General features: G+C 32.0%; 69 protein-coding genes and 3 pseudogenes (2 of these 72 only partly in view). 70 read left to right on the forward strand and 2 right to left on the reverse strand.

The features are described 5' to 3' along the window. The 38 genes and pseudogenes from G9F72_RS13405 to G9F72_RS13585 all read left to right on the forward strand — a co-directional run. Positions 1 to 148: the final stretch of a hypothetical protein gene (locus G9F72_RS13405; RefSeq protein WP_164958643.1), read on the forward strand. 302 nt of this gene lie to the left of the window's left edge; the window shows 148 of its 450 coding nt (coding positions 303-450); its start codon lies off the left edge, out of view; the stop codon is at positions 146 to 148. A gap of 325 nt (positions 149 to 473) precedes the next feature. Beyond that, complete coding sequence (locus G9F72_RS13410; protein WP_164958642.1) at positions 474 to 1,136, forward strand: class I SAM-dependent methyltransferase; 663 nt, start codon at positions 474 to 476, stop codon at positions 1,134 to 1,136. A 323-nt stretch (positions 1,137 to 1,459) separates the two neighbouring features. Then, the gene (locus G9F72_RS13415) at positions 1,460 to 2,005 is read left to right on the forward strand and encodes a GNAT family N-acetyltransferase (protein ID WP_164958641.1); all 546 of its coding nucleotides are present in this window, start codon (positions 1,460 to 1,462) and stop codon (positions 2,003 to 2,005) included. A gap of 415 nt (positions 2,006 to 2,420) precedes the next feature. Beyond that, complete coding sequence (locus tag G9F72_RS13420; protein WP_164958640.1) at positions 2,421 to 3,236, forward strand: nitroreductase family protein; 816 nt, start codon at positions 2,421 to 2,423, stop codon at positions 3,234 to 3,236. A 416-nt stretch (positions 3,237 to 3,652) separates the two neighbouring features. Further along, complete coding sequence (locus G9F72_RS13425) at positions 3,653 to 3,904, forward strand: hypothetical protein (RefSeq protein WP_164958639.1); 252 nt, start codon at positions 3,653 to 3,655, stop codon at positions 3,902 to 3,904. Positions 3,905 to 3,913: 9 nt separating this feature from the next. Continuing rightward, the gene (locus G9F72_RS13430; protein ID WP_224676119.1) at positions 3,914 to 4,081 is read left to right on the forward strand and encodes a hypothetical protein; all 168 of its coding nucleotides are present in this window, start codon (positions 3,914 to 3,916) and stop codon (positions 4,079 to 4,081) included. 299 nt (positions 4,082 to 4,380) lie between these two features. After that, positions 4,381 to 4,977 (forward strand): hypothetical protein, encoded by a 597-nt coding sequence (locus tag G9F72_RS13435; protein WP_164958638.1) that lies wholly within the window; start codon positions 4,381 to 4,383, stop codon positions 4,975 to 4,977. Between the two features lie 356 nt (positions 4,978 to 5,333). Further along, complete coding sequence (locus G9F72_RS13440; RefSeq protein ID WP_224676120.1) at positions 5,334 to 6,068, forward strand: alpha/beta fold hydrolase; 735 nt, start codon at positions 5,334 to 5,336, stop codon at positions 6,066 to 6,068. Between the two features lie 458 nt (positions 6,069 to 6,526). Continuing rightward, positions 6,527 to 6,943 carry a bis(5'-nucleosyl)-tetraphosphatase gene (locus G9F72_RS13445; protein WP_164958637.1) on the forward strand — a complete coding sequence of 139 codons (417 nt, stop codon included), beginning with the start codon at positions 6,527 to 6,529 and terminating at the stop codon, positions 6,941 to 6,943. 188 nt (positions 6,944 to 7,131) lie between these two features. After that, complete coding sequence (locus tag G9F72_RS13450) at positions 7,132 to 7,827, forward strand: tyrosine-type recombinase/integrase (protein WP_164958636.1); 696 nt, start codon at positions 7,132 to 7,134, stop codon at positions 7,825 to 7,827. A gap of 26 nt (positions 7,828 to 7,853) precedes the next feature. Further along, the gene (locus G9F72_RS13455; protein WP_318010980.1) at positions 7,854 to 8,033 is read left to right on the forward strand and encodes a GNAT family N-acetyltransferase; all 180 of its coding nucleotides are present in this window, start codon (positions 7,854 to 7,856) and stop codon (positions 8,031 to 8,033) included. A gap of 550 nt (positions 8,034 to 8,583) precedes the next feature. After that, positions 8,584 to 9,210 (forward strand): HD domain-containing protein, encoded by a 627-nt coding sequence (locus G9F72_RS13460; RefSeq protein WP_164958635.1) that lies wholly within the window; start codon positions 8,584 to 8,586, stop codon positions 9,208 to 9,210. Between the two features lie 433 nt (positions 9,211 to 9,643). Next, positions 9,644 to 10,561 carry an alpha/beta fold hydrolase gene (locus G9F72_RS13465; protein WP_164958634.1) on the forward strand — a complete coding sequence of 306 codons (918 nt, stop codon included), beginning with the start codon at positions 9,644 to 9,646 and terminating at the stop codon, positions 10,559 to 10,561. Between the two features lie 441 nt (positions 10,562 to 11,002). Further along, positions 11,003 to 11,560: a GNAT family N-acetyltransferase gene (locus G9F72_RS13470; RefSeq protein ID WP_164958633.1), complete on the forward strand. Its 558-nt coding sequence runs from the start codon at positions 11,003 to 11,005 to the stop codon at positions 11,558 to 11,560. 302 nt (positions 11,561 to 11,862) lie between these two features. Next, the gene (rpiA, locus tag G9F72_RS13475) at positions 11,863 to 12,561 is read left to right on the forward strand and encodes a ribose-5-phosphate isomerase RpiA (protein ID WP_164958632.1); all 699 of its coding nucleotides are present in this window, start codon (positions 11,863 to 11,865) and stop codon (positions 12,559 to 12,561) included. 862 nt (positions 12,562 to 13,423) lie between these two features. Beyond that, positions 13,424 to 14,587: a group II intron reverse transcriptase/maturase gene (gene ltrA, locus G9F72_RS13480; protein WP_224676289.1), complete on the forward strand. Its 1,164-nt coding sequence runs from the start codon at positions 13,424 to 13,426 to the stop codon at positions 14,585 to 14,587. A gap of 358 nt (positions 14,588 to 14,945) precedes the next feature. After that, entirely contained in the window at positions 14,946 to 15,071 is a 126-nt protein-coding gene (locus G9F72_RS27120) for a hypothetical protein (protein WP_263486915.1), read from the forward strand. Between the two features lie 36 nt (positions 15,072 to 15,107). Continuing rightward, positions 15,108 to 15,941 carry an aminoglycoside 6-adenylyltransferase gene (locus tag G9F72_RS13485; RefSeq protein ID WP_164960157.1) on the forward strand — a complete coding sequence of 278 codons (834 nt, stop codon included), beginning with the start codon at positions 15,108 to 15,110 and terminating at the stop codon, positions 15,939 to 15,941. Between the two features lie 465 nt (positions 15,942 to 16,406). Continuing rightward, a pseudogene (locus tag G9F72_RS13490) lies at positions 16,407 to 17,165 on the forward strand (alpha/beta fold hydrolase); the annotation flags it as partial. A 998-nt stretch (positions 17,166 to 18,163) separates the two neighbouring features. Further along, positions 18,164 to 18,775, forward strand: a complete 612-nt coding sequence (locus G9F72_RS13495; protein WP_164960158.1) for a class I SAM-dependent methyltransferase — start codon at positions 18,164 to 18,166, stop codon at positions 18,773 to 18,775. A gap of 299 nt (positions 18,776 to 19,074) precedes the next feature. Continuing rightward, positions 19,075 to 19,539 carry a hypothetical protein gene (locus G9F72_RS13500; protein WP_164960159.1) on the forward strand — a complete coding sequence of 155 codons (465 nt, stop codon included), beginning with the start codon at positions 19,075 to 19,077 and terminating at the stop codon, positions 19,537 to 19,539. 123 nt (positions 19,540 to 19,662) lie between these two features. Beyond that, a complete protein-coding gene (locus G9F72_RS13505) occupies positions 19,663 to 20,211 on the forward strand; it encodes a flavoprotein (RefSeq protein WP_164960160.1) in 549 nt (182 codons plus the stop codon). A gap of 72 nt (positions 20,212 to 20,283) precedes the next feature. Continuing rightward, entirely contained in the window at positions 20,284 to 20,796 is a 513-nt protein-coding gene (locus G9F72_RS13510) for a hypothetical protein (RefSeq protein ID WP_164960161.1), read from the forward strand. 658 nt (positions 20,797 to 21,454) lie between these two features. Further along, on the forward strand, positions 21,455 to 21,904 hold the full coding sequence (locus G9F72_RS13515; RefSeq protein ID WP_164960162.1) for a stage III sporulation protein AH: 450 nt from the start codon (positions 21,455 to 21,457) through the stop codon (positions 21,902 to 21,904). A gap of 303 nt (positions 21,905 to 22,207) precedes the next feature. Continuing rightward, on the forward strand, positions 22,208 to 22,828 hold the full coding sequence (locus G9F72_RS13520) for an HAD-IA family hydrolase (protein WP_164960163.1): 621 nt from the start codon (positions 22,208 to 22,210) through the stop codon (positions 22,826 to 22,828). 66 nt (positions 22,829 to 22,894) lie between these two features. After that, positions 22,895 to 23,398 (forward strand): annotated as a pseudogene (locus tag G9F72_RS13525) (aminoglycoside 6-adenylyltransferase); the annotation flags it as partial. Between the two features lie 799 nt (positions 23,399 to 24,197). Then, positions 24,198 to 24,344, forward strand: a complete 147-nt coding sequence (locus G9F72_RS13530; RefSeq protein ID WP_224676121.1) for a hypothetical protein — start codon at positions 24,198 to 24,200, stop codon at positions 24,342 to 24,344. Further along, the gene (gene ltrA / locus G9F72_RS13535) at positions 24,316 to 25,488 is read left to right on the forward strand and encodes a group II intron reverse transcriptase/maturase (protein WP_224676290.1); all 1,173 of its coding nucleotides are present in this window, start codon (positions 24,316 to 24,318) and stop codon (positions 25,486 to 25,488) included. The genes G9F72_RS13530 and ltrA (G9F72_RS13535) overlap by 29 nt, the downstream gene beginning before the upstream one ends. A 149-nt stretch (positions 25,489 to 25,637) precedes the next feature. Next, the gene (locus G9F72_RS13540; RefSeq protein ID WP_164960187.1) at positions 25,638 to 26,219 is read left to right on the forward strand and encodes a GNAT family N-acetyltransferase; all 582 of its coding nucleotides are present in this window, start codon (positions 25,638 to 25,640) and stop codon (positions 26,217 to 26,219) included. A gap of 19 nt (positions 26,220 to 26,238) precedes the next feature. Next, on the forward strand, positions 26,239 to 26,403 hold the full coding sequence (locus tag G9F72_RS13545) for a hypothetical protein (RefSeq protein ID WP_224676122.1): 165 nt from the start codon (positions 26,239 to 26,241) through the stop codon (positions 26,401 to 26,403). A 65-nt stretch (positions 26,404 to 26,468) separates the two neighbouring features. Continuing rightward, entirely contained in the window at positions 26,469 to 26,654 is a 186-nt protein-coding gene (locus G9F72_RS13550; RefSeq protein ID WP_224676123.1) for a hypothetical protein, read from the forward strand. A gap of 201 nt (positions 26,655 to 26,855) precedes the next feature. Next, complete coding sequence (locus tag G9F72_RS13555; RefSeq protein WP_164960186.1) at positions 26,856 to 27,200, forward strand: GNAT family N-acetyltransferase; 345 nt, start codon at positions 26,856 to 26,858, stop codon at positions 27,198 to 27,200. Beyond that, positions 27,190 to 27,873: a YjjG family noncanonical pyrimidine nucleotidase gene (locus G9F72_RS13560; protein WP_164960185.1), complete on the forward strand. Its 684-nt coding sequence runs from the start codon at positions 27,190 to 27,192 to the stop codon at positions 27,871 to 27,873. Before G9F72_RS13555 ends, G9F72_RS13560 begins: the two co-directional genes overlap by 11 nt. Positions 27,874 to 28,512: 639 nt before the next feature. Then, entirely contained in the window at positions 28,513 to 28,983 is a 471-nt protein-coding gene (locus G9F72_RS13565) for a hypothetical protein (RefSeq protein WP_224676124.1), read from the forward strand. A 185-nt stretch (positions 28,984 to 29,168) separates the two neighbouring features. After that, positions 29,169 to 29,531: a VOC family protein gene (locus G9F72_RS13570; RefSeq protein ID WP_164960184.1), complete on the forward strand. Its 363-nt coding sequence runs from the start codon at positions 29,169 to 29,171 to the stop codon at positions 29,529 to 29,531. A gap of 444 nt (positions 29,532 to 29,975) precedes the next feature. Continuing rightward, on the forward strand, positions 29,976 to 30,536 hold the full coding sequence (locus G9F72_RS13575; RefSeq protein WP_164960183.1) for a GNAT family N-acetyltransferase: 561 nt from the start codon (positions 29,976 to 29,978) through the stop codon (positions 30,534 to 30,536). Positions 30,537 to 30,890: 354 nt separating this feature from the next. Further along, the gene (locus tag G9F72_RS13580) at positions 30,891 to 31,040 is read left to right on the forward strand and encodes a hypothetical protein (RefSeq protein ID WP_224676125.1); all 150 of its coding nucleotides are present in this window, start codon (positions 30,891 to 30,893) and stop codon (positions 31,038 to 31,040) included. Between the two features lie 56 nt (positions 31,041 to 31,096). Continuing rightward, positions 31,097 to 31,438 (forward strand): annotated as a pseudogene (locus tag G9F72_RS13585) (NUDIX hydrolase). A gap of 54 nt (positions 31,439 to 31,492) precedes the next feature. Here G9F72_RS13585 and G9F72_RS13590 read toward each other — a convergent pair. Further along, positions 31,493 to 32,658 (reverse strand): IS3 family transposase gene (locus tag G9F72_RS13590; RefSeq protein ID WP_224676126.1). Its coding sequence is split into 2 segments (ribosomal slippage): positions 31,493 to 32,400 and positions 32,400 to 32,658, totalling 1,167 coding nucleotides; the frame shifts between segments, so codons are not numbered across the junction. Positions 32,659 to 32,720: 62 nt separating this feature from the next. Between G9F72_RS13590 and G9F72_RS27125 the strand changes: the two genes are divergently transcribed. From G9F72_RS27125 to G9F72_RS13640, 11 genes are all read left to right on the forward strand, one after another. Next, positions 32,721 to 32,846, forward strand: coding sequence for a hypothetical protein (locus G9F72_RS27125; RefSeq protein WP_263486916.1), 126 nt, complete (start codon positions 32,721 to 32,723; stop codon positions 32,844 to 32,846). Positions 32,847 to 33,520: 674 nt separating this feature from the next. Further along, positions 33,521 to 34,135: an MBL fold metallo-hydrolase gene (locus G9F72_RS13595; RefSeq protein WP_164955199.1), complete on the forward strand. Its 615-nt coding sequence runs from the start codon at positions 33,521 to 33,523 to the stop codon at positions 34,133 to 34,135. Between the two features lie 337 nt (positions 34,136 to 34,472). After that, positions 34,473 to 35,408, forward strand: a complete 936-nt coding sequence (locus tag G9F72_RS13600) for a homocysteine S-methyltransferase family protein (protein ID WP_164955200.1) — start codon at positions 34,473 to 34,475, stop codon at positions 35,406 to 35,408. A gap of 393 nt (positions 35,409 to 35,801) precedes the next feature. Beyond that, positions 35,802 to 36,326, forward strand: coding sequence for a GNAT family N-acetyltransferase (locus G9F72_RS13605; RefSeq protein WP_224676127.1), 525 nt, complete (start codon positions 35,802 to 35,804; stop codon positions 36,324 to 36,326). 40 nt (positions 36,327 to 36,366) lie between these two features. Next, positions 36,367 to 36,576 (forward strand): hypothetical protein, encoded by a 210-nt coding sequence (locus tag G9F72_RS13610; protein ID WP_164955201.1) that lies wholly within the window; start codon positions 36,367 to 36,369, stop codon positions 36,574 to 36,576. Between the two features lie 323 nt (positions 36,577 to 36,899). Then, positions 36,900 to 37,769: a DUF4037 domain-containing protein gene (locus tag G9F72_RS13615; protein ID WP_164955202.1), complete on the forward strand. Its 870-nt coding sequence runs from the start codon at positions 36,900 to 36,902 to the stop codon at positions 37,767 to 37,769. 263 nt (positions 37,770 to 38,032) lie between these two features. Further along, positions 38,033 to 38,479 carry an ASCH domain-containing protein gene (locus tag G9F72_RS13620; protein ID WP_164955203.1) on the forward strand — a complete coding sequence of 149 codons (447 nt, stop codon included), beginning with the start codon at positions 38,033 to 38,035 and terminating at the stop codon, positions 38,477 to 38,479. A gap of 405 nt (positions 38,480 to 38,884) precedes the next feature. Next, positions 38,885 to 39,430 (forward strand): GNAT family N-acetyltransferase, encoded by a 546-nt coding sequence (locus G9F72_RS13625; RefSeq protein ID WP_164955204.1) that lies wholly within the window; start codon positions 38,885 to 38,887, stop codon positions 39,428 to 39,430. Further along, complete coding sequence (locus tag G9F72_RS13630) at positions 39,381 to 39,971, forward strand: class I SAM-dependent methyltransferase (protein WP_224676128.1); 591 nt, start codon at positions 39,381 to 39,383, stop codon at positions 39,969 to 39,971. The genes G9F72_RS13625 and G9F72_RS13630 overlap by 50 nt, the downstream gene beginning before the upstream one ends. A 410-nt stretch (positions 39,972 to 40,381) precedes the next feature. Continuing rightward, positions 40,382 to 41,161, forward strand: coding sequence for an NUDIX hydrolase (locus G9F72_RS13635; RefSeq protein WP_164955206.1), 780 nt, complete (start codon positions 40,382 to 40,384; stop codon positions 41,159 to 41,161). A 165-nt stretch (positions 41,162 to 41,326) separates the two neighbouring features. Beyond that, positions 41,327 to 41,485 carry a hypothetical protein gene (locus tag G9F72_RS13640; RefSeq protein ID WP_164955207.1) on the forward strand — a complete coding sequence of 53 codons (159 nt, stop codon included), beginning with the start codon at positions 41,327 to 41,329 and terminating at the stop codon, positions 41,483 to 41,485. A 475-nt stretch (positions 41,486 to 41,960) separates the two neighbouring features. Here the strand turns inward: G9F72_RS13640 and G9F72_RS13645 are convergent, their stop codons facing one another. Further along, positions 41,961 to 42,332 (reverse strand): cupin domain-containing protein, encoded by a 372-nt coding sequence (locus G9F72_RS13645; RefSeq protein WP_164955208.1) that lies wholly within the window; start codon positions 42,330 to 42,332, stop codon positions 41,961 to 41,963. A 740-nt stretch (positions 42,333 to 43,072) separates the two neighbouring features. Here G9F72_RS13645 and G9F72_RS13650 point away from each other — a divergent pair. The 21 genes from G9F72_RS13650 to G9F72_RS13750 form a co-directional block, all read left to right on the forward strand. Next, a complete protein-coding gene (locus G9F72_RS13650; protein WP_164955209.1) occupies positions 43,073 to 43,654 on the forward strand; it encodes a class I SAM-dependent methyltransferase in 582 nt (193 codons plus the stop codon). Positions 43,655 to 43,845: 191 nt separating this feature from the next. Further along, positions 43,846 to 44,379: a phosphoglycerate mutase family protein gene (locus tag G9F72_RS13655; RefSeq protein ID WP_164955210.1), complete on the forward strand. Its 534-nt coding sequence runs from the start codon at positions 43,846 to 43,848 to the stop codon at positions 44,377 to 44,379. Between the two features lie 319 nt (positions 44,380 to 44,698). Continuing rightward, positions 44,699 to 45,520: a hypothetical protein gene (locus tag G9F72_RS13660; protein WP_164955211.1), complete on the forward strand. Its 822-nt coding sequence runs from the start codon at positions 44,699 to 44,701 to the stop codon at positions 45,518 to 45,520. A gap of 154 nt (positions 45,521 to 45,674) precedes the next feature. After that, a complete protein-coding gene (locus G9F72_RS27425) occupies positions 45,675 to 46,307 on the forward strand; it encodes a CPBP family intramembrane glutamic endopeptidase (protein ID WP_164955212.1) in 633 nt (210 codons plus the stop codon). Positions 46,308 to 46,796: 489 nt separating this feature from the next. Next, positions 46,797 to 47,585, forward strand: a complete 789-nt coding sequence (locus G9F72_RS13670; protein ID WP_164956036.1) for an N-acetyltransferase — start codon at positions 46,797 to 46,799, stop codon at positions 47,583 to 47,585. Positions 47,586 to 47,740: 155 nt separating this feature from the next. Further along, complete coding sequence (locus G9F72_RS13675; protein WP_164955213.1) at positions 47,741 to 48,304, forward strand: nitroreductase family protein; 564 nt, start codon at positions 47,741 to 47,743, stop codon at positions 48,302 to 48,304. Positions 48,305 to 48,342: 38 nt separating this feature from the next. Next, positions 48,343 to 48,504, forward strand: a complete 162-nt coding sequence (locus tag G9F72_RS13680) for a hypothetical protein (protein ID WP_224676129.1) — start codon at positions 48,343 to 48,345, stop codon at positions 48,502 to 48,504. Between the two features lie 64 nt (positions 48,505 to 48,568). After that, positions 48,569 to 49,351 carry an MBL fold metallo-hydrolase gene (locus G9F72_RS13685; RefSeq protein WP_164955214.1) on the forward strand — a complete coding sequence of 261 codons (783 nt, stop codon included), beginning with the start codon at positions 48,569 to 48,571 and terminating at the stop codon, positions 49,349 to 49,351. A gap of 177 nt (positions 49,352 to 49,528) precedes the next feature. After that, entirely contained in the window at positions 49,529 to 50,419 is an 891-nt protein-coding gene (locus tag G9F72_RS13690; RefSeq protein WP_164955215.1) for an AraC family transcriptional regulator, read from the forward strand. A 357-nt stretch (positions 50,420 to 50,776) separates the two neighbouring features. Continuing rightward, the gene (locus G9F72_RS13695; protein ID WP_164955216.1) at positions 50,777 to 51,238 is read left to right on the forward strand and encodes a GNAT family N-acetyltransferase; all 462 of its coding nucleotides are present in this window, start codon (positions 50,777 to 50,779) and stop codon (positions 51,236 to 51,238) included. Between the two features lie 229 nt (positions 51,239 to 51,467). Then, positions 51,468 to 51,911, forward strand: coding sequence for a GNAT family N-acetyltransferase (locus tag G9F72_RS13700; protein ID WP_164955217.1), 444 nt, complete (start codon positions 51,468 to 51,470; stop codon positions 51,909 to 51,911). 53 nt (positions 51,912 to 51,964) lie between these two features. Next, positions 51,965 to 52,417 carry a hypothetical protein gene (locus G9F72_RS13705; RefSeq protein WP_164955218.1) on the forward strand — a complete coding sequence of 151 codons (453 nt, stop codon included), beginning with the start codon at positions 51,965 to 51,967 and terminating at the stop codon, positions 52,415 to 52,417. 78 nt (positions 52,418 to 52,495) lie between these two features. Further along, positions 52,496 to 52,945: an NUDIX hydrolase gene (locus tag G9F72_RS13710; RefSeq protein WP_164955219.1), complete on the forward strand. Its 450-nt coding sequence runs from the start codon at positions 52,496 to 52,498 to the stop codon at positions 52,943 to 52,945. A gap of 196 nt (positions 52,946 to 53,141) precedes the next feature. Next, the gene (locus G9F72_RS13715; RefSeq protein WP_164955220.1) at positions 53,142 to 53,396 is read left to right on the forward strand and encodes a TfoX/Sxy family protein; all 255 of its coding nucleotides are present in this window, start codon (positions 53,142 to 53,144) and stop codon (positions 53,394 to 53,396) included. Between the two features lie 400 nt (positions 53,397 to 53,796). Beyond that, positions 53,797 to 54,300, forward strand: coding sequence for a GNAT family N-acetyltransferase (locus tag G9F72_RS13720; RefSeq protein WP_224676291.1), 504 nt, complete (start codon positions 53,797 to 53,799; stop codon positions 54,298 to 54,300). A gap of 73 nt (positions 54,301 to 54,373) precedes the next feature. Further along, positions 54,374 to 54,865: a GNAT family N-acetyltransferase gene (locus tag G9F72_RS13725; RefSeq protein WP_164955222.1), complete on the forward strand. Its 492-nt coding sequence runs from the start codon at positions 54,374 to 54,376 to the stop codon at positions 54,863 to 54,865. A 417-nt stretch (positions 54,866 to 55,282) separates the two neighbouring features. Further along, the gene (locus G9F72_RS13730) at positions 55,283 to 55,615 is read left to right on the forward strand and encodes an NAD-dependent epimerase/dehydratase family protein (RefSeq protein WP_164955223.1); all 333 of its coding nucleotides are present in this window, start codon (positions 55,283 to 55,285) and stop codon (positions 55,613 to 55,615) included. A gap of 185 nt (positions 55,616 to 55,800) precedes the next feature. Further along, the gene (locus tag G9F72_RS13735) at positions 55,801 to 56,412 is read left to right on the forward strand and encodes an HD domain-containing protein (RefSeq protein ID WP_164955224.1); all 612 of its coding nucleotides are present in this window, start codon (positions 55,801 to 55,803) and stop codon (positions 56,410 to 56,412) included. A gap of 223 nt (positions 56,413 to 56,635) precedes the next feature. Further along, positions 56,636 to 57,142, forward strand: coding sequence for an AAA family ATPase (locus G9F72_RS13740; RefSeq protein WP_164955225.1), 507 nt, complete (start codon positions 56,636 to 56,638; stop codon positions 57,140 to 57,142). A gap of 42 nt (positions 57,143 to 57,184) precedes the next feature. Beyond that, a complete protein-coding gene (locus tag G9F72_RS13745) occupies positions 57,185 to 57,334 on the forward strand; it encodes a GNAT family N-acetyltransferase (RefSeq protein WP_224676292.1) in 150 nt (49 codons plus the stop codon). A gap of 206 nt (positions 57,335 to 57,540) precedes the next feature. Further along, on the forward strand, positions 57,541 to 57,671 hold the beginning of the coding sequence (locus G9F72_RS13750; protein WP_164955226.1) for a Nif3-like dinuclear metal center hexameric protein. The gene runs 625 nt beyond the window's last position; only the first 131 of its 756 coding nucleotides appear in the window; the start codon lies at positions 57,541 to 57,543; the stop codon falls past the right edge of the window.

Here is a 57,671-nt window from a genome sequence, read left to right on the forward strand (position 1 = left end):
TTGGGCAAATTGTTGGCCAGCACATGGTGGATTAGGTGATTGGGGTATATATAGAGAAAATTATGAAGAAAGATTAAGAGCAAATGAGAAACTAAGGAAATTAGAAAGCAACATTGAAAAATTAATGAAATTTAAAGAGAAGATGTGAATAAGATTTAGTTAGTAGAATTTCTATAATACTGACTACAAGGAAAGAAACATTAAGAAGGAAACTATACCCGCATATAGCTAGCGTAAGATTTAAAACATCATATAACAAAAAATTCCCGTCCAGCTTGGCTTGAAAAGACAGCCAAGCTATACCTGCGAAGCTAAGAAAAGAGCTTTCTAAGCTTCTCGGCATCGGAAATTAGAGACGTTAGGTGTAATTTTATTATACAGAGTAGTAGCCTCAAAGTTTTAGATTTATTATGCTGATATACAATTGTAGAAACTGTAAAGAAAATACTATTGATACAATGGGGGGAAAGAAAATGAATGAAAACAATAATATGATTGTTAAGTGGTATTCAGAAGATAAGAATTTAGTTGAATTGAACAATGCTACCCGTAATTCTTTAAAGATGTGGGAGAAAGATGTGTCTTATAATTATTTTCCGCAAAATGCAAGAATACTTGATGACGGTTGTGGTATGGGGAGAGAAGCTTTTAACTTGTACGATATGGGCTCTAATATTACTGCTATAGATATATCAGAAAAAGCCATCATAGGAGCTAAGAAATTAGCATCTGAATCAAATCGTGACATTACGTTCTTGCTTACCAATGGTATGGATTTACCATTTGAGGACAATTCTTTTGATGTGGTCATTATTTGGAATCAAACTCTTGGACTTATTTATAGTGAAAGTAACCAAGTAGCTTTTTTAAAAGAATGTAAGCGAGTTTTAAGGGACAATGGTATTATCAGTTTCTCTGGTCATGAACGTGAATATGAAGAAATGAATTATCCTCACTGTTTGGTAGGTAAAAAGTTCTTTCCATATAAGAATGAGGATATATATTGGGAGATATTCACTATTGATGAACTGAAAGTGTTGGCACAAAAATCGGGGCTTAACGTACTCAACTGCGAAAGAGGTAAGATATATCGTGAGGAGGAAGGAACTATTATTCACTGTGTATGCATGAAATGATATAAATGGGTAGTTTGCAACTTTATTTATATGAAATAAATTTTATAACAGATAGAGTAAACAATACTTAAAGTGAAGTGGTGAAAACTACACCTAACAAAATATCTCCGTTCGCTACGCACACCTCTTCACTGGGTGCAAGCACTGCCTACGAAGAAGGACTCTGGGGGTCCAGTTCAGAGGCGTCGGAGATACGAAACGTTATACGGAATTTAGAACAAAGAAGTAATTGCTCATAAGTTATTTGGAATGATCTTTTAAGACACAGTTGTAAAATATTGTGGTGCAAACATTATTTATATACGATGGGGGAGAAGAACAATATGAGAATAGAAACAAACCATATAATAATTCGAGATTTTGAGAGAAAAGACGCAGAAAACCTTTATCAGAATGTCAGAGAGAAAAACATTTTTCGATTTATGCCTGATTGGGCAGAAAATAATGATTCGCCAAAAGCCTTTTGGGGGTATATTGATTGGCACCAAACTCAAAAAAATTCAACAGATGTTTATGAGAATAAAAGATATGCAATTGCATTACCTGATACAGATGAAATGATTGGAATGGTAGGTATGGGGCTTGAAGATACATTGAATGAAGTTGAAGTAGCCTATTTTATGTCGGAAAAATATCAGAGAAATGGGTACGCAAAAGAAGCTGTAAATGCTTTAGTAGATTGGTGTTTCAATGTATCAGATATAAAGTATCTTATATTGACGATTGATTGTGCAAACATTCCTTCTTGTCACCTTGCAGAGAAATGCGATTTTGAATTATTTGAAAAACGAACACCAATTAGACACAAACAACCCAACATGGAGAGCGATAGCTATTTCTATTACAGAAGATACAGAAATTTAGCGTAACTAATAGTATATTTAATACACATCTTTCTTTTATTGCGCAACAATTATATGGAGTAAGGATCATATTCTAGGATACCTGGAGTAGGTCTTGCTCAAAGTGTAGTGCCAAAACTCCGTATAACAAAATGTTGCCATCCGCCTTGGCTGGATAGTGTTTTGAATTGGACAAGTAGTGTGCTAAGGTAAACTTTTTGACCTAAGATAATCTTGTAACCTTCGCCAAGGCACATTCCTTCACCAAGCGCATCGCGCTAAGGTTCAGTAACGTCGGCAACAAGAGACGTTATAGGAAATGGCAATGTCAGGGCTGTTCTCTGGAGCTTCCATAGTTTAGGTAGAATCAAAATTTAGTAGTTATTACATGGTGGTAATTAGTTTTGAAGAAAATATTATTTATATAATAGGTGGTGAGTCTATGGATTGTTATGAAGTTGAAATAATTAAAGATGGAAGATACGTATATATAATAATTCCTTTCAACACAAAGGAAGTTTTTAATAGACCTAAAGGAACTATTTACATTAGTGGAACTATTAATGATATTCCTTATAGAAGTAAACTCATTTCAAGAGGAAATGGAGTTCAAATTATAATTATTGATAGGAAGCTGCAAAAAGTATTGGGGTTCTGTGGTACAAGTATGAATGTTCAAATGACAATCACAGAAGATAATATCGTAACTTACGTTTCAGAATCACAAAATTTAATAAAAAACTGTAGCCTCAATATTCTTTCATGTATTTCAACTCGTAGAAGTATCAGAGGTTATACCAATCAACCAATAGCAGAAGAACAAATGAATACAATTTTAGATGCGGGATTTTGTGCCCCTTCTGCACAGAACAAACGCCCTTGGCATTTTATTATAATTAGAAATAAAGGACAACTTTTCAGTTTAAGTGAAACAAATATTAAGGGGGAAATGATACAGCATTCTAACTGTTGCATTGTAGTTTGTGGAGATAGAATTTTACAAGGCATAAATGAATTACTGATTGAGGATTGTTCTGCGGCTACGCAAAATATTCTACTTGCTGCTCATGGTCTGGGAATAGGAGCAGTATGGTGTGGTATCGTTCAAAATTCTGACTGGAAAAAACATATAATCACACAGTTAAAATTGCCTGAATCAATAATTCCTATTGCCGTCATCTCATTGGGTTATCCTGATGAAATCAAAACAGCAAAAAACAGATTTGAGTTATCTAAGGTACATAATGAAGTTTGGTAAAGTGCATAATCCCTAATTTACGTTAGTTCATAATTTTCTTGTTTTGTGGGGTATGTAATGAAATTAATTTCATAATTGATATTAGGTTTAATTTCAGAAATTAAAGAGAGTTGCCACTTCCTATAACAAAAAACTCCCGTTCGTTTTGTCATAAGAAGACTGACAAAACACATTCTTTCACCAAGCGCGGTCGCGCTAGGGCTCAAGAACGTCGGGAGTTAGCAACGTTAAATGATATTGCGAATATGAGCAAGGCGCTGTGGGTCAGTTTTCTAAAGACGCTATAGAAAATTAATCTTAAAAGCATATAATATGTATATAAATATAGGATAAAATACATTTTCTCCCGACTTAAAATTATATAATTAAGACTTGATTGAGAACCATGCAATTGAAGTGACTGGAGGAAATAATAAATGGCTACTAACAAAAAAGCTGCTGAGTGGGAAGACGCAAAAAAGAAGTGTAAGCTTAATGCTGAAATATTAACGATGGCAAAAGAAATGGGTTTAAACCCTAGAAGCTTGATCAAAAACATTCCGAATAAAAGTGAGCAATGGAAAGAACCGGTAAGTGTTTGGATTCAAGGTATGTATGAAGAAAGGCAAGCTAAATCAAATAAAAAAAGAGCGCTAAAAGAACAGAAGATGAAAGAGGAAAAGATATAAAAGCGTATTATGAAGCCTTGGATTAGTGCTATTAGCAAGGCGTTATGGTTATGCTACTTATCAGAGGAGATTATTCTTAATGATGGGCTAGTTAATTTAATAAGTTTTTTAGAAAGCAAGGCTCTGGAGCTCGCAACATCACTTAACAAAATGTTGCCGTTCGCCTTGGCTGGATAATCCTTTAGTAAAGACAGGCTGTACAGGTAATAGCATGTTACGAAAATCTAAAAACAATGCCAAGGCACATTACTTCACCAAGCCCGTTGGGCTAAGGTTCAGGAACGTCGGCGACACGAAACGTTATATGTAATTTTATATAAACAGAGCGACAGCTTAAAAGTTCTAAATTTGGTTATATTGAGACACGATTGTATAAAATTGTTTTAGAATAGTGGAAATATTAAATATTAGAATTTAGATATGTAAAAGAATGAAAGTAAGCATTTTTGATTTTAAATATAGGGGGGTACTTAAGAATGAAAAATAGAAAACCTATTGTTATAATAATTACATCCATAAGTATTATAATTGGTATATTTCTAGGATTTTATTTTATAGAAAGCGGTTGGCCTGATAGAGTTTATAATGGAATAAGGGGTATTGATTGGATCATGATTACTGCGCTAATCCTTATTATTCTATCTATGATAATTATAATTATTAGTTTCTTACATAATAAAAAGAAAGCATTGGAAATGATTATTAAATTATATGCACATAATTACAAAATGCAATCTAGAAGACTTATACTATCACTGATAATTCTTATATTCTCGATAATACTAGTATCTTACTCTCCATCTATATCAAGCATATGTATGTTTTCTTTTGTAGCTGGAGATTGTTTATTAATTATCTTACCTTTGTATTTCACTAATGGACTTTATGAAAATGGAGTAATGTATTCTGGAAGGTTTTATTCGTGGGAAAATATTATAAGTTATAATTATAAACAAGATAATATAATTACATTTGAAATAAAAAATAAGCTTAAAGAGCCTTTAGAAGTTAAGTTTTTTTTCAAGTCAATAAGTTGTAGTGAGATTGATGAAATAATCCATAGGAGCATATAATTTTGGATATAGCGGTGGACATTAATTAAAAGTTTAATGAAGAATATTCTTTTAATACGAAATAAATTTAAAGGGATCTAGAGTAGACTCAGCTTAAAGTGTAGTAGCTAAAACTACATATAACAATATGTTCAAGTTCGCTTTGCATGAGAAGATTGCAAAGCACACCTGTGGATCCAAGTGCGGTCGCACTAAGCTTCGCAGGTGTCTTGAACAAGAAACGTTATGTGAAATTTCAGGTCTATGAAAGTTTATGTTTACGCATTTAGTGATTTTTGTTTTTAGTAATACAAAGGATAATTCAGAATTCCCGTATAGAGTGTAATATAATTTTTTTTATTTGGAGGAGATTTTTAATGAAAAGTTTTTTTGTTCACAATGAATCTGTAAAAATACATGTGCTGGAAAATGGAATCCCTTCCAGTGGAACTCCATCATTACTTGTAATCGGTGGACTTTGGGAGCCAGCAGAACGCTCAATTCCAATACCTTCTAATATATCGAGTCATGTTGTAGCTTTGAGTTTTCGTGGTCGTGGCTTAAGTTCAACTCCTGAAACTGGCTACGACCTTGCCGATCACCTCTCTGATATTGATGCAGTTGTTAAGCATTGCCAGCTTCAAAACTATTGTGTTCTTGGATTCTCACGGGGTGCATCCTACGCACTTGGATGGAGTTTGAAGAATCAACAGAACATGTGTGGTCTTATTCTCGTTGACCAACCACCAATACATAGTAGACCAGGTTCGGGATATGCAGATTTCTGGTCCAAGCTTGTATACTTGGAAGTTCCGATACTTAATTTCATGCGTCAGATAGCACTCGAAGGAATTGAGCGAGAAACCATAGAAAATGATTTTTCTCCTCAATTATCTCATTTACATATCCCTGTAACTTTTTTTGTTGGTAGAAATAAGGAAGCTAAGATATCCTCGGATGTCTCAAATGAATCTTTACAATTGTACACACAAGCGATTCCATCTTGTGAGGTTGTTAAGTTTCTGAAGTCTGGGCATATGATTCCAGATGAAGAACAGCAAAAATACATTGCAGAAATTGATTGCTTTATTAAGAAAAGAGAATGTAAATGATGATTAATCTAAGTTCGCCTGTGGATGAACTTAAAAATAAGAAAACTAAGAGATAATTCCCTATTGTCACTTATTATTCTTATTTTGCAAACTACAGGTCAAGAGATTCGAGAAGGGATAAACTTACGCATATAGATAGTAAAAGACCTGAAACTTCACATAACAAAATGTTGCCGTTCGCCTTGGCTAGAAAGTCCTTTGAAGAAAGAAAGAAAGATAGGTGCTCAAGTATAGTTTTCAAATCAAGAAAATTATAACCCAACGCCAAGGCGCATTCCTTCACCAAGCGCGTCGCGCTAAGGTTCAGGACCGTGGGCAACAATAAACGTTATACAGAATTTAGAGCAAGTAGGTAATTGCTCATAAGTTATTTAGAGTGGTCTGATTGAGACGTAGTTATATTTTATAACGAAATAAAGTTTGTAAACTGAATTTGCTATTAAATTAGGAGGGAAATAATGAATATAGAAAAATCATGTGGAGCTGTAATATATAGAAAACTAGGTGAAGGGTTCGAATTTTTAGCGGTAAAAAGCAAAGCAAATGGACATTGGAGCTTTCCAAAAGGGCACATGGAAAAGGATGAAAGTGAAAAAGAAACCGCAAGAAGAGAAGTTCTTGAAGAAACGGGATTAAGTATTATCTTACTTGATGAATTTAGAACAAAAATAGAATATCAATTGACTGAAAGCGCACTAAAAGAAGTAATTTTTTTCATAGGAATAACATCAGAGCAGTCTGTAAATATTCAGCAGGAAGAAATTGAAGAATTTAGATGGCTAAATTATAAGGAAATGCTTGATTTATTAACATTTGAAAATAGCAAAAAAATCTTAATAGAAGTTAAAGATTTTCTCAATAATTTAGCTAGTTAATTCGGTTTCTTTTTATAGAACTAAACCGCTAAAAACGGTGGCAGACGAGTGCTAATTCCATAAATTTAATTTTTACTCAAATAAAATATAAAGAAGTATCTTAATTAACTAAGATACTTCTTTATTATAATACACACTTCCTCTAAACTTTTATTGTAGAAATAAAAAATAAGGGAGTGTTATTATTTATGTCAGAATTAAGACGAAAAATGAAAATGGATATGGAACTAAAGGGTTATAGCCCAAGGACCATAAAAAACTATACCCGTACCGTTAGTAACTTTGCTAAGTTTTACAACAAATCACCAGAGCTTTTAAAAGAAAAAGAAATACGTGAATATTTACATTATTGTATCATGGAAAGGAAGTTAAGTGAAGGTACCGTTAATTATATTAATGCGGGTCTAAAGTTTTTTTATACTAAAACGCTTAATAGATATTGGAACATGGACAAAATTGTAAGGATTAAAGAACCAAGAAGATTACCCTCGGTTTTATCTCCAGAAGAAGTTAAATCTATTTTTGATGTTACTGAAAACCTTAAGCATAAGGCAATTCTCATGACGGTTTATTCCGCAGGATTAAGGGTTAGCGAAGTTTGCAATCTTAAAATAACAGATATTGACAGTAAAAATATGCAGATATTAATAAGAGAGGGCAAAGGCAAAAAAGACAGATATTCATTATTATCAAATGCAAATCTTGAAATTCTCAGAGAATATTGGAGAAGATACCATCCTAAAGAATATTTGTTCTCTGGAAAAGGTCGTACAGATGCGATAACTCCACGTAGTGTACAAAAAATGTTAGAAAAATCTATAAAAAAAACTGCAATCACTAAAAACGCAACGGTCCATATGGCTACAATTGGGCAATTGAATTAAAAGAGATTGGTGAGATAATTGGTCAAATTTCTCTAATGAGTTTGAACGATAAATACTACTCATGTGATGTTGCATACAACATAGGTAAGTCATTCTGGGGAAAATGGATTACGGTGGAAGCTTTAAAAGTTGTTATCCTCTATATGATTAAAGAGATTGGTATAAACAGAATAGACGCTAAACATAATACTCTAAATCTAGCGTGAGGTAGGGTGATGCAAAAGGCTGGAATGGGGCTTGATGGCATTATGAGGCAAGTAAAAATCAACAAGAATGGATACTTTTATGACTTGGCATTGTACTCTATACTGAAATCTGATTTAAACGCATAGTATGATACAGTTAAATAGTATGGTATTTCTGTAATGTCTATTACAGAAACAGTCATCACCAAATCAGATTATTCTTCTATCGAAAGCTATAGGGACGAGATTAGGGGGATAAACCTTACGCATATAGATATTAAAAGACCTAAAACATAGATAACAAAATGTTGACGTCCGCCTTGGCTGGTGAACACTTTTATATAGAAATGTATAAAATTGTGGTTTATAATCAATACATAGGTAAGTGGTGAAAAATCGCCAAGGAACATTCCTTCACCAAGCCCGTCGGGCTAAGGTCCAGAAACGTCGGCAACAAGTAACGTTATCTGAAAGGATATGTTCGTGAGAGTTTAGTTCCGTTACTAAAAAAGTGATAGTGTGCATTTGTAAAATTACATGAAGTAACTCAAAGTACGAGGGGGATATTAATATGAAATATTGTTATAAACAGGGTGTGCCAACACTAGAAGAAGCAATGGTAATTTTAAAAGAGGCTGAAAGGTTAAATCCAGGTGGTTGGGTCAAGCACTCAATGTATGTAGCTGAAGGAGCAAAATTAATCGCAGAACAAACAGATAATTTAGATCCAGAATTAGCATATATTTTAGGACTATTGCATGACATAGGAAGAAGAGAGGGCATATATGGTATGAGGCATGGTGTAGATGGATACAATTATGCAATTAGAAATGGATACGATTTAGTAGCAAGAACTTGTTTAAGTCATATAGGATTTAAATACAACAATGAGGTTGTTATTGTAGGAAAATGGGACGGTACAGATGAGGAACATAGTTTTGTAACGGAATACTTGTTAGGCACAGATGATACAGACTATGATAAATTAATAAAATTATGTGACTATTTATCGTTACCAAGTGGATTTGTTTTAATTGAGAAAAGACTTGTAGACATAGCATTAAGAGGTGGAATTAATGAATATACAATACCAAGATGGAAATCAACCTTTGAAAATAAACAATATTTCGAAGAAAAGATTGGAAAGTCAATTTACAGTTTGTTACCTAATGTAAGAGAAAATACATTTAACATATAGTTTGTATTTTTTGTATGCTATTCAATAAGAAGTTGATGGGCATGGGATATCGATTTAAATAAGCGGAGAACATATCCCATCAAATAACAAAAAACTCCCGTTCGTTTTGGTATGAAAAGATTACCAAAACACATTCTTTCGCCAAGCGCAGTCGCGCTAGGGCTCAAGAACGTCGAGAGTTAGCAACGTTATACGGAATTTAGAACAAAAAAGTAATACTCATAAGTTAATGACGTTGACCTGATTGAGACATAGTTGTAATTAAGTGTGATATAAATAATATTTATATCATTTGTAGCCACAGCAAAGCAATTGCGGACAGGAAAAGTTATTAAAATGTTGTTATGATATTATCACAAGGAGAAGCAATAGATTATATCGAGTATAATTTATTGTAGGACATTACTTGTTTATAAAGGGGTGGAAGAATTGTATGGGTAATTATTATAATATTAGAGGAAAAAACCTCTACACTGAAATTTCAGGAGAGGATTCAGCTCCAGTACTGTTATTTATTCATGGTGGTCCAGGTGGAGTTGGAGTTGCAGATTTTATCAAATATCAAGGTAGTAGATTATCAAAAAACTTTAAAGTTATAGCTCCAGACCAAAGGGGTGTATGGAGATCTGAAGCGATTTTAAATGAAGAAGATATCTCAATAGAAGATATTATTGAGGACTTTGAAGAATTAAGAAAAAAATTACATATAAAAAGATGGTCACTACTTAGTCATTCATTTGGTGGATATGTTGCTGTTCTTTATGCTAATTTATATCCTGATTCTATTGAATATATGATTTATGAAAGTCCGTCTTTTGATTTTGCACTTTCAGAGCGTTCTTTGCTAAATGCAGCAGCCAAGGAATTAATTAAGCTAGGGAATTCAGTATTGGCAGAAGATTATTTTAAAGCTTTAAGAGAAATTAAGGATTACAAAGAGATTAATATACTACTTATGAATGCGTCAAATGAGCTTGGAACCAACTGTAATAATTATATGTGGTTTGGAGAGGATAAGCAAATTATTAATAGGATAGCTATAACTTCTAATGATGCCAAGAATTTATGGAATAACTCTACCAATACAAGAATCAAATTGTTGCATGATTGGCGGGTGTATAATGATGTATTTACTGAATTATCAAATGTAAATAAACCTTCTTTGTTAATTAGAGGTAAATATGATCCGATAACTTGTGATGTACAAACAGCAGAATTTTTGAATCTTGTGTCAGACAAAGAAGTGATTGTATTTGATTTTTCCAGTCATTGGGTTAGGGTTGAGGAGCCTGATAAATACTGTGAAGTTATCACAAGTTATATACATAAGAAAATGAGACAAGCGTTTTAGGATGTAAAATAACGTTGATACTTGCCTATAGGAAAAAAGCAGCTATATAGCTTTTTTAAAGCTATGTGTTGGTATTATATCCTAATGTACAGAATTTTTAAAGAAAATTGATAACAAACAATATTTTTCTTTTAGTACGTAATAAATCTAAGGATAGCTGGAGTAGGTCTTGCTCAAATTGTAGTGGCTAAACTCCGTATAACAAAATGTTGCCGTCCGCCTTGGCTGGTGGGCTATTTTTATATAGTAATGTGTAAATTTATGACTTATAATCTATATATAGGTTAGTAGTCAGCCCATCGGCAACACGAAACGTTATACGGAATTTCAGAGTAAACGAGTACTTGCTTAGAAGTTTTTAGATATAGGCTTATTGTGTTGTAAGTGTTAAAAATAGTATTACAAATATCTGTTATTTATATAAAAAGGAGTAAATAGAAGATGTTAAATCATAAAGGAACAGTAACTCTAGAAACAGCACGTCTAATATTACGTAAATTTGTCTTTGAAGATGCAGAAAATATGTTTGCTAACTGGTCAAATGATGCGGAAGTCGCAAAATACATGAGATGGAATGAACATAATGATATTAATGAAACAAAAAAGAATTTAAGAAATCGAATTGAAAAATACCAGGAACCAAGTACCTACTACTGGGCAATTATTATGAAAACAACAAACAATCCAATAGGAAATATTGCATTAATTACTTCTAGCGAATACGATATGTGTGCAGATGTTGCATATTGTATTGGACGAGGTTATTGGGGGCAAGGAATTGCTACTGAAGCATTAAAAAGAGTCCTTGAATTTGGATTGGCCGTGGTGAACTTTAATAGAATAGAAGCATATCATTCAGTCAATAACATTGCTTCTGGTAGAGCGATGCAGAAGGCTGGAATGAAATATGAAGGAAGAATGCGCCAAAAATATAGAAGTCATGTAGGGTTTGAAGATAGTGATTTATATGCAATTCTAAAAGAAGATTTATCACGATAAATCATTATAGGCATTATTAAAGGATGGAATTTGCTTTGCTCAAAGTGTAGTAGCTAAAACTCCGTATAATAACATATGGGAATTCGTGCTGGAGCGTGTCAAGCTCTTGGGTAAACCGGCACACATTTAAGGACTAAGCCAAGTCTGACTAAGTCTTTAAAACTTCTCCCATGCAAAACGTTATACATAATTTTGAGTAAAAAAGCAATAACTCACAAGTAAATGAAAATGATTTTATTAATATGCAGTTGTAGATTATAGAGAATGTTTTATGGAGTAAGTAAATTTATGGAGGGATTTGTATGGATGAAAAGAAAATTGCTGGCATAAAGGTAACTGAATACATTAAAAATAATATGTTATTGGGATTAGGAACCGGTTCTACAGTTTATTATATGATTGAAAAATTACGGGAACTTGTCAATCAAGGATTAAATATTAAAGCAGTTGCGACTTCTCAAAGCACAGCAAATCTTGCCAATGAATTTAAAATACCATTGGTATCTATAGATGAAGTTGAAAGAATAGATTTAGCCATAGATGGTGCTGATGAAATTGATGGTCAGTTTAATGCAATTAAAGGTGGAGGTGGAGCTTTATTTAGAGAGAAAATGGTTGCTAACATTGCTGACAAGGTTATTTGGATTATGGATTCAAGTAAAGTAGTTGATTCCATAGGAACTTTTCCACTTCCTGTAGAAATACTTCCATATGGCTATAGGCATATATTAAAGAAACTCAAATTACTTTCATTAAATCCTGTTTTGAGAATGAAAGATGAAATTCCATTCGTAACAGATAACCATAATTATATTGTAGACTTACATATTGAAAAAGCTTTTGATATTAAATATGTATCTGAAAACTTGAAATGTGTAACAGGAGTGTTAGAAATAGGAATGTTTCTAAATACTTGTGATAGAATTATTGTTGGAACAAGTAATGGCGTAAAAGTAGTTGAAAATACTAACAAAATCAGTATTTTAAATCATAAAAATTAAATTAAGTACTATTTTTTATCTATGAATATTATGATTTTGTTTCTTGCTATTAACATAATTGAGTAGATTTGCTCAAAGTACAGTGTCTAAAACTCCGTATAACAAAATATTGCCGTCCGCCAATTTATATATAGGCTAGTTGCTTTCCCATAGCCAAGGCACATTCCCCAGCCCAAGTGCGGTGGCACTAGGGCTGGGGAACGTCGGCAACAAGTAACGTTAGTGCGCCAAGCAAAGCTTGGCATCTACTTACAAGGTGAAAGTCCTTGTTGAGAAAGGTCTAACCAACCACTCATATCGAGTGTTGCGTTGAAGCTGGTAACAGCAAGACGAAGCGTACACAGAGAACTATATAGGCCACAGGGAGAACCGTAACTCCTGAAGAATATTCAGCCTCATAAACTTAGAATGCAGATGACGACGTGGTTAACGTCACGGAAGTCAATACAGAAGAATCGTAAATGGTGAGATTCTCGAGGGTCTGCTGGGGTCAAAGAACGTGGCATGTATAGAGAGAGATGCTAGGAACTTGGGAGGAATCCTATAGCTCCTTTAGTACAGGTAGGTCTATCCAATCGAAAAAAGAGGACGACCAATGCGCATAGGGGTTCGGATTAATTCATAGTACTCTGAGAACGGGAGAGCCGTTTACATGGGGAAGGGATTAACAGATATATGCAGCCCGCAAATGAAACATTATCTGGACTGCAGGACTGGAGGAAATAATGCAAACATCACTGCGGGGAATAGCAACAAAAGCAAAACAAAATAAAGACTACAAATTTGGTAATCTATATGGACTGTTGAATAAGGATGCATTGTACCAAGCCTGGAAGACATAAATACGAAGTCAGCAGTAGGTATAGATAAGGAAACTGCTAGAGAGTTTGGAAAGAATTTAGATGGAAATCTAGAAGAATTAGTTGAAGAACTTAAGGGCAAGAAGTACAAAGCAAAGTTAGTAAAAAGAGTGTATATACCAAAGGGAAATGGAAAAACAAGACCATTAGGACTCCCAACATTGAGAGATAAAATAATACAAAAAGCTGTAGCTAATATATTGGAAGCAATATATGAACAAGATTTTCTAAAATGTAGCTATGGGTATAGACCTAATGTTGGGGCACAAAAAGCTGTTAGAGACATTACAGATGAATTAAGAGGAAAATACAGTTATGTGGTAGAAGCTGATATTAGAAACTTCTTCGGAAATATAGACCATCAATGGTTATTAAAGATGCTAGAGTTGCGAATAAAAGATAAAGCATTTTTAAGGTTAATAAAGAAGTGGCTCAAAGCAGGAATATTAGATACCGATGGGAAAGTTATAAACCCAATAACTGGATGTCCTCAAGGCTCAACTGTCAGTCCGATACTTACTAACATCTATTTACATTATGCTTTAGATTTATGGTTTGAGAAAATTGTAAAACCTGCTTGTATAGGAGAAACATATATATGTCGTCTAGCGGATGATTTTATATGTGCATTCAGATATAAAGCAGATGCTGAAAAGTTTTACAAAGTACTAGGAAAAAGGCTTGGTAAGTTCAAATTAGAATTAGCCGAGGAGAAAACTAAGATTATAAGTTTCTCTCGCTTTAGAAAATATGAAAATACAAGCTTTGAATTTCTTGGATTTGAATTTCGCTGGGCAGTATCCAATAAAGGTAAAGATGTAATAAGAAGGAGAACCAGTAGGAGCAAATTAAGAAAATCTATAAAGGCGTTTAGCCTGTGGTGCAAAGAAAACCGTAGTAAAAGAATTAAAAACATAGTGGAAACTCTAAACTCAAAGTACAGGGGATATTTCAACTATTACGGAGTAATAGGAAATAGCAAAGGTATAGGTGAATTTTATAGTTCAACCTTGGAAATATTGTATAAATGGCTGAATCGTAGGAGTCAAAGGAAAAGCTTTAATTGGGATGAGTTTAGTGAAAAGATGGAATGGTATGGTCTAATTAAGCCTAAAGTAGTTGAAAAGACTGATAATCAAATTAGATTTGAAGAATGTTTTGTTTAAGTACGGAAGCGAGTATATTTGAAGAGCCCGGTGCGGTAGTTCCGCACGCCGGGATCTGTGCGGGGGGTATGGAGCAATCCATGTCTCTACCGTGACTACGGAATTTAGATTGAAAAATTGATTATTCAAAAGTTATTGGACATGGTTTTATTAAGACGCAGTTGTATTATAATTCGACATATAAATTATTTATAAACAACCCGACAAATAGGAATTTTGATTGGAGATAGTATGGATATTTTTGATGTTTTTACAGTACATAAAATAAAAAGTTATATACTGTCCTTGATGCTAAAGTAGAAGTGTCTCTTTTAGTATAAGATATTGTTGAATTACTATTAAAGGATGGAAGTTATATATGAAAAGTATTGAGTATATAGATATAGGATTTGTTCTTGGCGAGATAGAACCAAATACAGTTTACAAATGTGATAATGCAACATTATTTTTACAGGAATATTCAGTGACAGCATTAAGACTTTGAATTGAAACATGATTAATGAAAGGTGGTAATATTTATATGAACAGCAGATATGAAGATATAATAAAGAATTTAATTAAATACGGAGAAACATCCGAACTCATTAAAGCAGAAGTTCTCATTGGCTCACAGTCAAGACAAAGTAATTGTGCCGATGAATATTCAGATATCGATGTTATATTATTTGTTTCTGATATTGATTTCTTTATTAATTCAGATGAATGGATTAACTTCCTTGGAAAATACTATATATCATTTGTTGAAAAAACGGTTTCAGGTGGCATGGAAAGACGTGTGTTTTTTGAGAATGCTATTGATGCAGATTTTATTTTTTTACAGGCAGATGATATCAGCAGAATTGATGAATTATCTGAGATAGTTTCAAGAGCATACAAAATACTTCTGGATAAAACCAATTTCACAGATATTATCCGTAATGTAGCAAAATCGGATAAACCATTTTCCATACCGTCAGAAAGTGAATTTCAGAATCTTATCAGTGAATTTTGGTTTCATGTTATATGGTCTGCAAAAAAAGTTATGCGAGGTGAACTCTGGTCTGCAATCTCATGTGTAGATGGTCATATGAAAGAAATGCTTTTAAAAATGATAGAATATTATTCACATGCTTTACATGGTGCAGATTATGACACATGGCACAGTGGTCGGTTTATTGAGCATTGGTCAGAACCATGGGTTGTAGAAGAATTTCACAATATCTATGCAGGATATTCGGATAAAGATATTATGAAAGCTATATCGGCTACCATGAATTTATTCCAGAAAGTATCTGTTGAAACTGCGGATAAATGGGATTATCAATATCCTGTCATTAGCGACAAATATGCTACTGAATGGTTTAATAATATTTAAACATTAAAGATTATGAGTATAATACGAAGCTTAACAAACTCCAATTTGCATAGAAGACGATGTATATAATTTAAGCATTAGTTATGTCACAATATTCATATATTTCACCACAATCATTATGTAGTATGAATCATATTCAAGGATAACTGGAGTAAGTCTTGGTCAAAGTGTAGTGGCTAAACTCCGTATAACAAAATGTTTCCGTTCGCCTTGGCTGGTGGACTATTTTTATATAGCAATGTGTAAATTTATGACTTATAATCTATATATAGGTTACTGTTGAACTATCGCCAACACGAAACGTTATATGATATTCAAGCCCTAGGAATAGGTTTTAAAGATAGAATATATATTAGCTTTATCTTAAGGAAAGAGACGGTATTGATGTAAACAAATGGTTTTGCCGGAGTCAATGAAACACAACTGTACTATGAGGTAACAGGAGAAGGATAAGCCCTTGTCCTACTTCACAGCGGATACACGGATTTAAGACTGTGGGATGACCAATTTGAACTATTTGGAAGGTATTTTAAAGTTATTCGGTATGATATAAGGGGATTTGGCAAGTCTAATAGGCCAAGCCATCCATTTTCACATTCTGAAGACCTAAAAGAGCTGCTGAATTATCTTGGGATTGATAAGGCATATTTGGTTGGGGTATCTATGGGCGGAGGCATTGCTATTGATTTCACTCTTCAATATCCGGATTCGGTGGAATGTTTAATATTAAGTGGCCCCTCATTAAATGGCTTTAAATACACTATCGACGAGCCCACTAGGGAAAGATCTTTGGCGGGAATGTCTATAGCAAATAGAGATATAAATTTTGAAAAGTCGGTTGAGTTCATGCTCAACGATCCAATGTGGAGGCAAAGTAATTTAAATTCTCATCAACGTTTAAAGAATATGTTTACAGATACATCATTAGAATGGGCGCTAAAAGACACGGCACTAATAGCCTCCCCACCCGCATCAGAAAGACTCTCTGATATAACTAAAAAAACACTATTGGTTGTTGGTTCGGAAGACTCAGAACCTATCTTAGAAGTTGTAAAACAATTGGAATCATGTATAACTATGGCACAAGAAGTTATTATAAACGGTACTGGGCATTTACCTAACTTAGATAAACCTGAGATGTTTAATGAAATTGTACTAGACTTTTTACTTCGAACATCATATAACAAAATGTTGCCGTTCGCCTTGGCTATAGAGTCCCTTTAAGAAGGCTAAGCTGCTTATGCAACTGCGTCTTTCAAATTAAGAAAATCATTAAGCACCGCCAAGGCACATTCCTTCACCAAGCACGTCGCGCTAAGGTTCAGAAACGTTGGCAACAAGAAACGTTATATGACAGAACTTATTATTGAATAAAAGGAGGAGTTAATATTAGTAAGAAAGTTAAAGAAATTATGTCATTCGTTTTTTTATCAATTTTATAACTATATTTTCTTTAGTAACGAATATTACAGCCAGAAACATAAAAAAATTTTCAGATGGCTTGTTGTCAGTAGGTTGCAATTCTAAGAATAGCAGAATAGCATACAAATCAGAATAAATGGAACACTCCGAATTTACTGCCGAAATATAGATGAAAAGATATATGTTTACAAGTTTAACTTGTCACATATTTGCCTTTGCCACTTTTGTGATGTACAAAAGATAAAATCGGTAGTTTTGTAACATAGAATTGTACCAAGATAAAACCCTGCTTACTGTGATGGAACTAGTAACTATATAATGAAAAAAATATATGAATATATTCCAGTACGTAAGTAAGAATGCATGAAATTTATGAGTAAAAGCAAGATTATATAGAAAGGATAGAATTGTTGTATGAGTTATGGAGAATTATTATTGAAATCTATTAAAAGAATATTACCGACAACAATGGGTTGCATAATTGGGATAATACTTGCTTATGTATTATTATTGCGATTTAATAGCTTTACTGCTAAACATATTTTTATTTATATTATAGGATTTTTTATTAGTTTCTTAATACTTACAGGTATAACATGGCTGTTTTATATTTTTAAATTTCATAAGAAGTAGAGAAACATACAACTATTGTCTTGTGGTACGTTATACGTAATTTCAGAGAAAAAGAATATGCTTAAATGCTTTTGTATTTAGTTTTATTGAGATTTAATCTTATTGAAAAACAGTAGGACACTAACAGAAAAAATTAATAGTCTAAATATAAGGAGTGAGGATAAAATATGCATAATCTTATAGTTGCTTTCCCGCTATATAATTTTTTAAAATACTGTAATACCAATTCTTCCGAGAAAATCATCCTTGATTGTGGGGCTGGTGGCTCTAACCCTCCACTTTCATTATTTCATGAGTTTGGATATAAAACTTATGGGATTGAACTATCTGAACAACAACTGCAAAAGGCAGATGTATTCTGTGCTCATCATAATACAGACTTAAATATTATACAGGGTGATATGAAAGAAATTCCTTTTGATAATGAGTTTTTCAGTTTTCTATTTTCTTATAATACGTCTGTTCATATGAAAAAAAAGGACTTTTCACTTGCTTTATCAGAGTTTTATCGTGTATTAAAACATGAAGGGTTATGTTATGTAAATTTCTTAAGTGAAGAATGTGATTCATATGGGAAAGGCATGCAGGTGGGTGAAGGAGAGTTCATACAAATTGAAGATAATCAAGAAGTGCTTTATTGCCATTATAAGGATAATGAAATTGAACAATGTTTTAGTCAATTTGAAATCATCTATAAGGAGAAAAGAGTAATTAAAAGAAAAATAGGTGATGAAGTATATACCTCCGCATATTTTGATTATATATTAATGAAAAAATAATACTAATCATCATTAACGATATTCATAGTGCGAATTAAATTTAAGGATAGCGGGAGTGGGGTTTGCTTAATGTGTAGTGGTTAAAACTACGTATAACAAAATGTTGCCGTTAGCCTTGGCTAGAGAGTACTTTAGGAGGGGACAATTTAAGTTCTCAAGAGTATCTTTCAAATTTAGAAATTCATAAACCATCGCCAAGTCACACTCCTTCACCAAGCCCGCCAGCCTAAGGTTCAGAAACGTCGGCAACACGAAACGTTATGTGAAATATCGAGTATCATTTTAAGGGGGATATAGGGATGGAATTCTATATCAATGTTTTTTTTACAGTTGTTCTTATACTCGGTCTGGTAATTATATATAGAAAAAGAGAGTTTAGTGAAAACTTACTTTTTGTGAAATTACTATGCTACTACCTTCTAGGCAGCTTTAGATTTAACTTAAATAAGTTATCTGTTCCTCTAGGATTCATTTTATATTTAGTGTTTTTTCATCCAAAATTAAATGCAAGAAGCAAGAGGTATGCAGTTTTATTAGGTCTTTTGCTCTATATTATAGGCGTATCTTTACCTTTGATAAATAAATACTTATATGAAATACCTAAACAAATTACAGTTAATTCAGTAAGTATAAATACAATCGATTTTCAAAATGATTGGCAGTTAATAAAAGAAAAACTAGAGGTTAATGATGATACAAGATTAGAAGAATTTAATCTTAACTATAATACTGTGCTTCTCGGTGTCTTGAACACGAAACGTTGAATTCTATTCCTAAGTTAGTTTTTAGTTATTTCTAATACGGAAAAAATATATAAGAATGTTGTGTCATCATTTATATATATATTGTAATAAAATTTGAAATAGTTGGATGGAGGAAATGTTAATATGTTAACTAATAAGAATATTGTGGTTTGTGTATGCGGTGGAATAGCGGTATATAAGGTTGTAGATGTAGTTAGTAAATTAAAAAAACAAAATGCCAACGTGTTCGTTGTAATGAGTGAGTCAGCAACTAAATTTATTACTCCATTAACTTTTCAATCAATATCAACTAATTTAGTAACTACTAGTTTATATGATGATATGGGAAATGCAGAAATAAATCATATAGCTCTTGCACAAAATGCGTATTTATTTGTTGTTGCTCCGGCTACGGCTAACATTATTGGGAAAATAGCCAATGGTATAGCTGATGATATTGTTTCTACTTCAATAATTGCAACAAAGTCACCAGTATTGTTAGTTCCTGCGATGAACAATGTAATGTATGAAAACCCTATTGTTCAAAATAATATAGAAAAACTCAAAAAAATTGGTTATAAATTCTTAGAACCTGAAGTAGGCACTATGGCAATGAAAAGTGAAAAAGCTGGAATAGGTAGGTTGCCAGAATCTATAACGATTGTGAGTCATGTATTAGATATGGAATTTTAAAAATTATTATATATAGTAATTTTAGATTAGTAGCATTACAGTTAGACATAGCGATATATTTTATTTATAAGTATGTGGAATGCACAATACATCAAACCATTACTTCAGGGAAAGTTTGGTTATGAAAAACGAATAGAAGCTGCATTTGTTCAGGCAAGGCTCTATGAGGTAACGGTAATCCATATGAGTGTCTCTATAAGAGAAGAAGTTTTTTATGACGGCTCTATTGAAGAATTGGTACAAGCTGTAAAAAGAATTCATAAAAGCTATGCTCTAGAGGTTATTTTTATACTGGAGATTGCATTTATTTCATATACACCTATTGATGAAATTAATGAAAAATTAGATAGATTTTTAGATCAACATTACTTCAAGTCCATTGATATGTTTGGATTAAACGTGTCCTCATGGAATTCGGAATTGTATAGCAGTATGTTGGGCTATATTGGAAATGGATTAAATACATTTGCCATAATTTCATTGATAGTAGGAATAATATATCTAATTGCTTCAGAATTTATAGGAAAAGATAACAATAATGATAAAGAAGTTGACGCAGGAATTTATAAATTTCCGAAAATTTAGTGGCAAAGGTGGAAGTTTCAAAAGTGCTTTGTTTTTTATAATAAGATAATACCATTGAGTACTTAGTTTTAGTGTGTTTTGATATGTAACTTATGACATTTATTCAAACTTATTGGAAGTGACTAATTATTGAAATGGGTTGTTTAAAATAAAAGTGAGTAGCAGGCACTCCACCTAACAAAATGTTGCCGTCCGCCTTGGTTGGTAGATTATTTTTATATAGCTACATGTAAATTTATGACTTATAATCTATATATAGGGTAGTGTTTAACCCATCGCCAAGGCACGTTATACGAAATTTAGGAGAAAATTATAATTGCTCATAAGTTCTTTGAAATGATTTTAGTTGGATTTATATTTTCTTTTTACTGCTTTACATGACACCATTGAACAAATAGTTCGTGTTTATAAGATTATGTAGAGCAATATCGTTGATTATTTGATTGCTGATAAGGAAGACTTATGGATTATATTCATTATTCTTTAAATATGTTAATTGTTATAGTTATAGTTATGGTTAATGTTAAAATTTGCATGTGGGTTGCAATCGGCAACAAGCAACGTTATCTGAAACGATATGTTCATGATAGTTTGGTTCCGTTACTAAAAAGTGATAGTGCGATTTGTAATTTAAGATAAAGTTACAAGGAGGAGAGTTATGTTTATTGAAATTGACCCTAAAAATGACGTGTATAAAAATCTAATAGATCTAGCGTTTGATGTTTGTAATGAATTTATATTAGTGGTAAGAAAAAATCTTGATTTAAATGAGTATGCCAAGATTGTTTTAGAAAAATTGAAAGGCTCGTTAAAAGAAATGAAAGAAGAGTCAATATGGGCAAGTGGTCAATTATTTGGTCAAACTGCTTTTGTTTATCACTACAATACTGATAATCAAGCCAGAGCAATAATAAAGGAATGTTCAAATTCACTTCATTCCTGGGTACAACCAAATTTACCAGAAGATTTATCATTTATTAAAAATGATAAAGCATGGCTAATTAATACTGCTCACGAATATGAAAGTTACATTGAAACTGAAGATGAAGAAGAAATTGATAAAATTATAAAAATCAAAGGCTTAAAAGTCAAGTTAAAGTATTTGTAGTTACTTGGGAATCATCTTATACTATTCAATAAAAAGTTGATGGGTAAAAAATATCGATTAAAATAATAGGAGAACATATCCCATCAGATAACAAAGAATTCCCAGCCGGCTTGGATTGAAAAGGCATCCAGGCTACACCCGAGAAGCTAAGCGAATCTCGCTAAGCTTCTCGGCGTTGGGAATTAGCAAGCTGAAAGAAAATGTCTATGTAAGTTATAACTCCGCATAAAAAAATAGTGATTTAAAAGAAATGGTGGGAATATTAAAATGTTTGATCCAAGCGTTTAAAAGGGGGGAGTAGTTTTGTTTCAAAATATTATTTGGGATTTTGATGGTACTTTATTCGATACATACCCAGGAATGATATATGCTTTTAAAAGAGCATTAGGTGATAATGGTGTTGAGGTAAGTGAAGATGAAATTTTAAAATATATGAAGGTTTCTGTAACAAATGCTATAAATCACTTTAAGGGAATTTATCCTTTAAGTGATGATTTTATTGAAAAGTTTTCATTTTACGAAAAAAGTCTTGAAGCAGATAAGGTTATGCCATTTCCATATGCTAAGGAACTATGTCTACATTTCAAAAAAAATGGAGGAAGAAATTTCATATTAACACACAGAGGAAATTCAACTCTTAAATTCTTGAAACATCATGGCATGATCGATTGTTTTGATGAAATAGGAACAAAACATAATCGCTTTAAGAGGAAACCAGACCCAGAAGGATTCACTTATTTTACTAAAAAATATAGTATGGGTAAGGATACAGTGCTAGCCATCGGAGATAGAGAGTGTGACATATTAGGTGCGAAAAAAGCAAGTATTAAAACTTGTCTTTATAATACAAATAGTATTGAACCAAATGAAAAATCGGATTTTACAATTCAGTCTCTATCAGAATTATTTAGCATCCTTTTTTAGAAAGACTTGATGAAAAATTTGCAAACAACCATTATTCATAAAAGGTAGGCTAAAACTGTTCCACTACTTGATAAAGATAACTGTTTACCGCAAATCCCAGCGCCGTCTGACGAAGAATATTGTGTTAAAAAATCTACATATGGACAATATTTTAGTCGCTGTAATAATTTTTGGTGGGTAGCACCATATTTCGCAAAAGGACTTTGGAGGCAAGAAATTCTTTTTACAGTAGAAGTAATGAATAGTTATGTGCGACAAGACCTATTAAGCATGCTATATTGGTACGCGGGTATGCAAACAGAATTTAAAGTAAGTATCGGAAAAGCAAACAAACATTTAAAAGAATATTTAGATTTAAACCTATGGACAAGATTGATAAAGACTTTTAATATGGGTGATTATGATTCTTCTTGGAATGCATTGATTACAACATGCGAATTGTTTGAAGAGATTGCACCTAAAGTAGGTAAAATATTTGAATACGAATATAATTATGATGAAGCTAAAAGAAGCTTTGCGTTTATAAAGAATATCAAGGAATTACCAAAGAATGTAACAGAAATTTACTAATTAAATTGCAGATCGAGTATTATCTTTAGTAAATTATGTTGCACACCTTTCACATTTTAAAATTGTTGGGAAGAAATTCAGCGGGCGAACCAACGCATATAGATAATAGAAGACCTTAAACATCAACTAACAAAATGTCGCCGTTCGCCTTGGATGGTGGACTATTTTTATATAGTAATATGTAAATTTATTACTTATAATCTATATATAGGTTAGTAGTAAACCCACCTCCAAGGCACATTCCTTCACCAAGCCAAGTCTGGCTAAGACTCAGGAATGTCGGCAACAAGAAACGTTAGTGCGCCAAGCAAAGCTTGGCATCTACTTGCAAGGTGAAATTCCTTGTTGAGAAAGGTCTAACCAACCACTCATATCGAGTGTTGCGTTGAAGCTGGTAACAGCAAAACGAAGCGTACACAGAGAACTATATAGGCCACAAGGAGAACCGTATCTCCTGAAGTATATTCAGCCTCATAAACTTAGAATGCAGATGACGACGTGGTTAACGTCACGGAAGTCAGTACAGAAGAATCGTAAAAGGTGAGATTCTCGAGGGTCTGCTGGGGTCCAAGAACGTGGCATGTATAGAGAGAGATGCTAGGAACTTGGGAGGAATCCTATAGCTCCTTTGACAGGTAGGTCTATCCAATCGAAAAAAGAGGACGACCAATGCGCATAGGAGTTCGGATTAATTCATAGTACTCTGAGGGCGGGAGAGCCGTCTACATGGGGAAGAGATTAACAGATATATGTAGCCCGCAAATGAAACATTATCCGGACTGCAGGACTGGAGGAAATAATGCAAACATCACTGAGGGGAATAGCAACAAAAGCAAAACAAAATAAAAACTACAAATTTGGTAATCTATATGGATTGCTGAATAAAGAAGCTTTGTACCAAGCATGGAAAGACATAAATAAGAAGTCAGCAACAGGAAACAGCTAGAGAGTTTGGAAATAATTTAGATGAAAATCTAGGAGAATTAGTTGAAGAACTTAAGAGCAAAAGGTACAAAGCAAAGCTAGTAAAAAGAGTGTATATACCAAAAGGAAATGGAAAAACAAGACCACTAGGGCTTCCAACATTGAGGGATAAAATAGTACAAAAAGCGGTAGCTAATATACTAGAAGCAATATATGAACAAGATTTTCTGAAATGTAGCTATGGTTATAGACCGAAGGTTGGGGCACAAAAAGCAGTTAAGGACATTACAAAGGAATTACAAGAAAAATACAGTTATGTGGTGGAAGCAGACATAAGAAACTTTTTTGGGAACATAGACCATCAATGGTTAGGAAAAATGTTAGAGTTACGAATAAAGGATAAGGCATTTTTAAGGTTGATAAAGAAGTGGCTCAAAGCAGGAATATTAGATACTGATGGTAAAGTTATAAACCCAATAACCGGTTGTCCACAGGGTTCCATAGTAAGTCCGATACTGGCGAATATTTATTTACACTATACTTTAGATTTATGGTTTGAGAAAATTGTAAAACCTGCTTGTACAGGAGAAACCTATATATGTCGTCTAGCGGATGACCTTATATGTGCATTCAGATACAAAGCTGATGCTGAAAAGTTTTACAAAGTACTAGGAAAAAGGCTTGGTAAGTTCAAATTAGAACTAGCCGAGGAGAAAACCAATATAGTAAGCTTCTCACGCTTCAGAAAGTATGAAAATACAAGCTTTGAATTTCTTGGATTTGAATTTCGATGGGCAGTATCCCGAAATGGTAAAGATATAATAAAGAGAAGAACCAGTAGGGTCAAATTAAGGAAATCAATAAAGGCGTTTAGCCTATGGTGTAAAGATAATCGTAGTAAAAGAATTAGAAAAATAGTGGAAACGTTGAATTCTAAGTACAGGGGTTATTTCAACTATTACGGGGTAATAGGAAATAGTAAAGGAATAAATGAATTTTACGGAGCAACTTTAAAAATATTATACAAATGGTTGAATCGCAGAAGTCAAAGGAAAAGCTTTAACTGGAATGAATTTAATGTAAAAATGAAATGGTATGGACTAATTAAACCTAGAGTAGTTGAAAAAGCTGATAATCAGATAAGATTTGAAGAATGTTTTGTTTAATTACGGAAGCGAGTATATTTGAAGAGCCCGGTGCGGTAGTTCCGCACGCCGGGATCTGTGCGGGGGGTGTGGAGCAATCCATGTCTCTACCGTGACGTGGAAATTAAACTTCTATATTTCAAATATAATATTTACGAGGAGTGGGGTTAATGAATTATTTAAGAAAGCTAATTGGACAGAAGTGTTATTTATCACCAATAGATGCTAGTGAAACAGAAAAAGTTGCTAAGTGGAGTAATAATATTGAAGTAGCTATTAGAACAGGTGATATATCAGATATGATTACATATGAGGCACAAAGAAGATATCTTGAAAATATGAATAATAGTAGCGGTTATGCCTTTTATATTATAAGGGAAGATGATGATGAAGTTATTGGAATCGGAAGACTAATGAGAGTAAATCTTATAAATAGAAATGCTGTTATGGGTATGTTTATTGGCGAAAGAAATGATAGGAGCAAAGGTATAGGATCAGAAGCTACAAACTTATTACTAGACTTTGGGTTTAATGTTCTTAATCTAATGAATATAATGATTGAAACCTATTCTTTCAATGAACCAGCAATAAAAGCATGCAAAAAATGTGGTTTTAAGGAAATTGGCAGGCGAAGAAAATCAATTATATATGGAAATAATGTGTATGATGAAGTTTTTATGGATATACTTAGCGAAGAGTTTCAAAACTCAATAATTAATAAGGTATTGAATAAACAATATAACTTCTACTAGCAATGCGTTCAAGTTCGCTTTGGCTAAATTTAAAAAACTTGTTCCCAATATTGATATTTTCTATGAAGGTTTTGACATTTATATGAATGCCAAAATTAAGCAAAATGAAGCATTCAGGGCAGTAAATGGTGATTCAAAGCAATGCATGGGAATAGCAGCTTTTCAAGAACTCATAATAGAATAACATTTTTTGGCGTATCTGAATCATTTGACTTTCAGAATGTGGGTTTAAAGTTAATTGATTTCGCTTTGAAACAATTGGATTATTCAAAGCACATTTCTGCTAATATTCTAAGAGGAGATTTAGAACCTTTATTGAAAGAAAAACTACTATATCAAAAGTTTGGATTTGTTGAATTTGATAATTCTATTTTTGAGGCTGGAGTTCCAGCATGTATGATTCAATTATCTCCTAACTATTTAAGGGCGAATTAGTGAAAACTGTGCGCATGTTCGATAGTTCAAGATCTGAAACATAAGCCCGTCGGGCTAAGGTTCAGGAACGTCGGCAACACGAAAAGTTATAGCTCTTCCTAATGTATATTATTAATACTTAAATTTATTAAAAAAGAATTTGGATGGTAAATACATAAATTGAACTATGCAAAGAAAATAGAATATTGGGGGCAGTTAATATTGGAAATTACATTTGAAAAATCAAAGTTAGAAGATGTGAAAAAACTATTGCAAATACAAAACGAATCATTTCAAGAAGCCCTAACTTTACATAAAGATTATGTGACAAATCCAGCATTTGAAAGTATAGAAAAAATTCCATACAAGATTCAAAAACAATATTATTATAAGATTATTGTTAATGGAGGCATTGTTGGAGGTATATATATTTATAAAAAAGAAGATCATCTTTACTATTTAAATAGAATCTTTATTCGGCCTAAATATGAAAATTTTGGAATAGGAAAAATGGCAATGAAATTCATTGAAAATGCAAAGGAAGGAGGGAATCATTATGAACTATGAGGTTATCTTATTTGATGCTGATGGGACACTGTTTGATTACGATAAAGCGGAAGCTCATGCTTTAGAAAAAGCATTTAAGTATTTCAATTTTAAATATAAGGAAGAGAATGAGTTGAAAAATTATAGATTAATAAATAAGCAAATTTGGATTGATTATGAAAATGGGGAAATAGATTTTAAAAATTTAAGAATTGAAAGATTTAAAAGATTGTTTAAAAATTATGAAAAAAAGATTGACTTTAATGAGTTCAGTAATATTTACTTATCACAACTTGCAGATGGTATTTTTTTAATAGATGGAGCAGAAGAAGTGTGTAGGTATCTTTTTGAAAAATATAAGATTGTTATTTTAACTAACGGAATCAAAGATGTTCAGCTTTCAAGAATTAACAATTCTCCACTAAGTAAATATATCCACGATATAATTACATCAGAAGAAACAGGATATAAAAAACCTGATGTTGGAATTTTTGACTACACCTTTAATAGAATTGGACATTTAGATAAAGGTACTACTTTAATAATTGGTGATTCTTTAAGTTCAGATATTCGAGGTGGAATAAACTATAAAATTGATACATGTTGGTATAATTCAATTCACGAAGAAAATAATAGTGGGTTGAAACCAAATTATGAGATAAAAGATTTAAGGCAATTAATTAAATTGCTTTAGAGTATATATATTTAGGATGCGCAGAAGAACTCCAAATAACAATGCACTGCCATTCGCGCGGTAGGGAAGGCCGCTGGAGTCGAACTGCCGACATTTATTCAATTTTAGGACTTTTAATTCTAACTATATTAACCATTGCACTTAAGTTTAATTATCTAGATTTGAATACTTGGAAGGGGTTATTTTTTGCTATAATTATTATTTTCCTGCTCTTTTTAATTAGAGATATAAGAAAGATAATAAAAAACAATTAACTTGTATAATATCGGTTTAAGACTGGATTATAAATATAAATTCAAAAGGAGAACTACTATAGGTTAGAAAATATGCTATGCATGGATTGGATATAAGAACAAGAAATTTGCTATTTTCATTCATAGCATTTATAACTATATTTTCGTTGGTAACGAATATTAGAGACATAAATGTAAAGAAATATTAAATGCTTGTTGTCGGAAGGTTTCAATTCTAAGAATAGTATAATGGCATACAAATCAGAATCAATGGAGTACGCCGAATTTAATGCCGAAATCAAGATGATAAACTATGGAAATGAGAGTAAAGAAATCTATCTAACAATTGACAGTTTGTTTTATAGAGAAGAAGGCACCGAACACATTGTTATTTTTAGCTACAATAATGTCAACGCTATTTATTTTAGGACTATTTGTGCTATTCATGTTGAATCTTAAAATGGGTATTATCGGTATTTATTCCCAATTCGAAGTACGGGTGACTTTAAAAGATAATATAAAGATCACTGATCAGCAAAATATACGTAAAAAAATAGAAGCGGCAATTGTTGTAACTTATATTACTTTTGAAAATAATACACCCCTATCATCATCATCATCATATATAATTAAAGTGAATGTACCAGATGATATACCTAAAATAATTTCTCAACTTAATGGGTTACAAGGTATAAATAAAATTAACGGTACTCAAAACTTTCCGAGGAATATTTTGGTAACAATTAAAATAATTCAATGGATAGGAGTGATACTTTTCCTTATACTTATGGTAGCAACATTTTTTTTAATTAAATGTACAATGAAACTTGCTATATATCCAAGACTTAATGAAATTAGTATAATGCAATATCTTTAAAAAAGTAATTGCTAATATGTTATAGGGTTTGATCTGATTGAACCGTAGTTATAATTAATGGCATCATAACTCATCAATGAAAAGGACTTTTTTTGATGTATTTATATTGAAGAAAACACTTCTTGAATTATATATTTTATTGTGTGATAATTATTTAAGATTACATAAAGAAAAGGAGATATACTATGCATATTCAGCATGTGACCTTAATGGTCAACAACTTGGAAGAATCTATTGAATTTTATGAGACGATTACAAAACTAACTATTTCCCGCCGCTTTAAAGCAGAACCTGGAGAAGTTGCATTTCTGACAAATGGCAGCGGAGAAACTGAGATTGAACTTGTCTGCATGCCACAAGGTCAGAAGTTTGAAGGCAAAGGTATGTTCATTTGCTTTGAGACGGATAAACTGGATGCAATGCATAAGCTTGCGCAGGACAAAGGTCTTAACCCTTCTGCCATCCAGAACCCTGACGCTCAAACCCGCTATTTCTATGTTTATGACCCAAATGGTGTATCTGTACAGTTACGGGTTTTTCCGAAGTGATTTTCAAAAGCATCCAGCTTGCTGTAATATACAGTTGAGTTAATTCGCTTTCTTCTTATATTGCAACACAATTATTATGTAGTATGAATAATATTTAAGGATAACTGTAGTAGGTCTTGCTCAAAGTGTAGTGGCTAAACTCCGTATAACAAAATGTTGCCGTCCGCCTTCACTGGTGGACTATTTTTATATAGTATCATGTAAATTTATTACTTATAATCTATATATAGGTTAGTAGTTAGTACATCGCCAAGGCACATTCCTCATCCTAAGTGCAGTCGCACTAGGGATGAGAAACGTCGGTAACACGAAACGTTATACTAAATTAAGAACAAAAAAGTAATTGCTCATAAGTTATTTGGAATGACCTTTAAGACACAGTTGTATAATTAGACGAAGATAATTTATATTAATCACATTATGAATTTTTAGGGGGGATTTTTCATGTTAAAACATAATGGAACAAAAATAATAGAAACTCAAAGACTTATATTGAGACAGTTTAAAGAGGAAGATGCTGCAGATATGTTTAATAATTGGGCATCTGATGATGAGGTTACCAGATATGTCTCTTGGCAAACTCACAGTAACATTGAAGTAAGTAAAAAAGTACTTAAAATGTGGATTGATGAATATAGTAGCCAAGAAAATTATAATTGGGCAATAGTAATAAAGGAAAATGGAAGTGTAGTTGGTTCCATTGGACTTATGAATATAGAGTATAATATTGAAAACTGTGAGATTGGTTATTGCATAAGTAAGGCCTTTTGGAACAAAGGGATAACAACTGAAGCTTTTTCTGCGGTCATTAATTTTGCCTTTAAAGAAGTAGGGTTTGAACGTATAACCGGACGTCATCATGTTGATAATGTAGCCTCTGGACGAGTTATGGAAAAGTGTGGTTTAAAATATGAAGGTACTTTAAGAAAGATACATAAACTTAATACTGGTTCACTAGTAGATTGTAAATATTATTCAATATTAAAGGAAGAATATGTAGATTAGTATAACAATCGTTATATTTGATTATTAATAAGCCGTACTTTTCATATTGTATGCAATAACTCTAATGATAACTGGAGTAGGGATTGCTCAAAAGGTGGTGTCTAAACTCCGTATAACAAAATGTTGCCGTCCACCTTGGCTGGTGGACTATTTTTATATAGCGTTGTGTAAATTTATTACTTATAATCTATATATAGGGTAGTAGTAGTAGTAGTGGGAGGAAGCAAAAAAGAAGTAAGAACACAGTGGTAAGAGTTTGGATTCAGGTTATGTATGAAGAAAAGCAAGCTAAATCAAATAAAAAAAGAGGCTAAAAGAACAGAAGATGAAGGAGGGAAAATGTAAAAACGTATTATGAAACCTTGGATTAGTGCTATTAGCAATGATTTATGGGTATTCTTATCAAAGGAGATTATTCTTAATGATGGGCTAGTTAATTTAAAAAGTTTTTTAGAAAGCATGGCTCTGGAGCCCATGTTTTTTAGACTGGTTAATGATAAATAATATACTAGTGTTTCATAGAATAAAATATACACATAATGCTGATGGGGGGATGATCTTTGTTTACTATTGGAGTTTTTGGCTTGATTTTGGATGAAAAAAATAGAATTTTATTATGCCATAGGACTGATATAGACTTATGGAATTTGCCTGGCGGAGGATTAGGGAAAGGTGAAACTCCTTAGCAAGGGGTTATAAGAGAGGTAAAGGAAGAAGTTGGATTAGAAGTTGAAGTAATAAAACTTCAGGGAATATATAGTAAGACATTTGAAGATGATATTATTTTTTCTTTTATATGTAAAAAAATTAGTGGGGATTTAACTTTGACTAATGAGGCTGATGATATAAATTATTTTAGTATTGATGAAATACCACTGAATGACCCTTCCCCAATAAACTAGACACTCTAAACTCGTATTATCTCTTGTTTTCGTACAATAACTTAATATTTGGTTTTAAGCTACTTTAGCTTTTCGAGTAGCTTTATTATAATAGTCTTCAGGTGTCACATATCCATTTGAGGCATGGATTCGCTGCCGATTATAAAACACTTCAACATATTCAAATACGGCTGCACGGGCTTCTTCACGAGTCCTAAAGTGTGTACCATAGAGCCATTCACATTTTAATTTGCCCCAGAAAGATTCCATTGGTGCATTATCCCAACAGTTACCTTTTCGGGACATACTACATGTAAAACCATACTTTTTAATCAAATTTTGGTAGTCGTAAGAACAGTACTGTGAACCTCTATCCGAGTGTAAAATGACGTTTGAAGGCTTACCAGCACGTAGATATGCCGAATTCAATGCGTCAATAACTAATTCCTTTGTCATTCGTTCACTCATGGACAATCCAACAATTTTTTGTCCACATAAATCCAAGATTCCAGCGATATAAAGCCATCCTTCATCTGTCCACAGGTAGGTGATATCACTTACCATTTTTTCATTAGGTTTGTCCACAGAAAAGTCACGGTTGAGGATATTTTCTGCAATTGGAAGCTTATGATTAGAATTTGTAGTGGCTATAAATTTCTTTGAAACCTTTGATTTTATGCCATTTTCACTCATGATATGTTCCACTCTTTTATGATTAATAGGACATTTGCTTTTGGTGTTTAATATTCGTGTAATTTTTGTTGAACCGTAAACTTTATTGCTCTTTCCATGGATATCACTAATTTCCTTTAATAGAAGGTTATTTGCCTTTGATCTCATGCTTTCTGGACGTTTCTCCCATGCATAGTAGCTGCTCCTAGAAACTGATAGGACCATGCATAGCTTCGCTAGATGGTAGTTCATGCGATTAGCCTTGATAAATAGAAATCTCTTTATTTGAGGTTTCTCGCGAAGTAGGCTGCCGCTTTTTTTAATATATCATTCTCCTCTTTGAGGTCCCTATTTTCTTTTTCAAGCTTATGAAATTTTTCATCTTCTGGGCTTAAGTGTCCACTACCTATAAATGGAGCCTTAGGAGATTTTCTATACTTATTTACCCAGCCCTGCATTGTGGTTGGCTTAACCCCTAAATCAGCAGCTACTTTTGACATCGACTCTCCTGTTTTTTCTAATCTCTTTACTGCTTCCATTTTAAATTCAGCACTATAACTTTTATTCATCTAAAATCATCCACCCTTCATTTTTAGTATAGCACGAGTTCCTCGTGTCTAACAAAGGGGGTATGGGTCAGAACACTGTACAAAGACATATTGAAAGAATACGAGATTTTTATAATGATGATGAAGGAGTAATATTAAAAGGATACAATAACCCAGAGGTTGAAGGAATTGAATTTAATAAAGGTTAATGTGGAATTTTCCTTTTTACGTGGCAATCTTTATGTGAAATAAACCTATTGACCAATTGTTGGTGGTGTTGCCACATCATATAACAAAATGTTGCCGTTCGCCTTGGCTGGGAAGTATTTAGAGAAGAGACAATCTATTCAAACAAGTGTATGGTTGAAACTAAGAAAACCAAAAATAATGCCAAGGTACGTTATTTGAAATTCCATGTCTACGGAAGTTTATACTTACGAATTTAGTGAGTTTTGTTTTAGCAATATAAGGGATAGGTCAAAATTATGTTTTAAAAACGTTTGGAGGAGAGAAACATGAATATTTTATTAGATGGGTTAGATTTTGATAAAGCTTGAGCATATGATATATTAAAAAACATAATTAAGACGGACTGCAAAATTACAATTGTTCCTTTTTCTTTTCATGAAGATAGGATAAAAAACGCTGAGGAATGGGAAAAGTCTTATAATAAATTAAATGGAGAATATTATAGTAATATTGTGCTGCCATTTCTAGCGTACTGGATAAGTGTCTCGGAGTCGGCAATTAGTAATGTTAGTTGAAATTTCACGTCTATAAAAGATTTTATTACGCAGTTAGCGATTTTTATAGATTTTAACATGAAAAATAGATTACAGTGGTAATCAAAACGAAAGATCATCTAAAAAAAGGGGGAATTCAAATGTTTTTTAAACCAATAAAAACTAAGCGATTAACTGAAGATATTTATGTAGTGAAAACTATAATCTCAAACTTTTATATTTATACTGATGGAGAAAACACACTATGCTTTGATACAGGTTATATCCCAATAATTATAAAAAGAGCGTTAAAAAAAATTAATATTACGCCAGATTCTATTTCTCATATATTCTTAACACATTCAGACTATGACCATGTTGGCGGTATTAAACTATTTAAAAATGCACAAGTTTATCTTTCTCTTGATGAAGAAAAGATGATTACATTCAAAAAACCAAGGGTATTATTACTTTTTAATAAAAGAATAAAAAGAAAATATGAAATGTTAAAAGATGGTGATATAACTTATATAGGTAAAATAAAAGTAAAATCAATTACGACGCCAGGTCATACGCCTGGTTCAATGTCATACTTGGTTAATGATAGTATTCTATTTTCTGGAGATACATTGACAATACGAAATAGTAAAGTGAAACCGTTCTTTTGGTTACAAAATATGAATACAAGACTACAAAAGGAATCCATTAAGAAGCTTTTAAAAATAGATACCATTAAATTGATATGTACAGGCCATACTGGATATTTAAAAATATAGGCTTTAGATAAGAATAAGAAACACAGTAATTAATATGAGATTTTTATGGATTCTTTATTTATAATGAAATAAATAGTGAATAGATTAGTGAAAACAGCACGCTCTATAAAGTGTGCAAGATCGAAATATCTACTAACAAGGCACTCAAGTTCGCTTTGGCTTGATAAGACAGCCAAAGCACATTCCTTCACCAAGCGCGTCACGCTAAGGATCAGGAACGTCGGCAACAAGAAACGTTGTCTGAAAAGCTATATTTTACTAAAATGTGTCGCTGTTATATAGATAGTATAAGATGTTGGTTTAGTAAATCAATTATTATGCATTAAAGGAGGTAAAAATGGATTTTCAAAGTTGCTACAATAATTCTTCTTTTATTTTGATGGAAGGTGCATTGGGTGAGCGTTTAAAAAGAGAATATGATATTCCTTTTGACGAAGTTATTGCTCTTGCTGGTCATATATACAATGAAAAACCTAAGCAAGCACTTAAAGAATTATTTCATCAATATATAAAAATATCTCAGCATTATGATTTGCCGATTATGCTAACGACACCAACTCGCAGAGCAAATAAAGAACGTGTTGCACAATCTAAATATAATAAGAGTATTATTTATGATAATATTTCATTCTTACGAGAAATAAAACAGGACTTCCCTTCCGATGTGTATATTGGTGGACTTATGGGGTGCAAGGGTGATGCTTATAAAGCAAGTGATGTTTTGTCTGAAAAAGAAGCATTTGAATTTCATTCCTGGCAATCTTCATTGTTTGCGGAAGCTAAAGCTGATTTTTTATTTGCAGGTATAATGCCAGCTTTGCCAGAAGCTATAGGTATGGCAAGTGCAATGGGAAATACAGGTCTACCATATATTATTAGCTTTATGATAAGAGATGACGGTAAATTAATAGATGGTACAACAATTAATAAAGCTATAAGATCAATTGATAATGTGATAAACCGTAAACCTCTTTGCTATATGACAAATTGTGTTCACCCAAAGGTGGTTGCAAAAGCGCTATCTCAATTTTATAATCAAACAGATATAGTAAAAACCCGGTTTAAGGGGATACAAGCTAATACTTCTCCTCTATCACCAGAAGAACTTGACAATTGTTGTGATTTAAAAACTTCAGATGCTGATAATTTGGCAAATGATATGTTAAAACTATGTATTGACTTTAATCTTAAAATCTTTGGTGGTTGCTGTGGTACAGATGGCACCCACATGAATGAGATTGCTAAAAGATTAAGTCAGATGGTCTCATATTGAACTTCCTATTATGATCATAAACTATAGTGAATAATCTTCTTATAAGGTGAATTTGTAGAATTAATTAGTGGTATTTAGCATCGATTTGAGAGCATACTTAACATCGATCATCAGATAACAAAATGTTGCCGTATACCTTGGCTAGAGAGTACTTTGAATGGGTACAAGTTATGTATTTAAAAGCATCATTCATTTAAAGAAAGTCTTAGAACACCGCTAAGGCACATTTCCTAACCTATGTGCGATCGCACTAAGGCTGGGAAACGTCGTCATCACGAAACGCTAGGCAACAGAAAGTTGTTAGCTCAAGAAAAGAGCATTTTATCACTATGTAAATATGTAGCATGTATGTAAAATACATGTTGATTTGATATATTCTAAGGGGGGATCATATTGAATTTAATTGTGTCTGGTGATGAGAACTTAATACTTCGCCATTCAGAAAGAAATGATACTGCATTAATCTTGTGGTTTATTAAGGAATTAGCTACATATGAAGGGGAATTGGATCAAGTAATAGCTACAGAAGAAACACTTGAAAAATCATTATTTGAGCAAAATGGTGCCGAAGTAATTATTGCAGAATATGAATCAAAGCCAGCAGGTTTTGCATTATTCCATCAAAACTTTTCTACCTTTCTTGGAAGGCAAGGTATACACTTGGTAGATTTGTATGTTATACCTGAAATGAGAGGTAAGGGTATCGGTAAGATTATACTGTCTTATCTTTCAAATTTAACCATTGAAAGAGACTTTGGAAGATTAGAGTGGTGGGTACATGATTGGAACATTTCTGCAAAAAGATTTTACGAAAAGTTAGGTGCATTTCCGTTAGAAGAATTGAAAATTTATAGACTTTGTGGAGAAGAATTGAATAATTTTTCACAGGAATATAAGAACATTTTAGAGGCAGAATAAAATTTGCCATCACCTAATAATGTGTTATAGTTCGCTTTGTATGAGAAGATTGCAAAGCACACCTGCGAAGCCAAGTAGGGAAAGAGTATGTAATAATGGGGGGCTTTACTGGCAGTCCGCAGCTTATGCATTATGGGAGCGTTATTACACAGAAGATTTCATGTTAAATGGAAAAGAGTTTGAGAGAAATTATAATGTACAAAAAGGCAAGGTTGGGTTGGTAACGCAGAATGTAAGTTGTTTGAAATGAAAGATGGAGTTGACTTTGCTAATTATAAGAATAAATGAAATGATTTCAAAGGGTATAGAATTTGTAAAAGAGCCAAAAGTCCAATATATTAGAAGAGTTTAAACCTTTCCAAGAATTCGAAAGTATTGTAATAGAACTGATACATAGAAAGAATAATTACGTATGGTATGTCTTGAGAAAAATAGGACTTAACTTAAAAAGCGTGGATTATAAAGAATTATTTTAAGTAATAGATTATACATTTAATGGCATCTGAGTGGGTTTGTAGTATATAATAATTATACTGTTTTAATAAAAAACCGTATGAGATAGGGGGACTTATTATGTCAAAAGATATATTTAATAAAGAGTGTGAAGCTAGAATTAAGTTAGCAAGAGAAATTGCGAGTAAATGTTCAATAGAATATGGAAGGGAAATTATTATTGTGGGTTCTGTTTCAAGAAATCTTGCAGATGAAGATTCTGATATTGAAATAGAATTTTTAGTAGATAATTTATTATCAGAAGAAAATATGATTAATTGGATTAAACAGATTGGAGGAACAGATATACATCCGTATGGTGTACCAATAGGGGATGGCTCAGTTTGGGTAATATTCAAGTATAAAGATTATTGGATTGAAGCAGGATGGCAGACTATTAGTAGCATGAAAAATAACATAAATTCAATTATAGAAGGTAAAGTAACTACCCATGATAAACTTATTCTTGCTTCAGTATTAAAAGATGCAATTTTTATCAGAGATAATGGTATATTAAGTGATTTACAAGGACAATTAAATCTTTATCCAGAAGAACTTCAGAAAGATATTATAGCAAATACAATTGAACCTTGGACTATGGGTTTGGCAATGGCGGTTAGAAAAATGCTATCTAAGAGAGAGGATAAAATTCCATTCCTTCAAAGAATGATACCAGATATTCAAAGGATTTTAAGAATTTTATATGCAATAAATGGACAGTGGGAACCAGATTGGAAATGGACAAAATATATAATCAGTAATCTAGAGATAAAACCAGAAAATCTAGAAGAGAGGATAGATTCAATTATATGTATAAAAGATACTAAAGAGAATTTAAAGAATTGCTTTGAGTTAATAAAGGATACATTATTACTTATACCAAAAGACCTTGAACTAGGTGAGACAGTTGCAGATATATTAAAAAATATTGATACAACTACAATAGTATAGTATTATTCTTGATTTAGATAGTGCTCTACAGGGCTCGATTGGTAGTTTTACAGATTCTTGGAACGAAACAACAAGCAACTAGGGCACATTCCATCACCAAGCGCGTCGCGCTAAGGCTCAATAACGTCGGGAGTTAGCAACGTTAAACGGAATATTAGAGAAAGAGAGTGCTTACTTAAAAGTTTTTGGATTTGGGTTCATTGAAACTAATAGTATTTAATAGCTAAGCAAAGATTATTTATATTATAGGAGGATAAAAACATATGACTGAAAACGAAATTTGGAATTTATATACCAAAAATAATGATGTGAAAAATAAGACCTATGATGCTTGGTGTTTTGGGGGAAGTACTTCAATAGCAAATGAACTTGCAAAACTTGTAGTAAATGGCATCAAGACGGCAACCGCATCTGCTTATCAATTATATGAAGTTGAAAACAGTCCGTTGCCGCCAATAGGAGGTTTGAATATTATTTTGGACACTGATAATAATGCTGTTTGTATAACTGAAACAACTAAAGTTTATACTTGCACATTTGGGGAAGTGCCAGAAAGTCATGCTTTTAAGGAGGGAGAAGGGGACTGCTCCCTAGCTTATTGGAGAAAAGTACATAAAGACTTTTTTTCAAAGGAACTCAAAGTTTATGATATCGATTTTGATGAAAATATGATTACTGTTTGTGAAGAATTTAAGGTGATTTTTAAATAATATGCATTAAGATCAAAGTAAGTAGATTTTTTATATCTTCTTTGTAGGGAGGGTCTTTATAATTGGTTATTATTAAGGAGAAAAATGAAAGTGAAAATGAATAAGGCAAGATGGATTATAACAATTATTGGTACTTTGTTATTAATATTGACTTGGATACATTATGAAAAATTCAATATTTTCGTTGGTTTGTCGTGTTGTCTTTTAACTTTAATATTTATGATGTGGTATTATTCGGATAAGTCTGTAAAAAAAGAAAATAAAAAGAATAATGTAAAGTAAAAAAATGAGTGTTATCTGAAATTTCAGGTTTATGGAAGTTTATATTTATGCATTAATAATTTTTTATTAATCATGGGATAAATTAAAGATGCAGTTTTTTAAGAATTAAAAAGGGGTGATAGAATGTTCATTTTAGAATCAGATAGGTTAATTGTAAGGAGATTTTGCGATGATGACTGGAAAGATTTATATGAATATCTTTCTCAAGAAACAGTTGTTATATATGAACCATATAATGTTTTCAGTGAGGAAGCGTGTAAACAAGAAGCAGTTAATCGTTCGCAGAACGATGCGTTTTGGGCTGTATGTCTAAAAGAAAACAATAAGTTAATAGGAAATATTTATTTTAAACAACAAGACCCTAAAGAATTTTTAACATGGGAAATAGGTTATGTATTTAATCCTCCATATTACGGAAAAGGATATGCGACTGAGGCAAGTAGAAGGATTTTGCAGTACGGTTTTGAACAAAGAGGTGCCCATAGAATTATTGGAAAGTGTAATCCCGAAAACGCTTCATCATGGAGGTTAATGGAACGACTATCAATGAAGCGGGAAGGATACTTTAGGAAACCAGCATTCTTTACAAAATCATTTGATGGAAAACCGATATGGCATGATGCTTATCAATATTCGATATTATCTGAAGAATTCTTCTCAGCAGAATAATAAAGAACAATTGGAAGACAATCAATGCACTTATGTTGGAGTGTTAGGGGTCGCTGGTGGTAATGGTCTTGATAATATTGATATTTTAACAACACAAAAAGTTTATGCCGTTGACATAAACAGAAACTATCTTGATATTTGCAAACAAAGATATGAATATCTGGGAAGTACTTTAGAAATCCTATGCGGTGACTTAATTGATGATGCTGTCGTTTTACCTTACACTAACCTATTAATATGTAATTTGATTATTGAATACATAGGTGAAAAGGAATTTATATCTATTATTTATAAAAATAAAATTAATATAGATGTAATATCATGCGTTATACAGAAAAATAATGACAATTCATTTATAAGTAATTCAGAACTTAATTCACATTTTGAACCCATTTTATTTATTCATCATGACATTGATGAAAATAAACTTAAATATCTATTTTCTACTATTAAATTTACTTGTATTAAATATAAAAAAATATACTTCCAAATGGTAAGGAATTTATTAGAATGGACTTTAGACGCTAATAATTTGTATTGACCTTAAAGTGAGCATAGGATTTATAATTAATTCTTAATTTTCTTATTATTCAGATTAAATTAAGCGTATCTTTCAAATAAAGATAATTTAAAACCAACGCCAAAGCACATTCCTTCACCAAGACCGTCGGGCTAATGTTGATAATAATTCATAGATAGAACATTGAAAACTTTGATTCAGATTCTTCTTTTATTGTGATGCAATAGTGAAGCCCTGAAGAAGTGAAGCCAGAAATATTCCATCTTCTAACAATGTGTTCAAGTTCGCTTTGCATGAGAAGATTGCAAAGCACACCTTCGAAGCCAAGTGCGGTCGCACTGGCTTCTTGGAGTATTAAACACGAAACGTTAAGTAACATCAATCTGTGTAGCGTGTTCTACACGAGATATATAAGAAAGGATGTAAATAATATGAACGAGACTATTATTTCTGATTTTAATAATAATATAAAAGTCTACTATACAAACAAAAAAAAATCTTTACCCATGGCTTATAGAGAAGATATTAATAGGCATTGGGAAAGCCTATTAATTAGCGGCAAAAAATTTTTCAATGGGGATGTATTTACAATTAATAATATAGAAACTAATGAAGATAGCGTAAATATCTTTGTTGGCTTAACTGACTATGCGCATTTTTTATATACCATAAATAAAAATAATTATGAAGATAATGATTGTAGAGTTATTCATACCTCCGTTTTGATCGAAACTAATGATAATAAATTTGCTATTGGTGAAATGAATGAGGGAACTGCATTTCCTTTTAAGCTTCAGTTTATTGGCGGAGGCATAGATAAGAGTGATATTAAAGGAGCAATTTTAGATTTAGAGCATAATATAAAAAAAGAAATTTTAGAAGAACTAGGTATTGAGGTTGAAAATAAAAGAATTGTGAAAAGCTTGAAGCCTTTCTATTTAAAAAGTGGGGGCCAAAGTAACTTTCTATCTGCTATTTATAAATTGGAATTATTAATTAATGAAGATGAGCTTAAGTTGCTATTAAATAAGCATAATGAAGGTTTAGCATTAAAAATGGAAATGCAAGAAATAAGATCCTTAATTTTTCTTGATGCTAAAAAGCAAGCTATAGAGGAATTTGTAACTAACGATAAAAGAGAGAAGGATGGAAATCTGATAGCAACTTTGGAGGCAGCAGTTGGAATAAGACCAGTTTTAAGATTCAAGTAAATACTTTTTATTATTAAGTTATACTATATCGTGTCACAATTGAGAATTAATAATAATAATTTCGAAAATTTTAATTAACATTTAAAGTAAAATAAATGGGTATTATATGAATTTACAGAATGTATTTATGATTTTATTAAATAGATTAGAGAAACGTGAGAATTTATGGATATGCCCGATGATCCGGAACTTAATGTAGATATGTGGAAACTTGAGCGAGAAGAAGAACAACCTATACATAGTTGGGTTGATGTTGCGTCATTTGTAGACGAGGATGATATTATATTCTCAGATGCTGGATGGCTATGGATACAATGTAATTGAATTAATATTCACAACAACATTGGGGTGTTTTGGAAAGACTTTACTTAACAATGTATTGCCGTTCGCTTTTGCATGAAAAGACTACAAAAGCACACCTAATTATATTTGCATGAGAAGACTGCAGATCACACCTGCGAGCCTAAGTCCGGTCGCACTAATGCTCTCGGCGTCTGGAGCACAAAACGATATGCAGAATTTAGAGCAAAAAATGATTATTCATAAGTTGTTAAATTTAGCATGATTGATACGAGGTCGTAAGAAAATACCATAATTATAATTTCTGAAAAATACGGTACTTAAAGATTTATTCAGTTTTATTATTACATCGTTATATGCCTACTTTTCGCTTCCAGCACCGAAGCCCACATTGTTGCTATATCGCATATAATAATAGGGGATATAATCCTGCTACTTAATCCTTATACAATGTAGGTTTCCATAATTGGAAGCAAAATATAGGTTTAAAATAAGCGTATTAATCCCCTATGGGTTTTATCCCTTCATTTTCTATCATTAAAACTATTGCCTTAGTGTTTGCTATAGGTCTATGCATAGTTCCCTTTGGAATACATATTCCTTCATTTTTTGCTAATTTAAAATTGCCTTTTTCACTTTCAATTAATAGCTCACCATCTAAGACAAAGAATACTTCATCATCATTATCATGCTTATGCATATGGAATTCACCTTCAAATATTCCAAGTCTTAAAACAGATGAATTCACTTTACAAAGAGTCTGGTTAAACCATTTCTCTTTGCAGCTTTCAATTATCTCTGGAACTTTTATTACCTCGAGATAATCATATTTTATATCCATATTAAGGTTATATTTATTTTCATTTACCATAACTATCCACTTCTCCTCATCTAGATATATTAAAGAAAAAATCTATAAATGTTATCTATATTACCTGTAAAATATAAATTTACAACTTAATACTATTACCATAACTATACTATAAATCTCGCTTAATTGGAAATTATTTTAATACCGTATTATTCAGTTTTCAAAGAATATTATTTTAGTTAGTTATTTCATAATCTTCCTATATTGTACCACAATTATTATATAGCATGGACAATATTCAAGGATAATTGGAGTAGGTATTGCTCAAGCGTAGTGGCTAAACTCCGTATAACAAATATTGTCGTCCGCCTTGGCTGGTGGACTATTTTTATATAGCGTTGTGTAAATTTATGACTTATAATCTATATATAGGTTAGCAGTTAATCCTTCGCCAAGGCTTATTTTCCAACCTAAGTGCGGTCGCACTAAGGCTGGGAAACATCGGCAACAACAAACGTTATACGCCATTTAATGAAGTAATATAGTGTGATCATTATATTAACCATAATAAATAAAATGTAGTATAGCGTGTTTTCTGTACTATATAGAAAGTAGAAGTAAATTTAACGTGAAAATAAAGTCAGTGTAAGGTTTTAAATGATCTTATCACTAGATATATGAAGAAAGGATGATATACCGTGGAAAATAATAATAATAATAATAATAATAATAATAATGTTTGGTAAAAAAGCTATCAAAATACAAAACAATTATGGAGTTCAAACCCAGATTCGAAATTAATGCAATATTTTGATTTAATAAAAAGAGGAGACTTACTTGATTTAGGAATAGGAGAAGGTCGAAATGCTTTACCTTTTGCTTTTTCAGGGTTTAATATTGATGGAGTAGACATCTCTGATACAGCTATAGAACGCTGTAAAGAAAATCTCAATAAAAAAGATTCAATTGTTAATTTAAGTAGCTCTGATTTAAGAGAATATCATATAAAGAAAGATAAATACACATTAATAATTGTAGCGAATGTTTTAAATTTTTTTAAAAATTCGGAGATGGAAATGCTAATAAAAAAAATAAAAGATGGGTTGAAAGAAGATGGAATAGTATATTTAAATGTATTTTCAACCTTAGCACCGCAATATAATTCAATAAAAATGAATAAAAAACAAGTTGAGGAGAATACGTTTTATATAGAAGAAAGGAATTCATATAAACATTTTTTCACTCAAGAAGAACAAAATAAATATTTTTCAGATTTTGAACTAATCTGCTGTTGTGAAGGTTTAGAATATGATCATAGCCATGGGAATCCACATTATCATGGTGGAATTAAATTCATGGCTCGTAAGAAAAACGGCGTATAACAATGTACTCCAGTTCGCTTTGCATAAAAAGACTGCAAGCACACCTGCGAGCCAAAATGCGGTCTCACTAAGGCTCTCGGTATCTGGATACGAAACGTTAGCAGAAAGAATATTTTATCGGGAGTTTATGTTCCATTACTAAAAAAGTGATAGTGTGCATCTGTAAAAAATTGAGTATTATTGGAGGATAAATGAATATAGGATTAGTTAGGCATTTTAAAGTTAATTGTTATACAAAGATGTTTATGACATCAGATGATTTTAAACAATGGGTAAAACAGTATGATAATAGTGATATTATAGAAAATAAATTTGAAATAGGAAACATAATATGGCACAAATGCTTTTCAAGTGATTTATCAAGAGCCACTAAAACTTCAAAATCTATCTTTACAGGAGAAATAATAAAAACTCAATTATTAAGAGAAGTGCCTATCGCACCAATATTTAATACTAATATAAAACTGCCTTATGTATTTTGGTGTATAAGTGGGAGAATTGCGTGGTTTTTTCAACATAAATCTCAAATAGAAAATAAGAAAGATACTCAAAGACGAGTAAATGAGTTTTTAGACAGTATAAAGAATGAATCAAACAATAATATATTAATTGTTTGTCATGGCCTCTTTATGAACACACTTCAAAAGGGACTTAAAAGTAGGGGTGTTAGTGGACAAAATATAAAAAGGCATAAAAATGGTACATTATATTTATATAAAAAATAGTTAGAACAACAAATTTCTTATAGTGCAGTGCAATAGTACAGAACTGAGGAAGTTAAAACTATCGAAAAAGTGAGCGTAGAAATATTCCATCTGCTAAAAATGTGTTCAAGTTCGCTTTGCATGAGAAGCTTGCAAAGCACACATGCGAAGCGAAGTACGGTCGCACTAAGCTTCTCGGTGGTGTTGAACACGAAACGCTATCTGAAAGGATATGTTCGTGATAGTTTATTTTCGTTACTAAAATACAAATAGATAACCATTTGGAGAGTGTTGTGTTGCAGAATATTATATTATTATAAGAGAATATGGGGGAGTTAATATGATAGTTAATACAGAAATTTTAGACGCATATTTAACTGAAAAGTCTTTAAAAGGAGTTAAGGACCACTGGATATTTAATTCTATTGTTGAAGGACAATATATATTTGAAGAACCCAAGGATGTAGATGAAGTTAAATTAAGAGCTATTTGTAAAATATTGGTTGATGAATTAAAAAACTTTCAACCGTTAAATAAATGTTTATGGCAACAATTTTATGGTGATATGCAGGTGCCAGATACAATATATGTATATTTAATTGTTGGTTCACCAAATCCTTATGATGCAATGGTTAGAGAAGATGCAAAAGGTAATAATTGCGTTATTTTTGACTTGCTTAGAATAAGTTCATATTCTGAAGATGTATCTAAAATATCAGATATAGTATCAAGTTTTGTTACACATGAAATATCTCATATTCTTACTAATAATGTATACCCTTGTTCAGCCATTGAGAATTCACTATTTGATAATTTAAAACAAATTGTATTTGATGAAGGAATTGCACACTTTTTGTCATTCAAAGATGATATTTTATCAATTGACTGGTACAGTGATGAAATGAATATAAGGCGAAAAAACTCATATCAAATGTTAATTAACGTATTAAAAAATAATTCTAATGTTGATAAAAAACAAATATTAGAAAGATCAAATAGTGGTTTGTATTGGGAAAAATTCGGGGCTATTTCAGGAATCTTTGCAATTATTGATTATTACAACTCTAATGACAAAGATATAAAAGTATTTAAGTATATATTCAAAAAAGGGCCTGATTTACTAATTGATTTTATTTTCAATAATAAAATCATTGATTCATAATGTACTTATATTATTTAATATTTAGTTAGAATCAAAATTTATTAATTATGAATCATAGTAGAATAATATATGTTATTTATTAAATACGATTATAACAATATTCTCTTATAATAAAGAGTAGTAACAATTCATAGCGTTTAAGGGGGGGATTAATGTGGCAGATAGTGAAATTTTAATTGAGACAATTATTGTAATTGGTATAACCATTATATTGTCTACAATATTTAAAGATTATGGATCAGTAATCATCATTATTCTAGTAGTGTTCTTTCTTATTGAAAGTAGAATAAGGCATCGCTCTTGGGTTAGTATTGGATTCAATGTTAAAGATACTTTAATTAACGCAAGAAAAAATTGGTGTGTGGTTGTTTTCGTGGGAATTATTTTGCCACTATTAATATTTTTTATTGCAAAGCAATTTGTACCAGAATTTATAACACATGTCAAATCTAGATTGCCATTAAATATTAATGCTATTATACCAGCAATAATAGCCATTACAATTGGTACATTTTTAGAAGAAGTTATTTTTAGAGGATTTATTCAAGAAAGGTTAAGCTGGTTCATAGGTACTCCAATTGCCATTATTATTACTTCTATTTTATTTGCTTTTATGCATATTTCAAAAGGAAGTTTTAAGATTGTAACGTTTGATTTGACTGGAATATTTATTGATAGCATATTTTATGGAATTATTTTTTCGAAAACAAAGAATATATTTGCTTCATGGTCTGTTCACTATATGAGCGATCTTGTTGCTCTGTTATGTTTCTTATTTTTTATTTAAGGCGTTTCTATATATTTTGCATTATAATTATTGGAATAAACTAAAAAATTGATTAACGTTAGTACAACCTAATATTCTGTTATATCCCGATAATGTAGATGATTATGGTTTTATGAAGACAAAGTGAAGTACGTCTTTGTTATACCTATAAGCAGGCTTCTAAACTTGAAAGGGAACAACTTTATAGAGCCTTAGGGCAGGCTTATTCAAGTATTCATAATATAGGAAATGAATGGGCAGTCGTTTGGGATGGAGATACACGTAAAGAAAAAATACTCAATTCATCCTCGAAGTTTTACAATTATGCTGAGATTCATAATGGTAGTGCGAAGTGATGGACAAGCTATACAGGCAAATTTATGTTTTAAACTAAGAAAATCAAAGAATACGCCAAGGCACATTCCTTCCAAGCGCGTCGCGCTAGGACTTAGGAACGTCGGCAACAAGGAATATTAGGCTTCATACTAATTAAAGGAAAAGGTGATAAACATGGAAAAATTAATTGAACTGAATACCGACAACATTTCAGAAGAACACATTTGCTGTGCTATTTCTGATAAGAAATGTAAAGAAAGCTATGGACTAAAAAAAGATTGGCTAAAAAAAGAATTTGCTAATGGCTATGTTTTCCGAAGAATTGATGCGAGAGCAAAAGTTTTTATTGAATATGGACCTGCTGAAATGGGCTGGGTTCCTGTAGATGCACCAAATTATCTAATGGTAAACTGTTTTTGGGTTTCTGGACAATATAAAGGACAGGGTTATGGAAAGGAATTGTTGAAAACCACTATTGAAGATGCAAGAAGTCAAGGAAAAAGTGGATTGGTTACGGTTGTTGGAACAAAGAAATTCCATTTTATGAGTGACACAAAATGGCTTTTGAAACAAGGATTTGTAGATTGCCAGAGAATATCATCCGGTTTCAGCCTTTTAGTGATGAAAATTGACCCCGATGCTGAAACACCTAAGTTTAAAGAATCTGTAATCAGTGGCGAATGCCCTGACAAAAAAGGAATAGTTGTATATTTTTCAAATAGATGTCCATTTGCAGAATTTCATGCAAAGACTTCTTTGATTGAAACAGCTACTAAAAGGAATTTGCCCTACAAGATTATTAAACTTGAAACAATTGAACAGGCCCAATCAGCACCAAGTCCTGCGACTATTTTCACTTTATTCTTTGATGGAAAGTTTATTACAACAGATATAAGTGTCTGCATGGAGAGCCGCTTTGACAAATTATTAGAAAAAGAATTGCAAGGAAGTACGAACGCCTAACAACGCACTCAAGTTCGCTATGGCTTAGGAACGTTTTGAGTGCAAAACGTTAAGTGAAATTGTTCACAAAGAGACCGCGCGTCCTGCGTGAATTGAGAGGGAAGGGTTTGAAGAACAAGAATATTGGTTATTTTAATTAGGAAAGGGGTTTTAAAGTGGACGTAATCGAAACTATTTATAAAAGAAGAAGTATAAGAAATTATTTAGATAAGCAAGTTGAAAAAGATACGATTATAACTTTGTTGAAGGCTGCTACAGCTGCACCGACGGCAGCAAATTGTCAACCGTGGGAGTTTATAGTTATTGATGAGACTGAAAAACTTTCTGAACTGAAAGATAAATTGATTTTTGCGAGATACAATGCACCTGTTGCTATTGTTGTGTGTGGGAATATGAAATTATCTTTTAAAGGCCCATCTCAAGAAATGTGGGTTCAAGATTGCAGTGCGGCGATAGAAAATATTTTGATTGCAGCAACAAGTATTGGGCTTGGTTCAGTTTGGATAGGCATACACCCTCTTGAAAGCAATACAAAGATATTAAAAAAAATACTCAATATGCCTGAATATGTTACTCCACTCGGTATTGTATATGTTGGATATTCTGCAGAGGAAAAAGATGCGAGAACACGGTTTAATGAGAAAAGAGTATATTGGCAGGAGTATGAACCTAGCCGTAAACACAAGACAAAGGATAAGCCTGTTATAGGGCATTACTAGAGGTTTTAGGTGGTGTTTATACACAGAATGAAAAGATAATGTCAATAACAAAAAGTACTTTAGTAATAGGAATTGATATCGCTAGCAATTTCAGTAAATGTATAGATGAACCAGCCCCGCTCATCAAAGAATTATTTACTCATACTTCCTTAAGATATGCAGACTTTTGGTGTAGATACTCTCTTAATTTACTTGCCTGATTATTGTAATATCTAAGTATAGAAAAAACATTATCAAGCTTTAAGAAAAAAGGAGTGTTGTAAAATGAAAAGTAAATTATTCACCAGCGTTCTCTCAGTATGTGTTACTCTTATGCTCATATCAGGCTCAAGCGTAAATGCCGAAATGTTGAAAAAGAACAGCTATGTTGAAAAGAAGGGCATAACCATTGAATACTTCGGACATTCAAGCTTTGGAATAAGCGACAGTGATGGTATGAAAATCGTTACAGATCCATATGATCCAATATTGGGATATACATTCCCAAGTATTTCAACCCAGATACTTACTGTAAGTCATGACCACTTTGACCATAACAACGTGGCTGCGCTTAAGGGATACAAACAGCTAATCAATGCCACCACTGGCAGCTTTACAAATGGAGACATTAAGGTAAGAGGGTTCGCCTCCTGGCATGACACTACAGAAGGAAGTGAAAGAGGCCCAAACACCATATACACCTACGAAATAAACAAGATTAAAGTATGCCATCTTGGAGACTTGGGACATGAACTTTCAGCGGAACTCATCAAAAGCATTGGAGAGATCGATGTATTGATGATACCCGTTGGAGGCACCTTTACAATAAATTCAGATGAAGCCATTAAAGTAATCAACAGCATAAACCCCAAGATTGTTATACCAATGCACTATGGAACTGATGTTTCAAGACCAATATTTGAAGACTACCTGGCTCCCGTGGATGATTTCACTTCAAAGATTAAGCTTGAGGGATGGGAAATCGAAAACATTGATAACCTTACACTTACCAAGCAGATGCTTAACACCTTAAAGTCTAAAAAGGTATTTGTGTTAAATTACAACTAATAAATCATGACCATGAGCGGGAAGTTAAAATTCCACGCTCATTTTTTTATGTTGAAATAACTTTATGTACTACCTGTTTGCTTTCCATCCACCTATAAATAACATTTATTGCAACTAAGTGGATAATATAGTAAAATATATCTATATATGCAATATCGGGATAAGAGGAGGATAGACATGGAATTTTTCACCATGGATGAGAAAAGAAAAATTGGACTTCCGTTGTATTTAGAAAAAAACGAGGATTTTACCTGCTCGAGCCATTCAATGTTCAGGCTCATATTCATATATGAGGGAACCGGAATACTTAAAATGAATGATAATCGGATTCTCTTTATGGCTCCAACAGTTCTATGCCTTCATGAAAAGGATACTCTGACCGTGGAGCAATTCCATAACGTAAAGGCTAAAACCATTTATTTCGATCCTGTGGTTATTAATAATATTTTTACGCTGGAAAGGTTAAGGGGAAATCCAGAGGACTTGTCTCAAACTGAGTTTGCGGACTATTGTCTGTTAAGTCCCTTTTTAATCGGACCGGACAGGAGTGGCGAAATAATTCAAGTTGGCCTAACCGCTGAAAAAAGGATTATGGTTTTTTTAGATCGTTTAGGCAATGAACTTGATACATTAGACAATAACTTCTGGCGATGCAGAAGCAGATCAATTATATATGAAATATTGTCTTTCCTTCAGTATTTATACACTGAAATGGAGATAGACAATAATTATAAGGTGCTTGAAAGTGAAAGTGAAACCGATAAGGTTATTCTATACATACATGCTAATTATGAACAGAAGATTACCCTGAATCACCTTACTGAAGTCTTTCACATTAACAAAACAACACTTTCCGAGGAGTTTGCCAAGGTGACCGGGGTGTCTGTCATAGACTACCTCATCAGACTCAGAATAAAGATAGCCTCAATACTTTTGAGCCAAACTTCCATTCCCATAAGTGAAATTCTCTATAGAACTGGGTTTAATGACAGCACGCACTTTGGTAGGATGTTCCGTAAATACACAGGTTTTTCACCCTCTCAATACAGAAGGAGTAAATCTTCCTAGATCGAACAGAAATTTAAATTCACTCTCTCGATAATGAAACCTCGGGCTTAATCCTGGGGCTTCTGGTTACACTTCCTATAACAAAAAATTACCATTCAGCTTGGCTTGAAAAGATAGCCAAGCAAATAAATCCACTTAAGAAGGATTTGTGGGATTTGAACTCAAAATTATTAAAGAAAAAAGTATATTCATTTGCCCCCTATATGCCTAAATATAAGATATATGCTGAAACAGGTTACAAGTGGGATAATATCAGCGAGGGATAGCTGGAGTAGGTCTTGCTCAAAGTGTAGTGGCTAAACTCCGTATAACAAAATGATAGTTATTATATTTTGAAAATTAAAGGGGTTGATGCAGATGGATCACATATTTGTTGCTGAGGGGTATGAAGCAAGTGAATTAAGTAGGTTAGCAATTGAATCGGAGTCATTTTGGGGTTGTGATTCTGATTTTATGGATAAATTTAAGATTATTTATCAAGTAACTGAGGAGTTTATTAGAAAAAATCCAACATTTATTCTTTATGAAAATGGCAAAATTATTGGATTTTATGCCATTTTAGTTAATGCGGAAGAAAGTACAATAGAATATTTTTATATTAAACCTCAATGTATAGGAAAAGGATATGGGAAAAAAATGTGGAACCATTTAACAAATTATTGTAAAAAGCATAATATAACTAATTTAACACTAGTAACAAGTCCACAAGCTAAAGAATTTTATGAAAAAATGGGAGCTATACAGATAGGTGAAGTAGAATCTATTTTGAAAAATGGACGGAAAATTCCAATACTTAAGTGTAACTTTGCAGATGTTTAATTTACCAAGGCACATTCCCCAGCCCAAGTGCAGTCAGCGCTGGGAAACGTCGGCAACACGATACGTTATACGGGATTTTACAATAAAAGAGCGGCTACTTACGAGTTTACAAATCAGTAAACATGAAAAATATTACATGGGAAAGAGGAGTAGCAGGTTTCACTTGATTGAGATGTAGTTATACTAAAATATGAAATATGATTATTTATATTTGAAAAGGAGAAAAGTAATGAAAATTAAGATAATGACAACAAACGATTACGAAAAAGTATATCAATTATGGTCTAGTACAAGTGGAATGGGAATGAGAAGTTTAGATGATTCAAAAGAAGGAATATCTAAATTTTTATTAAGAAATCCTACATCAAATTTTGTAGCTATGATTAACGGTGAAGTAGTTGGAATAATACTATGTGGTCATGATGGACGTAGAGGATATATTTATCACACTGCTGTTAAAAGCAATTATCGAGGTCAAGGCATAGGAAAATCTTTGCTTGAAGCAGTATATTATGCCTTAGAACAAGAAGGAATCAATAAAGCAGGATTAGTTGTTTTCAAAACTAATGAAATTGGAAATTCATTTTGGCAATCACAAGGGTGGGAAGAAAGAACGGACTTGAATTATTATAGTAAAGTACAAAGCTATAAACAAATAGATACCTATAAGTAATGTGTGTAAAATGAATATGTTTATATTTAAGTTAAATTTAAAGGGGTGGGAAGGTGAATAAAAATATTTTGTTATCGTTATCATTATTAATTGCTTCTTATTTTGTGGTAACGTTTGTTGGTTTTATTCATATGATTATTTTGAATCGTTGTTTTAGTGTGCCTAGTGCTAAACAAGCTGGAGTGCCAATGTCAAAATCGCCAGCTTATCATGCCTCTATTCCATATCACCCAGTTTATAACCTTTTGATATTTCCATGCTTTGCGCTGATTTATTTGATACAAGTAAATCCAGTAAATTTATGGCATGAAATGTTAGTGACGGGAATTACCTGGGCAGTAGTTTCAATAATAATTGATTACATAGGATGGGTAGCAATTCCTCATGCATGGAGATTAACCTATAAAGAATTTTATATAGACTATCAACCATGGATAACATTTATTTATATAATTATATTTAGTAGCCCATTTATTGCAGGAATTATTTTGCATTATATATTATAAATAAATATTTTTTTTATTAATGCACATTTGTAAAATATGAGTAATATGATGTTAACATTAGGAATATGGGGGGAGCTTATGAATTTAAGAAAGGTAATTCGGAAAAAGCCTAGAAATATTAATGGAGCTGGAATCTTATTAATAGACAGAGATAAGAAAGTGCTACTACAACTTAGAACTGATAGTAATTCTTGGGGTATTCCAGGTGGTTGCCTTAATATTGGGGAATCTTTAGAAATTGCTGCAAAAAGAGAAGTCTATGAAGAAACAGGACTTATAGTTGATGACTTACAATTATTTAATGTTTACTCAGGAGATGAACAACATTGGATTTATCCTGATGGCAACGAAGTATATATTATTAATAATGTATTTATTTCTAATAGTTTTCATGGAATTTTGAAGGCTGATGAAATAGAAAGTAAAGAAGTTAAATTTTTTGATATAAATAATATACCTACAGAAATTATCCCAACAAACATTCCTATTTTAAAAGATTTAAAAAATAGAATTGATAAGTATTTTTAATAAAAGATATTATAATATGAATTTATAGTTTATGCTTTAACAAAGTTAACACGTAAACTTCTTATTTTATTAACAAAACCCTAAGAGTAGAAAAAGAGTAATGGATTAAAAGTTTTGGATTGGTTTTATTAAGACACAAACATATAAAAATTGCGAAATAAATTAATGTTATATATGTGAATGGAGGGATGATGTAATGGATGACTTATCCATGTTGCCTAACATTGGAAAAATAGTTGAGCAACAACTAAATGAAGTTGGAGTAGAAACGGTTAAACAATTAATTGAGCTTGGAAGTAAGCAAGCTTGGTTAAGAATAAAAGGTATTGATGACTCTGCTTGTATAAATAGGTTATATGGTTTAGAAGGCGCAATACAGGGAATTCGATGGCATAATCTTTCAGAAGAAGTAAAAAGCGAGTTAAAAGAGTTTTATAATACTTTTAAATGATTGTAGGATTTGTAGGAATAAAGATGTTTAAATGAAGATGTGGCATATGCTGTAACAGCTGTGAACGTAAGGAGAAAGTAAATTGTAATGGGTGTCTCAATATGTCAGCTCCATTTTGGCACTATAACCCGTTACCTACGATTGAACAATGTAAAAAATGGATGAGAGAAAATGTGTGAGCTTAGTCTAGATTCAATTTTACTTAACATTATTATAATATTGAATCACAATCAATAAGCAGTATGAGTCATATTCAATGATAACTGTTGTTGAGTCTTATTCAAAGTGTCGTGGCTAAATCTCTGTATAACAAAATTTTGCCGTATGAAACACGAAACGATAGAGGACATCTTACTCATAGAATTGAGGAGATTTAAATTTTAGATAGGAGGACGTGAACATGGATTTTAAAATAAGAAGATTACAAGAAACGGATGACATGGTTCAACTTTTAGCTTTATCAAAAGCGTTTTTTGAGGAATATGAAACACATCATGATTATTTCTTTAAGATTGATTCAGTTGAATATGAAGATATCAGCGGTTATTTCAATTCGTGGCTTAATAATGATAATAAAGCAGCCTTTCTTGCTCTATTAGATGACCGTATCATTGGTTATATTACTGTATATGTAAAGAACCAAGCAAGTTTCTGGAAGATTAAGCAAATAGCTGATATATCCGGGTTGATGGTAGAAAAGTCGATGAGAAAATACGGGGTTGCTTCGGAGCTGATGAAAGCTGCAATGGCATTTTTGATAGATAAGAAGATTGATTTTTTTACATTATTTACTTCAAGTAATAATATTGAAGCAATAGAATTTTATAAAAAAATTGGTATGGAGACATTATACACTCATTTGATGGGGTCGGTTAATAATACAGTATTAAAGATAATAAGTTAAATGTTTGATGAGGATTTGACCTGATTGAGATGTAGTTGTAAGATAAGTTGAATTGTTAAGGAAGGTGAAAACAATGAATTTACGTTTAGCAAACACAGATGATGAAAAAAAAATAGCAAGTTTAATTGCACAGTTTAGAACAGACTTAAAACAACTTAAAGGTATTAAATCAACTCCTAATATAGAACAAGCAAAGGAAGAATTCAAAGAATATATACAAGCAAAGTATCCTATCTTTGTTGCTGAAGAAAATAACAAAGAATTGTTAGGATATTTAGTTTGTCGAATTGATAATGGAACAGTTTGGGCTGAATCTCTATTTGTTTCTTATAATGCAAGAAGAAATGGAATAGCTTCAAAATTATATGAAAAAGCAGAGGAGATTGCAAAGGAATTGGGAGGAAGTACAGTTTATAATTGGGTACATCCTAACAATGATAAGGTGATACCATTTTTATCTAAAAAGGGATATAATGTTTTAAATCTTATCGAAATAAGAAAACCATGGGAAAATGAAGTGCTAACTCAAAAAATAACTGTTGGAAAGTATGAGTATAATTACTAGGTAGAAACGTTCTTATATTGCACCAAAGTTATTATGTAGTATGAATCATATTCATACCTTGAGTAGGTATTGCTCAAAGTGTAGTGGCTAGAACTCCATATAACAAAATGTTGCCGTCCGCCTTATCTGGTGGGCTCTTTTTATATAGTAATGTGTAAATTTATGGTCTATAATCTATATATAGGATAGTGGTCTACTTCCGCCAAGGCACACTACTTCACCAGGCCCGTACGACTAAGTCTCAAGAACTATGGCAACAAGAAACGTTAGGCATAATCTTTTGTTGAAACCGGAAGAAATTTAGTGTAAATAATTAAAGTAACTATAACAATATGTTAAATATATGTAATCAATGTAAAAAAATCGGTGTAAGGGTTTAAATGCTCTTATAACGATATATTAGAAGGAGAATAAAGTATGAAAATATTGGTTATGGGTGGAACAGAATTTGTAAGTAGTTCATTAACAAAATATCTGATATCAAAAGGTTATATTGTTGATATATTTACAAGAGGAATTAAATCTATTAAATATAATGGAATTAGAAAACATTTAAAAGGTGATAGAAAATCAATTGAAGATTTAAAAGTGAATATTTCAAATGAGAAATATGATTACATCTTTGACATCTCAGCACCTCAAATTAATTTATATGAAGGATTAGAACTAGCATATAAATGGTATTGTAGTGCTAAGCCAGACGTAAAAGATGCTAAAATGAATAAAATTGATTTAGTATTAGATATATAAAGAAGATATAATTGTACTTACAATGACACCATCCTTTTGGATTTTTGTTGGGTTGAGATACAACAATTATACAAAAAAGAGGGGGTCATTGTTTTTTCGTTATAAAAGCAGCTTAAACCCTTGCTAAAGCAAGGATTAATATTAATAAAACAAAGGTAGTGTTTATTACAGAGAGGGGTTTAAAAATGAAAGTACCTACTTTAGAACAAGCAATTAAGTTTATTAAATATGCTGAGAAAAGTAATCCTGGAGAATGGATAGCACATTCATATAATGTAGCAAAAGCAGCTAAATCGATTGCAAGTGAGTGCCATGATTTAGATAGCGATATTGCCTATGTCTTAGGGTTGCTACATGATATAGGTAGATATGAGGGCCGTGTACAAATGCATCATTCTGTAAGCGGATATGACTTTTTGATAAACAAAGGGTATGTTGATGGTGCACGTATAGCATTGACACACTCATTTGTAATACCAGATATTAGAGTTTACGCTGGACATGCAGATTGTACTGAGGAGGAAATAATTTTTATTAAGGAATATTTAAAAAACACAACGTACAATGATTACGATAAGCTTATTCAGGTATGCGATACACTTGCTTTACCAGATGGTATATGTTTGATGGAAAAAAGATTATTGGATGTGGTTATGAGATATGGTACAAATGATTTTACTTTAATAAAATGGAAGAATTACTTAGGCTTAAGGGACTACTTTAGCAAAAAAATAGGCAGGTCAATTTATAAAGTTTTAGATGGTGTTGTTGAAACGACTTTTGGGTTCAATCCATAATTAGCTATAAGAGTGGGTTAGTTTGTGGAAATTGTACGCTATATAGAGAGTGCAAGACCCGTCAGGCAAAGGCTCAGGAACGTTGGAAACAAGAACGTTTTACGAAATTTAGAACGAAAAAGTGATTGCTCATAAGTTATAGGGCGTGATCTGATTGAGACGTAATTGCAAAATGAAATAAAGCAAAGCTAATTTATATAATATACAGTTATGGGGTGAACAAATGCTTGGTAAAAAAATAATGATTATTGGTTGTTGTGGAAGTGGAAAAAGTACTTTAGCGAAACAATTAGCACACTGCGTGGATTTACCATTAATCCATCTAGACAGAGAGTATTATAAACCTAATTGGGAAAAACCTACTAAAAATGAATGGGAGGAAAAAGTACAAAGTTTAATTTCAAAAATTGAATGGATTATGGATGGTAATTACTACAATACATTGAATATGCGTATGGAACAAGCAGACACAGTTATATTTTTAGATATAAACAAATTTTCATGTGCATTTAGAGTTATACAACGGGCATGTTTTTCAAAAGAAAGTATGCGTTCAGATATGGGACATGGATGTCACGAAAGATTTGATATGGATTTTTTCCGTTTTGTATGGAATTTCGATAGAACTATGCGTCCTCGCATTTATGCATTATTAAAAAATTATTCACAATTGAATATTATTGTTTTGAAAAGCAGTAGAGATATTAAGAAATTTATAAGTGAACTCTAAATAAAATGAGCATAATCTTCACAAAAGGCATTTATAATCATTCTGAACAATTCATTTATTGTTGCATTATTTGTTTTACAAGATTATCAAGGGCAAGGTATAGGCCGAAAAATACTGGAATACTGTAAATCTATATATTCAAGTTTAAAATTGGGAGTTTATACAGAGAACATAAGTGCAATTAACGTTTAATTGTAGTGCCTAAGCTCCGTATAACAAAATGTTTCCGTCCGCCTTGGCTGGTGGATATTTTTATATAGTAATATGTAAATTTATAACTTATAATCTATATATAGGTTAGTAGTTAAATCCATCGCCAAGTCACTAGAATAGATATTTCCCACACAACTATATTGAATAAGATACTTACATGCTATTAAATTTAAGGAGGAGAACATATGTTAATCAAAGATTTTGAAAACTTTATTATTGATACTTTTACAAAAGAAAAATTAGAGATTGTAAAAGAAAAAAATGAATATGGATTCACTAATATTGGGAGCGAAGAAGTTTTAAAATTGGGATATTG

The sequence above is a fragment of the Clostridium estertheticum genome (assembly GCF_011065935.2).
Classification (GTDB): domain Bacteria; phylum Bacillota; class Clostridia; order Clostridiales; family Clostridiaceae; genus Clostridium_AD; species Clostridium_AD estertheticum_A.

Excerpts from the sequence above, each read along its gene's own strand:
- G9F72_RS13410 (WP_164958642.1), top strand. The coding sequence starts at position 474 with ATGAATGAAAACAATAATATGATTGTTAAGTGGTATTCAGAAGATAAG.
- G9F72_RS13415 (WP_164958641.1), top strand. The coding sequence starts at position 1,460 with ATGAGAATAGAAACAAACCATATAATAATTCGAGATTTTGAGAGAAAA.
- G9F72_RS13420 (WP_164958640.1), top strand. The coding sequence starts at position 2,421 with ATGGATTGTTATGAAGTTGAAATAATTAAAGATGGAAGATACGTATAT.
- G9F72_RS13425 (WP_164958639.1), top strand. The coding sequence starts at position 3,653 with ATGGCTACTAACAAAAAAGCTGCTGAGTGGGAAGACGCAAAAAAGAAG.
- G9F72_RS13430 (WP_224676119.1), top strand. The coding sequence starts at position 3,914 with ATGAAGCCTTGGATTAGTGCTATTAGCAAGGCGTTATGGTTATGCTAC.
- G9F72_RS13435 (WP_164958638.1), top strand. The coding sequence starts at position 4,381 with ATGAAAAATAGAAAACCTATTGTTATAATAATTACATCCATAAGTATT.
- G9F72_RS13440 (WP_224676120.1), top strand. The coding sequence starts at position 5,334 with ATGAAAAGTTTTTTTGTTCACAATGAATCTGTAAAAATACATGTGCTG.
- G9F72_RS13445 (WP_164958637.1), top strand. The coding sequence starts at position 6,527 with ATGAATATAGAAAAATCATGTGGAGCTGTAATATATAGAAAACTAGGT.
- G9F72_RS13450 (WP_164958636.1), top strand. The coding sequence starts at position 7,132 with ATGTCAGAATTAAGACGAAAAATGAAAATGGATATGGAACTAAAGGGT.
- G9F72_RS13460 (WP_164958635.1), top strand. The coding sequence starts at position 8,584 with ATGAAATATTGTTATAAACAGGGTGTGCCAACACTAGAAGAAGCAATG.
- G9F72_RS13465 (WP_164958634.1), top strand. The coding sequence starts at position 9,644 with ATGGGTAATTATTATAATATTAGAGGAAAAAACCTCTACACTGAAATT.
- G9F72_RS13470 (WP_164958633.1), top strand. The coding sequence starts at position 11,003 with ATGTTAAATCATAAAGGAACAGTAACTCTAGAAACAGCACGTCTAATA.
- rpiA (WP_164958632.1), top strand. The coding sequence starts at position 11,863 with ATGGATGAAAAGAAAATTGCTGGCATAAAGGTAACTGAATACATTAAA.
- G9F72_RS27120 (WP_263486915.1), top strand. The coding sequence starts at position 14,946 with ATGAAAAGTATTGAGTATATAGATATAGGATTTGTTCTTGGCGAGATA.
- G9F72_RS13485 (WP_164960157.1), top strand. The coding sequence starts at position 15,108 with ATGAACAGCAGATATGAAGATATAATAAAGAATTTAATTAAATACGGA.
- G9F72_RS13495 (WP_164960158.1), top strand. The coding sequence starts at position 18,164 with ATGCATAATCTTATAGTTGCTTTCCCGCTATATAATTTTTTAAAATAC.
- G9F72_RS13500 (WP_164960159.1), top strand. The coding sequence starts at position 19,075 with ATGGAATTCTATATCAATGTTTTTTTTACAGTTGTTCTTATACTCGGT.
- G9F72_RS13505 (WP_164960160.1), top strand. The coding sequence starts at position 19,663 with ATGTTAACTAATAAGAATATTGTGGTTTGTGTATGCGGTGGAATAGCG.
- G9F72_RS13510 (WP_164960161.1), top strand. The coding sequence starts at position 20,284 with ATGTGGAATGCACAATACATCAAACCATTACTTCAGGGAAAGTTTGGT.
- G9F72_RS13515 (WP_164960162.1), top strand. The coding sequence starts at position 21,455 with ATGTTTATTGAAATTGACCCTAAAAATGACGTGTATAAAAATCTAATA.
- G9F72_RS13530 (WP_224676121.1), top strand. The coding sequence starts at position 24,198 with ATGCAAACATCACTGAGGGGAATAGCAACAAAAGCAAAACAAAATAAA.
- G9F72_RS13540 (WP_164960187.1), top strand. The coding sequence starts at position 25,638 with ATGAATTATTTAAGAAAGCTAATTGGACAGAAGTGTTATTTATCACCA.
- G9F72_RS13560 (WP_164960185.1), top strand. The coding sequence starts at position 27,190 with ATGAACTATGAGGTTATCTTATTTGATGCTGATGGGACACTGTTTGAT.
- G9F72_RS13565 (WP_224676124.1), top strand. The coding sequence starts at position 28,513 with ATGTCAACGCTATTTATTTTAGGACTATTTGTGCTATTCATGTTGAAT.
- G9F72_RS13570 (WP_164960184.1), top strand. The coding sequence starts at position 29,169 with ATGCATATTCAGCATGTGACCTTAATGGTCAACAACTTGGAAGAATCT.
- G9F72_RS13575 (WP_164960183.1), top strand. The coding sequence starts at position 29,976 with ATGTTAAAACATAATGGAACAAAAATAATAGAAACTCAAAGACTTATA.
- G9F72_RS13580 (WP_224676125.1), top strand. The coding sequence starts at position 30,891 with ATGAAACCTTGGATTAGTGCTATTAGCAATGATTTATGGGTATTCTTA.
- G9F72_RS27125 (WP_263486916.1), top strand. The coding sequence starts at position 32,721 with ATGGGTCAGAACACTGTACAAAGACATATTGAAAGAATACGAGATTTT.
- G9F72_RS13595 (WP_164955199.1), top strand. The coding sequence starts at position 33,521 with ATGTTTTTTAAACCAATAAAAACTAAGCGATTAACTGAAGATATTTAT.
- G9F72_RS13600 (WP_164955200.1), top strand. The coding sequence starts at position 34,473 with ATGGATTTTCAAAGTTGCTACAATAATTCTTCTTTTATTTTGATGGAA.
- G9F72_RS13610 (WP_164955201.1), top strand. The coding sequence starts at position 36,367 with ATGAGAAGATTGCAAAGCACACCTGCGAAGCCAAGTAGGGAAAGAGTA.
- G9F72_RS13615 (WP_164955202.1), top strand. The coding sequence starts at position 36,900 with ATGTCAAAAGATATATTTAATAAAGAGTGTGAAGCTAGAATTAAGTTA.
- G9F72_RS13620 (WP_164955203.1), top strand. The coding sequence starts at position 38,033 with ATGACTGAAAACGAAATTTGGAATTTATATACCAAAAATAATGATGTG.
- G9F72_RS13625 (WP_164955204.1), top strand. The coding sequence starts at position 38,885 with ATGTTCATTTTAGAATCAGATAGGTTAATTGTAAGGAGATTTTGCGAT.
- G9F72_RS13630 (WP_224676128.1), top strand. The coding sequence starts at position 39,381 with ATGCTTATCAATATTCGATATTATCTGAAGAATTCTTCTCAGCAGAAT.
- G9F72_RS13635 (WP_164955206.1), top strand. The coding sequence starts at position 40,382 with ATGAACGAGACTATTATTTCTGATTTTAATAATAATATAAAAGTCTAC.
- G9F72_RS13640 (WP_164955207.1), top strand. The coding sequence starts at position 41,327 with ATGGATATGCCCGATGATCCGGAACTTAATGTAGATATGTGGAAACTT.
- G9F72_RS13645 (WP_164955208.1), bottom strand. The coding sequence starts at position 42,332 with ATGGTAAATGAAAATAAATATAACCTTAATATGGATATAAAATATGAT.
- G9F72_RS13650 (WP_164955209.1), top strand. The coding sequence starts at position 43,073 with ATGCAATATTTTGATTTAATAAAAAGAGGAGACTTACTTGATTTAGGA.
- G9F72_RS13655 (WP_164955210.1), top strand. The coding sequence starts at position 43,846 with ATGAATATAGGATTAGTTAGGCATTTTAAAGTTAATTGTTATACAAAG.
- G9F72_RS13660 (WP_164955211.1), top strand. The coding sequence starts at position 44,699 with ATGATAGTTAATACAGAAATTTTAGACGCATATTTAACTGAAAAGTCT.
- G9F72_RS13670 (WP_164956036.1), top strand. The coding sequence starts at position 46,797 with ATGGAAAAATTAATTGAACTGAATACCGACAACATTTCAGAAGAACAC.
- G9F72_RS13680 (WP_224676129.1), top strand. The coding sequence starts at position 48,343 with ATGTCAATAACAAAAAGTACTTTAGTAATAGGAATTGATATCGCTAGC.
- G9F72_RS13685 (WP_164955214.1), top strand. The coding sequence starts at position 48,569 with ATGAAAAGTAAATTATTCACCAGCGTTCTCTCAGTATGTGTTACTCTT.
- G9F72_RS13690 (WP_164955215.1), top strand. The coding sequence starts at position 49,529 with ATGGAATTTTTCACCATGGATGAGAAAAGAAAAATTGGACTTCCGTTG.
- G9F72_RS13695 (WP_164955216.1), top strand. The coding sequence starts at position 50,777 with ATGGATCACATATTTGTTGCTGAGGGGTATGAAGCAAGTGAATTAAGT.
- G9F72_RS13700 (WP_164955217.1), top strand. The coding sequence starts at position 51,468 with ATGAAAATTAAGATAATGACAACAAACGATTACGAAAAAGTATATCAA.
- G9F72_RS13710 (WP_164955219.1), top strand. The coding sequence starts at position 52,496 with ATGAATTTAAGAAAGGTAATTCGGAAAAAGCCTAGAAATATTAATGGA.
- G9F72_RS13715 (WP_164955220.1), top strand. The coding sequence starts at position 53,142 with ATGGATGACTTATCCATGTTGCCTAACATTGGAAAAATAGTTGAGCAA.
- G9F72_RS13720 (WP_224676291.1), top strand. The coding sequence starts at position 53,797 with ATGGATTTTAAAATAAGAAGATTACAAGAAACGGATGACATGGTTCAA.
- G9F72_RS13725 (WP_164955222.1), top strand. The coding sequence starts at position 54,374 with ATGAATTTACGTTTAGCAAACACAGATGATGAAAAAAAAATAGCAAGT.
- G9F72_RS13730 (WP_164955223.1), top strand. The coding sequence starts at position 55,283 with ATGAAAATATTGGTTATGGGTGGAACAGAATTTGTAAGTAGTTCATTA.
- G9F72_RS13735 (WP_164955224.1), top strand. The coding sequence starts at position 55,801 with ATGAAAGTACCTACTTTAGAACAAGCAATTAAGTTTATTAAATATGCT.
- G9F72_RS13740 (WP_164955225.1), top strand. The coding sequence starts at position 56,636 with ATGCTTGGTAAAAAAATAATGATTATTGGTTGTTGTGGAAGTGGAAAA.